38 protein-coding genes and 1 tRNA gene are annotated in these 44,641 nt (G+C 57.7%); 20 read left to right on the top strand and 19 right to left on the bottom strand.

The features are described 5' to 3' along the window. Nucleotides 1–38: 38 nt before the first annotated feature. A tRNA-Gln gene (locus GOV87_RS19175) sits at nucleotides 39–113 on the bottom strand. 311 nt (nucleotides 114–424) lie between these two features. Here GOV87_RS19175 and GOV87_RS19170 point away from each other — a divergent pair. After that, complete coding sequence (locus GOV87_RS19170) at nucleotides 425–1,333, top strand: haloalkane dehalogenase (protein ID WP_171212841.1); 909 nt, start codon at nucleotides 425–427, stop codon at nucleotides 1,331–1,333. Nucleotides 1,334–1,344: 11 nt separating this feature from the next. Here the strand turns inward: GOV87_RS19170 and GOV87_RS19165 are convergent, their stop codons facing one another. Next, nucleotides 1,345–1,866, bottom strand: a complete 522-nt coding sequence (locus GOV87_RS19165) for an SH3 domain-containing protein (protein WP_371813544.1) — start codon at nucleotides 1,864–1,866, stop codon at nucleotides 1,345–1,347. 138 nt (nucleotides 1,867–2,004) lie between these two features. Here GOV87_RS19165 and GOV87_RS19160 point away from each other — a divergent pair, with 138 nt between their 5' ends. From GOV87_RS19160 to GOV87_RS19140, 5 genes are all read left to right on the top strand, one after another. Then, the gene (locus tag GOV87_RS19160) at nucleotides 2,005–2,991 is read left to right on the top strand and encodes a D-glycerate dehydrogenase (protein ID WP_171121666.1); all 987 of its coding nucleotides are present in this window, start codon (nucleotides 2,005–2,007) and stop codon (nucleotides 2,989–2,991) included. 45 nt (nucleotides 2,992–3,036) lie between these two features. Further along, nucleotides 3,037–4,830, top strand: a complete 1,794-nt coding sequence (ggt, locus tag GOV87_RS19155) for a gamma-glutamyltransferase (protein WP_171212840.1) — start codon at nucleotides 3,037–3,039, stop codon at nucleotides 4,828–4,830. A 24-nt stretch (nucleotides 4,831–4,854) separates the two neighbouring features. Beyond that, on the top strand, nucleotides 4,855–6,267 hold the full coding sequence (locus GOV87_RS19150; protein WP_171212839.1) for an FAD-binding oxidoreductase: 1,413 nt from the start codon (nucleotides 4,855–4,857) through the stop codon (nucleotides 6,265–6,267). A 95-nt stretch (nucleotides 6,268–6,362) separates the two neighbouring features. Then, nucleotides 6,363–7,685, top strand: a complete 1,323-nt coding sequence (locus GOV87_RS19145) for a hypothetical protein (protein WP_171212838.1) — start codon at nucleotides 6,363–6,365, stop codon at nucleotides 7,683–7,685. Nucleotides 7,686–7,826: 141 nt separating this feature from the next. Next, complete coding sequence (locus tag GOV87_RS19140) at nucleotides 7,827–10,334, top strand: FAD-dependent oxidoreductase (protein WP_171212837.1); 2,508 nt, start codon at nucleotides 7,827–7,829, stop codon at nucleotides 10,332–10,334. Between the two features lie 283 nt (nucleotides 10,335–10,617). On the opposite strand, the gene GOV87_RS19135 is transcribed toward GOV87_RS19140, so the two are convergent. The 3 genes from GOV87_RS19135 to GOV87_RS19125 form a co-directional block, all read right to left on the bottom strand. After that, complete coding sequence (locus GOV87_RS19135; protein ID WP_171212836.1) at nucleotides 10,618–10,953, bottom strand: carboxymuconolactone decarboxylase family protein; 336 nt, start codon at nucleotides 10,951–10,953, stop codon at nucleotides 10,618–10,620. A 67-nt stretch (nucleotides 10,954–11,020) separates the two neighbouring features. Then, nucleotides 11,021–11,674, bottom strand: coding sequence for a DUF938 domain-containing protein (locus tag GOV87_RS19130; protein WP_171212835.1), 654 nt, complete (start codon nucleotides 11,672–11,674; stop codon nucleotides 11,021–11,023). After that, nucleotides 11,671–12,744 (bottom strand): FAD-binding oxidoreductase, encoded by a 1,074-nt coding sequence (locus tag GOV87_RS19125; protein WP_171212834.1) that lies wholly within the window; start codon nucleotides 12,742–12,744, stop codon nucleotides 11,671–11,673. Before GOV87_RS19125 ends, GOV87_RS19130 begins: the two co-directional genes overlap by 4 nt. A gap of 143 nt (nucleotides 12,745–12,887) precedes the next feature. Between GOV87_RS19125 and GOV87_RS19120 the strand changes: the two genes are divergently transcribed. Beyond that, nucleotides 12,888–13,250 (top strand): hypothetical protein, encoded by a 363-nt coding sequence (locus tag GOV87_RS19120; RefSeq protein WP_171127034.1) that lies wholly within the window; start codon nucleotides 12,888–12,890, stop codon nucleotides 13,248–13,250. Between the two features lie 3 nt (nucleotides 13,251–13,253). Continuing rightward, a complete protein-coding gene (locus GOV87_RS19115; RefSeq protein ID WP_171212833.1) occupies nucleotides 13,254–14,486 on the top strand; it encodes an HlyD family secretion protein in 1,233 nt (410 codons plus the stop codon). Between the two features lie 27 nt (nucleotides 14,487–14,513). Here the strand turns inward: GOV87_RS19115 and GOV87_RS19110 are convergent, their stop codons facing one another. The 8 genes from GOV87_RS19110 to xdhA form a co-directional block, all read right to left on the bottom strand. Next, nucleotides 14,514–16,268: an adenylate/guanylate cyclase domain-containing protein gene (locus tag GOV87_RS19110; protein WP_171212832.1), complete on the bottom strand. Its 1,755-nt coding sequence runs from the start codon at nucleotides 16,266–16,268 to the stop codon at nucleotides 14,514–14,516. A 118-nt stretch (nucleotides 16,269–16,386) separates the two neighbouring features. Beyond that, nucleotides 16,387–17,460 (bottom strand): BMP family ABC transporter substrate-binding protein, encoded by a 1,074-nt coding sequence (locus GOV87_RS19105; protein WP_171120145.1) that lies wholly within the window; start codon nucleotides 17,458–17,460, stop codon nucleotides 16,387–16,389. A gap of 32 nt (nucleotides 17,461–17,492) precedes the next feature. Beyond that, entirely contained in the window at nucleotides 17,493–18,413 is a 921-nt protein-coding gene (locus GOV87_RS19100; protein WP_170384942.1) for an ABC transporter permease, read from the bottom strand. Then, nucleotides 18,413–19,495: an ABC transporter permease gene (locus GOV87_RS19095; RefSeq protein ID WP_171120147.1), complete on the bottom strand. Its 1,083-nt coding sequence runs from the start codon at nucleotides 19,493–19,495 to the stop codon at nucleotides 18,413–18,415. Before GOV87_RS19095 ends, GOV87_RS19100 begins: the two co-directional genes overlap by 1 nt. 38 nt (nucleotides 19,496–19,533) lie before the next feature. Next, complete coding sequence (locus GOV87_RS19090; RefSeq protein WP_171212831.1) at nucleotides 19,534–21,051, bottom strand: ABC transporter ATP-binding protein; 1,518 nt, start codon at nucleotides 21,049–21,051, stop codon at nucleotides 19,534–19,536. Continuing rightward, on the bottom strand, nucleotides 21,048–21,983 hold the full coding sequence (gene xdhC, locus GOV87_RS19085) for a xanthine dehydrogenase accessory protein XdhC (protein ID WP_171212830.1): 936 nt from the start codon (nucleotides 21,981–21,983) through the stop codon (nucleotides 21,048–21,050). Before xdhC ends, GOV87_RS19090 begins: the two co-directional genes overlap by 4 nt. Beyond that, the gene (gene xdhB, locus GOV87_RS19080) at nucleotides 21,983–24,385 is read right to left on the bottom strand and encodes a xanthine dehydrogenase molybdopterin binding subunit (protein ID WP_171212829.1); all 2,403 of its coding nucleotides are present in this window, start codon (nucleotides 24,383–24,385) and stop codon (nucleotides 21,983–21,985) included. Before xdhB ends, xdhC begins: the two co-directional genes overlap by 1 nt. Then, the gene (gene xdhA / locus GOV87_RS19075; protein ID WP_171212828.1) at nucleotides 24,382–25,779 is read right to left on the bottom strand and encodes a xanthine dehydrogenase small subunit; all 1,398 of its coding nucleotides are present in this window, start codon (nucleotides 25,777–25,779) and stop codon (nucleotides 24,382–24,384) included. The genes xdhB and xdhA overlap by 4 nt, the downstream gene beginning before the upstream one ends. Nucleotides 25,780–26,123: 344 nt before the next feature. On the opposite strand from xdhA, the gene dnaE reads away from it, so the two are divergent. The 3 genes from dnaE (at nucleotide 26,124) to GOV87_RS19060 (ending at nucleotide 30,377) form a co-directional block, all read left to right on the top strand. Continuing rightward, nucleotides 26,124–29,651, top strand: a complete 3,528-nt coding sequence (dnaE, locus tag GOV87_RS19070; protein ID WP_171212827.1) for a DNA polymerase III subunit alpha — start codon at nucleotides 26,124–26,126, stop codon at nucleotides 29,649–29,651. A 90-nt stretch (nucleotides 29,652–29,741) separates the two neighbouring features. Then, complete coding sequence (locus tag GOV87_RS19065; protein WP_171120159.1) at nucleotides 29,742–29,957, top strand: glycine zipper 2TM domain-containing protein; 216 nt, start codon at nucleotides 29,742–29,744, stop codon at nucleotides 29,955–29,957. 51 nt (nucleotides 29,958–30,008) lie between these two features. Beyond that, entirely contained in the window at nucleotides 30,009–30,377 is a 369-nt protein-coding gene (locus GOV87_RS19060) for a hypothetical protein (RefSeq protein ID WP_171127006.1), read from the top strand. Nucleotides 30,378–30,381: 4 nt separating this feature from the next. Here the strand turns inward: GOV87_RS19060 and GOV87_RS19055 are convergent, their stop codons facing one another. Continuing rightward, nucleotides 30,382–30,576, bottom strand: a complete 195-nt coding sequence (locus GOV87_RS19055) for a SlyX family protein (RefSeq protein WP_171212826.1) — start codon at nucleotides 30,574–30,576, stop codon at nucleotides 30,382–30,384. A 126-nt stretch (nucleotides 30,577–30,702) separates the two neighbouring features. Here GOV87_RS19055 and hisS point away from each other — a divergent pair, with 126 nt between their 5' ends. From hisS to hisG, 3 genes are read left to right on the top strand one after another with little or no spacing between them, the layout of a single operon-like run. Continuing rightward, the gene (gene hisS / locus GOV87_RS19050; protein ID WP_171212825.1) at nucleotides 30,703–32,190 is read left to right on the top strand and encodes a histidine--tRNA ligase; all 1,488 of its coding nucleotides are present in this window, start codon (nucleotides 30,703–30,705) and stop codon (nucleotides 32,188–32,190) included. A 3-nt stretch (nucleotides 32,191–32,193) separates the two neighbouring features. Then, nucleotides 32,194–33,282, top strand: a complete 1,089-nt coding sequence (locus tag GOV87_RS19045) for an ATP phosphoribosyltransferase regulatory subunit (RefSeq protein ID WP_171212824.1) — start codon at nucleotides 32,194–32,196, stop codon at nucleotides 33,280–33,282. Continuing rightward, entirely contained in the window at nucleotides 33,279–33,968 is a 690-nt protein-coding gene (gene hisG, locus GOV87_RS19040) for an ATP phosphoribosyltransferase (protein WP_171127010.1), read from the top strand. The genes GOV87_RS19045 and hisG overlap by 4 nt, the downstream gene beginning before the upstream one ends. On the opposite strand, the gene GOV87_RS19035 is transcribed toward hisG, so the two are convergent. Beyond that, complete coding sequence (locus GOV87_RS19035; RefSeq protein ID WP_171120170.1) at nucleotides 33,965–34,396, bottom strand: DUF1489 domain-containing protein; 432 nt, start codon at nucleotides 34,394–34,396, stop codon at nucleotides 33,965–33,967. The two genes, hisG and GOV87_RS19035, sit on opposite strands and share 4 nt — an antisense overlap. Before the next feature lie 129 nt (nucleotides 34,397–34,525). Between GOV87_RS19035 and GOV87_RS19030 the strand changes: the two genes are divergently transcribed. The 3 genes from GOV87_RS19030 (at nucleotide 34,526) to GOV87_RS19020 (ending at nucleotide 38,192) form a co-directional block, all read left to right on the top strand. Next, complete coding sequence (locus GOV87_RS19030; protein ID WP_171212823.1) at nucleotides 34,526–36,808, top strand: adenosylcobalamin-dependent ribonucleoside-diphosphate reductase; 2,283 nt, start codon at nucleotides 34,526–34,528, stop codon at nucleotides 36,806–36,808. Between the two features lie 326 nt (nucleotides 36,809–37,134). Next, complete coding sequence (locus GOV87_RS19025) at nucleotides 37,135–37,413, top strand: hypothetical protein (protein WP_171212822.1); 279 nt, start codon at nucleotides 37,135–37,137, stop codon at nucleotides 37,411–37,413. A gap of 458 nt (nucleotides 37,414–37,871) precedes the next feature. Then, nucleotides 37,872–38,192 carry an antibiotic biosynthesis monooxygenase gene (locus GOV87_RS19020; RefSeq protein ID WP_171212821.1) on the top strand — a complete coding sequence of 107 codons (321 nt, stop codon included), beginning with the start codon at nucleotides 37,872–37,874 and terminating at the stop codon, nucleotides 38,190–38,192. A 201-nt stretch (nucleotides 38,193–38,393) separates the two neighbouring features. Here the strand turns inward: GOV87_RS19020 and GOV87_RS19015 are convergent, their stop codons facing one another. Then, nucleotides 38,394–38,654, bottom strand: a complete 261-nt coding sequence (locus tag GOV87_RS19015; RefSeq protein ID WP_152460150.1) for a hypothetical protein — start codon at nucleotides 38,652–38,654, stop codon at nucleotides 38,394–38,396. A gap of 24 nt (nucleotides 38,655–38,678) precedes the next feature. Then, nucleotides 38,679–39,137 carry a DoxX family protein gene (locus GOV87_RS19010; RefSeq protein ID WP_171212820.1) on the bottom strand — a complete coding sequence of 153 codons (459 nt, stop codon included), beginning with the start codon at nucleotides 39,135–39,137 and terminating at the stop codon, nucleotides 38,679–38,681. A 95-nt stretch (nucleotides 39,138–39,232) separates the two neighbouring features. On the opposite strand from GOV87_RS19010, the gene GOV87_RS19005 reads away from it, so the two are divergent. Then, complete coding sequence (locus tag GOV87_RS19005) at nucleotides 39,233–40,198, top strand: LysR family transcriptional regulator (protein ID WP_170332095.1); 966 nt, start codon at nucleotides 39,233–39,235, stop codon at nucleotides 40,196–40,198. A gap of 201 nt (nucleotides 40,199–40,399) precedes the next feature. Here GOV87_RS19005 and GOV87_RS19000 read toward each other — a convergent pair whose 3' ends face one another. Further along, nucleotides 40,400–41,356 (bottom strand): AraC family transcriptional regulator, encoded by a 957-nt coding sequence (locus GOV87_RS19000; protein ID WP_171212819.1) that lies wholly within the window; start codon nucleotides 41,354–41,356, stop codon nucleotides 40,400–40,402. A 276-nt stretch (nucleotides 41,357–41,632) separates the two neighbouring features. Here GOV87_RS19000 and GOV87_RS18995 point away from each other — a divergent pair, with 276 nt between their 5' ends. Both GOV87_RS18995 and GOV87_RS18990 read left to right on the top strand, forming a co-directional pair. Next, nucleotides 41,633–43,306: a sulfatase-like hydrolase/transferase gene (locus GOV87_RS18995; protein ID WP_170386664.1), complete on the top strand. Its 1,674-nt coding sequence runs from the start codon at nucleotides 41,633–41,635 to the stop codon at nucleotides 43,304–43,306. Nucleotides 43,307–43,353: 47 nt separating this feature from the next. Continuing rightward, nucleotides 43,354–44,139 (top strand): hypothetical protein, encoded by a 786-nt coding sequence (locus GOV87_RS18990; RefSeq protein WP_170465799.1) that lies wholly within the window; start codon nucleotides 43,354–43,356, stop codon nucleotides 44,137–44,139. Between the two features lie 272 nt (nucleotides 44,140–44,411). Here GOV87_RS18990 and GOV87_RS20355 read toward each other — a convergent pair. Continuing rightward, nucleotides 44,412–44,641: hypothetical protein (locus tag GOV87_RS20355; RefSeq protein WP_217360906.1), on the bottom strand; the 230-nt coding region annotated here is incomplete at its 5' end.

Raw genomic sequence — 44,641 nt, 5'->3', positions numbered from 1 at the left:
AGCCCAAGCGCCTGCTGTCGTTCCATGTTCTGATGAACTGGCTGGGGTGGTAGGATTCGAACCTACGATACACGGTACCAAAAACCGCTGCCTTACCACTTGGCTACACCCCAACGGTGAGGCGCTATCTACGATTGTTGTTTGGAGGGTTCAAGACCTTTCCCGCAAAAAAATGAGGAAGGTCTGGAAAAAACTTTTGACCCCAAGGTTGGTGCTCAGAGGTGGCTTTTCTCGGGGTCTTTCTTTGGCACTGTGCCGATTGGCATGCAGTGGGTCTGCGGAGGGCCTAAAAACACTTTCTTGATACGCCCACATAGGAAAATGCCGTTAATTTCATATGGCCTACGGGCATTTGAGTGTTACGCTCAACTTCGCAAAGGGACCAACATTGGCAAGATCCCGGATACCCAATCATAGGTGACACATGAAATTTCTACGCACGCCGGACTCTCGATTTGAAGGTCTGGCTGATTATGACTTTCAGCCGAACTACACTTTGGTCGACGATACTGAGGCGGGAGAATTACGAATCCATCATGTGGATGTAGGGCCTACTGATGCCGATCCGGTGTTGATGATGCACGGAGAGCCGAGCTGGTCGTATTTGTATCGCCATATGATTGCGGGGTTTGTGCAGCAGGGGTATCGCGCTGTTGCGCCGGATTTGATTGGGTTTGGCAGATCGGACAAGCCGACGGAACGTAGCGATTATACCTACGCGCGCCACGTCGCCTGGATGGGGGCCTGGCTGCGTCAGGTGGACCTACGCAATATCACGCTGTTCTGCCAGGACTGGGGCGGGTTGATCGGGTTGAGGCTTTGGGCTGAAATGCCCGACAGGTTTGCGCGTGTTGTCGTCGCCAATACCGCGCTGCCGACCGGCGATCAGCCGATGGGAGAGGCTTTTGATAGTTGGCGCAAATTCAGTCAGGAAGTGCCTGTTTTTCCAGCCGGTGGGATCTTAAAGGGTGGAACAGCGAAACCGTTGTCAGACGCGGCCATTGCGGCTTATGACGCGCCATATCCCGACGAAAGTTACAAGGCGGGGGCGCGGCAATTCCCGATGTTGGTGCCGGCTTCGCCCGATGATCCCGAGTCGGATCCGAACCGGCGGGCGTGGGGTGTGCTACGTGGCCTGCAAACGCCCGTCCTGACGGCTTTTGGTGCGGATGACAACGTAATGGCTGGGATAGATGCGGTGTTTCAGCGTCTTTGCCCCGGCGCGGCCGGGCAACCTCATGTGATCTTGCCCAATGCGGGTCATTTTCTGCAAGAGGACGTAGGCCCTGAACTGGTAAAGCTAACCTGCGATTTCATCCAGCGCACGTCCTGAGGTGTGCAGGGTCATTCCCGGACTTCCGAAGGGTCGACCCCCCAAAGGTTCGACTTGAGGGTCCAGCCCTTGTATCCGCCAGCCGAAATTCGGCACCAGTCAATGGTACAGCTTCCAAGTCGGGCGACCACGCCGGATTCGAACTGTGCGCTGACCTGCGAGTTCGGGTCCGGGTTGGCATAAACGGGCAGCATGTCAGATTCGATCAGGACTGTGCGAACGCCAGACAACAACGCATAGTGTACCCAGCCGCCGGCTCCTTCGCGGTCCTGAACCTTCCGCCAGTTTCCATATTCGGCGGTGATTTGCAGAGGCATCCCACGGCGTTTGAAGACCCAGTCGATTCGATGGGTCAGGGACGGGCCGCGACGTACATTGCCTTCGGCGGCTTTCATCGAAACATATCGTGGCAGCGGCAGATTGGTCACCTGACCGCGCTTGTCCTGCGCGCTGGCAGCGACTGCGCCAGCCAGAACCAGAAATGCGGACAAAACCACCGTCAAACGGCGCTTTGGGGGTAGAATACCACTCACGGACTGTCTGCTCTTGTGCCTGTTGATCTTGTTTCGAAAAAAGGTCGACTCAATGCCTCGGGGGTTCTTGTGCCCCGCCTTATCCTGCGCCACGATGCCATGGCGCGCGAAGGTTTGCAAAGCAGTGGGAGTGCACAGGTGCCAAGAGAACGTCTGAGTGTTGTCGTAACGCGACGGTTGCCCGAGGCGGTAGAAACCCGGTTGAGCGAATTGTTCGATGTTCAGTTGCGGACCGAGGACACCCCAATGTCCCGAGAAGAACTGGTCGCCGCAGTCCAAAGCGCGGATGTCCTTGTACCGACGGTCACAGACACAATTGACGGCGGATTGCTGGGACAGGCGGGTGAAAACCTGCGCTTGATCGCGAATTATGGGGCAGGGGTCGATAATATCGACGTCGCCACCGCGAGGCAGCGGGGCATTCTTGTCTCGAACACTCCGGGTGTTCTGACAGATGATACCGCCGACATGACCATGGCGCTTATACTTGCCGTCACGCGGCGTATCCCCGAGGGGCTGTCGGTGATGCAAAAAGGTGAGTGGGAGGGCTGGGCCCCAAACGCCCTGTTGGGTGGCCGCATTGGTGGTCGCCGTCTTGGTATTTTGGGCATGGGGCGCATTGGTCAGGCCGTGGCGCGCCGGGCCAGCGCCTTTGGGATGCAGGTTCATTACCACAACCGCCGCAGGCTTCGTCCCGAAACGGAACAAGAGCTTGAAGCGACCTATTGGGAAAGCCTTGATCAGATGGTTGCGCGAATGGACGTCATCTCGATCAACTGCCCGTCCACACCGTCCACGTTCCACCTGATGAATGCGCGGCGATTGAAGCTGATGAAACCTTCGGCGGTAATTGTGAACACCTCGCGGGGAGAAGTGCTTGACGAAAACGCGCTAACCCGTCTGATCCGGTCCGGCGATATCGCGGGGGCTGGGTTGGACGTTTACGAACACGGGACGGACGTGAACCCGCGCCTGCGGCAGTTGCCGAATGTTGTCCTGCTGCCGCATATGGGATCGGCCACACTGGAAGGGCGGATCGAGATGGGTGAGAAAGTCATCATCAATATCAAGACGTTCGAAGATGGCCACCGCCCACCGGACCAGGTGGTTCCTGCAATGCTGTAGGAATGTGCGGCAGCCCGCAAATTTATGTTTTTTCAGGAGGATAATATGAAAAGAAGTCTGATTTCAGGGTTGTTCGCGACCGCAATGGCAATTTCCGGCCCTTTGTTCGCACAAGAGACAGCCGACGCTGTTGCCCCCGAAGGTGCCTCCGAAGGGCAGGTTCAAGGTCTGACCGAAGAAGTGATCGCCTCGCTTGAGGCGAAACTGGCTGGCGCGCCGGTTTCTTCGCAGAATTGGATGGTGGCAGCCGCGAACCCGTTGGCCGTTGAAGCCGGGGCCAAGGTATTGCGGGCCGGTGGATCGGCTGCGGATGCGATGGTAGCTGTACAAGTTGTGCTTGGCCTGGTCGAGCCGCAGTCGTCCGGACTGGGCGGTGGGGCGTTTCTTGTTTGGTACGACGCCGCCACTGGCGAACTGACGACACTGGACGGGCGCGAAACCGCGCCGTTGGAGGCAAATCACCGGCTGTTCCAAAATGAAAATGGCGAACCGCTGAAGTTCTTTGACGCCGTCGTGGGTGGTTTGTCGGTGGGGACACCGGGTACGCCCGCCTTGCTGGAAGAGGCGCACCGGCGCTGGGGGCGCAGCCCGTGGCCCAGCCTGTTCGCCGATGGGATCGCGCTGGCTGATGAAGGGTTTCTTGTATCTCCGCGTCTGGCCGGCCTTGTGGAAAAAGACGCCGAACGCCTGTCGCGTTTCCCGGCGACCGCTGCGTATTTCCTGCCGGATGGGGCGCCATTGGCACAGGGCCAGCGCCTGATGAACCCCGACTATGCGGACACTCTGCGCGTTCTTGCCAGCGAAGGATCAGCGGGTTTTTACGGGGGCGAGATCGCCGCAGGTATCGTCAACACGGTGCGGAGCGCACCGGGGAATCCGGGGATTTTGTCGGGAATTGACTTGGCGCTGTATCAGGTGATCGAACGCGAACCCGTTTGTGCGGCGTATCGCGCCTATGAGGTGTGCGGAATGGGGCCGCCTTCCTCTGGTGCGCTGACTGTGGGTCAGATTCTGGGCATGCTGGATGGCTATGACCTGGCGGCGATGGGGCCCGAGGATATCAATACGTGGCGACTGATCGGCGACGCCTCGCGTCTGGCTTTTGCGGATCGCGGGCGGTACATGGCGGATCACGACTTTGTCCCGATGCCGACAAAAGGGCTGGTTGATCCGGCCTACTTGTCGGAACGTGGCGCCTTGATGAGCGGCGATGCAGCTCTGATTGACGCAACACCCGGCAACCCAGAATTCGAGCATTCGTCGAATTGGGCGGATGACGTGTCGCTGGAATTGCCGTCGACCTCTCATATCTCGATCGTTGACCAGTATGGGAACGTCCTGTCGATGACTACGACGATTGAAAACGGGTTCGGGTCCCGATTGATGACCAACGGGTTCTTGCTTAACAATGAACTGACAGATTTCTCGTTCAAAACTCACAGCAATGGTGTTCCGATTGCGAACCGCCTTGAACCGGGCAAACGCCCCCGTTCGTCGATGAGCCCGACCATTGTAATGCAGGACGGCAAACCGGTTCTGGCCATCGGTTCACCCGGTGGAAGCCGGATTATTGGTTATGTTGCCAAGTCAATCATTGCGTGGGCGGATTGGGGCATGGACGTGCAGCAGGCACTGTCGATGCCCCATCTGGTCAACCGTTTTGGCACCTACGATGTCGAACAGGGCACATCGGCCGAGGGTTTTGTCGATGCGCTGACGACCCTGGGATACGAGGTTAATCCACGTGACCTGACCTCGGGGCTGCACGCCATCGAGATCGGGGACGTTTTGACGGGCGGGGCCGATCCACGCCGCGAAGGGATTGCGCTGGGCGAATAGCCCGGCGTTTTAGGGGGGAACACCATGGCGCAAGCAGTTGCATTGCCGCGGAACGAGGCTGGCATTCAGACAGTCGTTGGCCTTCTGAAGACCACCTTTGGGGATCGTCTGCAGATAGGGCAGGCGATCCGCGAACAGCATGGGCATACGACGACTTGGATTGAAAATCAGTCCCCGGACGCGGTGGTGTTCCCGCACTCGACCGAAGAAGTGTCTGAGATCGTCAGACTTTGCGCCGAACACAAGGTCCCAGTGATCGCCTTCGGCACGGGGACCTCGCTTGAAGGGCATGTGAACGCGCCCGCCGGTGGGATTTCGGTCGACCTGACCCAGATGAACAAGGTGCTGAAAGTCAACGCCAGCGATCTGGATTGTGTCGTGCAGCCCGGCGTGACGCGCGAAGACCTGAACACATTCCTTCGTGATCAGGGGCTGTTCTTTCCCATCGACCCCGGTGCGAATGCCTCGTTGGGGGGGATGGCTGCCACCCGGGCGTCGGGGACCAACGCGGTACGCTATGGGACCATGAAAGACAACATCCTCAGCCTCGAAGCTGTCATGCCCGACGGTCAGATTATTCGTACCGGTCACAGGGCCAAGAAGTCCTCTGCCGGGTATGATCTGACGCGGTTGCTGATCGGTGCTGAGGGAACGCTTGGTATCATTACCGAGATCACGTTGCGTCTTCAGGGTATCCCCGAGGCGATCACCTCGGCGCGGTGTTCCTTCCCAACGGTTGATGCGGCCTGCCAAGCTGTAATGATGACGATCCAGTACGGCGTGCCGGTCGCCCGGATCGAGTTACTGGACGAAATGTCAGTGAAGGCTGCGAATGCCTATTCCAACCTGACCCTGCCGGAAACGCCATTGCTGCTGCTCGAATTTCACGGATCGGAAAGCGGTGCAGTTGAGCAGGCCGAAACCTTTGGTCAGATCGCCGAGGAATTCGGGGGTACAGATTTTGCCGCGACGTCAACGACGGAAGAGCGGAACAAGCTGTGGCAAGCCCGGCACGACATGTATTGGGCGTGTCTGCAACTGCGCCCTGGTGCACGCGGAATCTCGACTGACGTATGCGTACCGATCTCACATCTGGCAGAGTGTGTGACGGCAACGCAGAACCGTGCGAGTGAACTGGGGCTGATGGCACCTATGGTTGGGCATGTGGGTGATGGAAACTTCCATACGCTGCTCCTGATTGACATGGACAACCCTGACGAGGTGGCCAACGCCGAAGGATTTGTGGGCTGGCTCAACGACCTCGCCATCTCGATGGAGGGGACATGTACCGGTGAACACGGAATCGGACAGGGCAAGCGCCCGTATCTTTTGAAAGAACTGGGGCCAGCCGTTGCCTATATGGGCGCCATCAAAAGGGCGTTGGACCCCGATAACATTATGAATCCAGGAAAGATTTTTCCTTCATCGAATTATTGATAACGTTGCGGAAGCGTCGCGCCTAGGACACAAGGATGCCCAAATTCGCCTGTATCAGTTACCGCAACGAGCAGTAATTTATTTCAGGTTTTCAAATGGGCGTATTACGGATTCTAGGATTTGCGTTGGTCGTTGTTTTGGTCATTGCCGGGCGCGACTACTATCAGCAGGACAAGAAACGCGCGGATACGTTGTCGGCCAGCGGCTATATCGACACGATCAAAGAGCGTTTCGCACTGTTTAACGAAGAGCTTGATGCCGAGCAGATTGAACGCGACCGTAAGCAGCGTTGGCGCGCCGGAAGCGAACCCTATGCCCCGAAATCGGGCGAAGACTGGGTGCGCCGCGCAATTGTGGATCGCGACTATACCCGTGATGCCCGCGAAGGTGTTCTTCAAAACGGTATTAGCGAGGCCGCCCGCCCGCTCGCCAAGCAGGTGGCGGTGCAGAAGGTGCAGCAACTGGCTGAAAAGCTGGATCGCACCAGTTGGGTCTATGAAAACGGCACGCATACAATCTGGCTTCAGGTCTCACTGAAAGAGGACGCGCGGTCCAACACCCTGACAGGCAATATCGTGCGATCGGTTGACACGCTGGGCCAAAGCGGTGCCGATTATGCCCCATTCGCAATTGTCGGTGGCGTGGCCTACTTTCAATTCAAGCAGAACAAATACAGCGTGATCACCGTGAATGACCGGTCCTTCTGGTCGATGGTCACGGCGGGAATCACGGATTTGGATGCTCCGGTCGAGTTTGACATCTACAAGGGCACACTTGGCCTTGGTCAGGAGGTCCGGATGCAACTCTATTCCAACGCACCCCCGCATGAGGTTAGGAAGTTTCTAGCGAAGCTGGACTATGACGGTATGAATGCGTTGCTTCGCAAGCCAGTACCCGGTGTTAGCAACGACAGGACCACGAACCCCGAAACCGAGGATGAGCTGGCCATCGAAATGGCAGGCCTTCGTGGTGAGTTCATGAAGCTGCGGGCTGAACTGGCGCGACTACGGCTTGACAACATCAATGGGCTTTCGCTTGTGGCCAACACCCTGGCTGCGCAATACGGGTTGCCCGGCGATACGTTCGACTTGACCGCAAACAAGATCAAATCTGCGGATGATCTGATCCAAGTTGGGTATCGCACCGGCCTTACCTCTCTTCTGGATGGTGAGGTTCAAAAAGCTGATGCGGAAGGCGGAAACATGTTCGGCCGTCTGTTTGCGTCATTCAAAGGTGGCGATAACCCGCAAGAGGCAAGCAGCAAGGGCGGTGGCTTTCTGGATGGGCTGAAATCCATGTTCCAAAATAGCGAAACCGCGCAGGCGCCCGAGGTTCGCGTCAACAAGGGTGGCGCGGGTCTGGTCAGCAAGTGCGCCACCAAGGACGCCTTCAAGACCTGCACGCTGACTGACGGCTAAGAGATCGAAACCAGACGCGGAAAAACGACCCCCAGCAATCCGGGGGTCGTTTTTTTTATATCACTGGTCGGATGAATGTCGCGCCGAGCCCCTCAAATGCGCCATATGGTGTCAACTTAATTCAAGGGGAGACGCCCGGTTATGAAAACCCAAGTCAAAGCACTGGTCGTAGGCGGTGGCGCCGTTGGGACCTCGATCGCTTATCATCTGGCCAAAGCGGGCTGGGATGACGTGATGCTGATTGAACGGGACGAGCTGACATCGGGCTCGACCTGGCACGCGGCGGGGCTGCTGCCGCTGTTCAACATGTCTTATGCGACGACTCACATCCACAAGTATTCGGTCGATTTCTACAAGCAGCTTGAAGCAGAAACCGGCCTGAACGCGGGCTTCGCCGTGGTCGGCAACCTGCGCATGGCACAAACGCAAGAGCGTATGGACGAATACATGCTCTATGCCTCAACCGCCGAGACCTGTGACGTCGCATACGAGTGGCTGACACCCGAGCAGATCAAGGAACGCTGGCCGCTGATCGAAACTTCGGACCTGAGAGGTGCGATTTATCATACCGAGGACGGCTACATTAACCCTGCCGACGTAACGCAGGCCATGGCCAAGGGTGCCCGTCAGCGCGGTGTGGACATTGTCCGCAAGATGCAGGCCGATGCCTTCCACTGGAACGGCACCCATTGGGAAGTCACCTGCACCAAAATGGTGGAAAAGGGTGGCAATCTGGTCGAGAGCGACGAGCAGGTGGTGATCACCGCTGAACACGTCGTGACCGCTTCGGGCAACCACGCACAGCGTACCGCCAAGATGCTGGGCATCAAGATGCCCGCGATCCCGGTTGAACACACCTTTATCGTCATGGACAAAGACCCTGAGTTGGTCAATTGGCGCGAAGCAGGCAACCCGGAACATCCCGTTGTGCGCGACGCCGACAATGAATCTTATGCCCGTGAAGAGCGTGGTGGCTGGATTCTTGGCATCTACGAGCACGGCGCCCCTGCGCGCTTTGAACACGGTGTGCCGGACAGCTTCCGTGCGGACCTTTTCCCGCTGGATCTGGACCGGATCGCGGATCAATACATGGCGATGGCCGAACGCGTTCCGTCCTGCGCCGAATCCGGCCTGAAAGACGATTTCAACGGTCCGATCTGCTATACCCCCGACGGCAACCCCCTGGTTGGTCCGGCTCCGGGCCTGCGTAACATGTGGCTGGCCGAAGGATTCTCGTTTGGTATCACGGCTGCAGGCGGCACCGGATACTATCTGGCACAGATGATGGTCGATGGCGAAGCCGAGATCGACATGGCCTCGCTGGACCCCAAACGCTACAGCAGCAACTGGATGACCACCGAGTTCGCCGCGCGCAAGAACGAAGAGTGCTATGAGCATGTCTACATCCTGCACCACCCGGATGAAGAGCGTGAAGCCTGCCGTCCTCTGCGCACCGTCCCGGCCTATGACCGCCAGAAAGCGCGCGGCGCTCAGTTCGGTTGGGTTAACGGTTGGGAACGCCCGAACTATTTCGGCCCCGTTGATGCACCCGACAATTTCGATAAGGAAAGCCGCTCGTTTCGCCGCGGTGGCTGGTGGAAACATGCGGTGGAAGAAGCCAAGGCGATCCGCGAAGGCGTTGGCCTGATCGACGCGTCGGCCTTCACCAAGCACGTCGTTAAAGGCCCCGGTGCGACCCAGTTTCTGGATTGGTTCACCTGCAACAAACTGCCCAAGGTCGGTCGTATCAATCTGACCTATGCGCTGACTACGCACGGCACCACCCGCACCGAATACACCATCGTCCGCAACGGCGAGAACAGCTACTATATCGTCTCTGCCGGCGCCTGGACCGAGTATGACGCCGACTATCTGCGCAAAGCGGCCGAGGACAAGATGGAGGAGTTCGGCTACATCGAGATTCAGGACGTGACCACTCAGTGGGGCGTCTTCGCCATCGCAGGGCCCAAGTCGCGTGACGTTCTGAAAGAGGTCATCAAGGACGCCGACCCGGAAACCGCGCTGTCCAACAAGCGCTTCCCGTGGCTGTCGGCCCGTCAGATCGAATTGGGCATGTGCCCCGTGAACGCAATCCGCGTGGCCTATACCGGCGAACTGGGTTGGGAATTGCACCACCCGATCGAGATGCAGAACTACCTGTTCGATCTGCTGGAAAAGGCGGGTGAGAAACACGGTATGAAGTTGGTCGGTGCCCGGGCCCAGAACTGGCTGCGTCAGGAAAAATCCTATCGCGCCTTCGGCACTGAACTTGGTCGCGATGCGACCCCGCTTGAGGCTGACCTGCCGCGCTTTGTCGACCTATCCAAGGAATTCTACGGTAAGGCCAAGCTGGAAGAGACCGGCGTACGTGTGAAATGCTGCACCCTGCTGATCGACGGGCCGGAAGATGCTGACCCGTGGGGCCGCGAGGCGCTATATACGCCGGAAGGTGAGCGTGTGGGTCGTCTGACCTCGGGCGGCTATTCCGTGGCCTTCGAGAAATCCATTGGGATGGGTTATGTGACGCCCGAATTGGCGGTTGAAGGCACCAAGCTGAAGGTCAAGATCCAGGATAAGCTGTGGGATGCGGTTGTCACCTGTGACAGCCCCTACGATCCGAAAAACGAGACCATCCGTAAGGACGGTTGATCCCGTACGATGTTGTTGGCAGCGCCCAAGAAATGCGCCGCCTGCAGCGGCCCATGCCTCCGGCGGAAGTATTTCTAAACAGAAGAAGCGGGGGCTGGAAAATGATCCAGCCCCCCTGCTTTTGGCAAGGGGGGCCTTCTCCTGTTACGGCCATCGGCGCTTCCGCCTGTACCGCAAGAGATTTTGTGGCCTCAATATGTTAAGAAACCGTTTCTTCTTCTGTTCAAAAATACTTCCGCCGGAGGCAAGCCTGCGTATGCAGGCTTTTTGCGGGTAAAGGCGTTCAGACCGACAATTCGTCAAAACACTCCAGAGCTTTGGCTGCATACATCATCGACGGTCCTCCGCCCATTTGGATGGCCATAGCAAGTACGTCCGAAACCTCTTCTCGGGACGCGCCTGACTTGGCCAAGGCTTCGGTATGCAATGTGATGCAAGGTTCGCAGCGGATAGCGATTGACATACCTAGCGCAATGAATTCCTTAGTCTTGTAGTCAAGCGTTCCGCCTTTTTTGACCGTTTCTCCCAAGGACCCAAACGCGCGTGCTGTTTCGGGGATTGCGGTGTTGAGAGTGCGTAGTCCCTTGCGGGTGTCCGTTAGCTTTTCCTGCCAAGTCATGTCTATCCTCATTCACATATGGTAAGCGGAATGTGAATGAGAATACGTGTTCGAACTTTGATCTTGATCAGCTCTGGGGTTTTTCGGCGACGAAGGCGAGGTTGTTTGCCGGCATGTCGACCAACCCGATTACATTCAGGCCCTGCGCGCGCATTTCCGCCGCTATGTCCTCGTCATTCTTGTAGCCGATTTCGCTGTCTTGCTGCACCAATGCGTCATGGAACCGTTGATCCCCTTCACTGGTGAGAGTCCCCGATCGCATGAACGGCCCATAGAGGACAAAGCGCCCTTCTGGTGACAGGGCAAGTGCGGCCTCTGAGATCAGCGTTTGGGTCTCTCGCCAACTGATCAAGTGGGTCAGGTTGATCAACACGATCAGGTCCTGCCCGGCAAAGAGTTGGTGCCAACCGTCAGACGTCGCATCCAATGCAGCGGCGTCCGTGGTATTGGGCAGATCTCGGCAATATGCGTTAATGCTGGCGCGCCGCTCTGGATCGACTTCTGTTGGTTGCCAGTGAAGCTGTGGTAGGCGCTGTGCGAAGGCGCTGACATGCTGTCCGGTGCCGCTGGCTATTTCCAACGCCCGACCTTGGGTGGGTGCCCACCGCACCAAGAGATCGCACAGCACGTCTGAATTACGGGACGCAGCGGGTGCAACTAGCCGTCCATCTTCGCCTTCGGTGGCAACACTGGCATTTGAAGGCAGGTTTCGTTTCCTCATTGGCATAACCTTTCCGGTTTCAGAGCCCGAACACTGGCGTCATCCAATTCGGGCATGTGGCCGGTCGCAAGATCGGCCACCAGCTTCGATGCGGCTGGGGCAGTCTGGAACCCATACCCTCCTTGACCAGCGGACCAGATAAATGTTGGATCTACGGGATCAGGGCCAAGAACCAGCGTGCCGTCAGGCGCAAAGCTGCGCAAACCAGCCCAGTTGGCCTCGACCCGAGTGACAGGTTCGGTAACCATCTCTTCATATCTGGCCAGACCTTCGGCCAGAACCATGTCGTCAGCATACGCATCGTGTGGAGGGACCGGATCAGCCTCGGACGGTGAGACAATCAGTTTCCCGGCATCGGGTTTCGCATACCAGGCCTCCTGTACGCCCAGTAGCATCGGCCATTCGCGCAGGTTGTGACCGGCCGGGGCCGGCAATCGTGCCATCGACCGACGGCGGGGTGAAATGCCGATTGGGGCAATACCAGCCATGATTGCAATTTCATCGACCCACGGGCCTGCTGCATTCACAATATTTCGGGAATCGTAAGTCTGCCCGGCGCTGACAATCCAGTGTCTGTCTTTGTGTATGGCTGTGACCTTGTTTCTGGTCAGGACCTTTCCGCCATTGGCACGGATCACACGGGCAAAGTCCTGCAATAGCCTGTCGGTATCAATATCAAACGCACCGTCGCTGATCGCGGTAAACCCCACTGAATCAGGGTTCAGGATTGGAACGCGGTCTCGGGCTTCTGCAACGGGCAATACCTGCATGTTCAAATCGACCACATCGCGGGCGAATACGTCTTGCTGGTTTTTTCCTCCGATCAGCATCAGGCCCCTCGGCGTGAGGTATCCACCATTTTCTGAGGCCAGAAACTCTGCACTTGCCTTGTTCAGCGCGACGACCGAGTCAGGACCGTAGCTTTCTTCAAACAACGCCGCCGACCGCCCAGAGGCGTGATACCCAAGCACGTCTTCTGCCTCGAGCACGATGACCTTACCGTGAAGTGACAGCCGCGCGCCTGCGCTGAGACCTGCTATTCCGCCGCCGATGATCAGGAAATCAAGCATTTAACCCCTTTGCGATGCGCATGGCGCTTTATTTGCGAAAGTGTCCGCGAACTTTAAGCAGGGTTGAATTTGCGCATCAACCCATCCAAACAAGGATCAACCAATTTGAGGAGGGCAGGGTGAGTACCGCAGACCTACACCCAATGGCCACGGGGCATATTCCGTCCTATGTGACACAGGCGGATGGCAGTGATTTTCTTTTGACGTTTATGTTTTTTTTCACGGTTGGGGTCATCATCCTGATTGGTGTGGGCTATTTCACCCTTCACTCGATCCCGGAAAAAATTGCGCATGAATCCAACCACCCTCAGTTTCAGCTAGTGGGCATTCTGGCGCTGCTGGCGCTGTTCACTCATAATGGGCTGTTCTGGGTTGCCGCTATTCTGGTGGCCGGGTTCCAGTTCCCTGACGTTGCAGCACCGCTTAGGGCGATTGCCGATGCGATCCGATCTTTGGGCAAGCCCGAGGCCCAACCTTCCGAGCCGCCCGTGCAGCAGGAGCCGTAAGTTATGCTTGAGACGTTGATGTGCGCGCTGATTACGGTGCTGCCTGACTATTTGTTCCGCCGCTATGTGCAGGGCAAGCGGATCGGTCATGAGATCACGCTGTTCACCATGTGGTATGAGCTGCGCTGGGGCCTGACCACCTGTGCCATTCTGGCGCTGACTGTGATCACCACGCTGTTCTACTTTCACCCGGCCAGCAAAACAGCGGCCTCGTATTTCCGGACGGTGACGATCCTGCCGCAGTTGGGCGGTCGCGTATCCGAGGTTTATGTGACGAATAACCAGCAGGTTGTCGCAGGTCAGCCGATCTTTCGGATCGAGGACTTCACCCAAACCGCCATGGTCGAGGCCGCCCGGGCAGAAATTGCGCAGGTGCAGGCGTCCTTGAAAGTGGCCGAAACTGATCTGGCCGAAGCTGAGGCGGGAATCGCTGGCGCCAAGGCTGCGCTGGATCAGTCGCTGGAGGACCTTGAGCGTAACACTACCCTGCGGGACGAAGGCTCCAGTGCGGTGCGCCTGGCCGAGATTGACCGGCTGGAAAACCTTGTGGCCGAGCGTGAGGCACAATTGGTTGCTGCCCAAGCGCGGCGTGCGGCTGTGGGGCAGCAGATCGAAGAGCTGATCCCGGCGCAAATGGCCAGTGCCACCGCGCAACTGGACGCCGCAATGACCGAGCTGGAAAAGACCGTGATCAACGCGGGCGTCACTGGCCGGGTGGAACAGTTTGGCTTGCAGGTCGGCGACTACGTCAGTCCGCTATTGCGGCCAGCGGGTATCCTTGTTCCCTCGCAGTCGGGCCATAACCGGTTTCAGGCGGCGTTCAACCAAATGTCAGCGCAGGTCATCAAGCCCGGCATGATCGGAGAGCTGGGTTGCATGACCAAACCTTTCACCGTGATCCCCATGGTGGTGGTTCAAGTGCAAGACGTGATCCCTTCGGGCCAAATTCGGCCCACCGACGAATTGCGAGATGTTCAGACAAATACAGTCCCGGGATCTGTTCTGGTTTACATGGAGCCGCTCTACAAAGGCACGGCCGATGACATCCCACCGGGCAGTAATTGCCTTGCGAATGTCTATACCGACAATCACGAACGGCTAGAGCACGAAGAGTTGGGCTTTTGGCAATCAGCCGCCCTGCATGTGATCGACACGATCGGAGTGGTCCACGCCGCAGGCCTGCGCCTGCGCTTGATCCTGATGCCGGTGAATACGCTGGTGCTGACGGGGCACTGATTTCAACTTAGTCTGGCCGGGTACACGTTATCCGGCCAGACCGTTGCGGTGCAGCCCCGCAAAAACCTTTTCGTTACGGGCGTCGTCGTAGGGCCGCCAGTCCCGCATCCGGTCGACATAACCCTCGGACAGGCCTTCGCAGGCGGTCAGAGCTTCTTGCGCTTCACCCACGCGGTCCAAGGCGGCAAGGCAGATGGCGCGGCGATACAGCATGTTGGGATCGTTGGGGCGCACATTGACGGCGCGATCTGCCCAGTCCAACGCTTCGATATTTTCACCCGCAACCAGATACATTCGGGCAATTGCCCAGAAATAGAATCCGCGGTCAGGTTCCCGCGGAGACAAGGCCAGAGCCTTGCGTATTTCCTCGACTGCCTGTGGGCCGATACTGGGATCGGCAAGTTCGGACCGGTTGAAATAGGCCAGTTTAGCGCGTGTGAAAAAGGGGTTAAGGCGGATCGCGTATTCCAATTCCTTGAGGCTTAACGCTTTTTCTCCCTGCCAGACATAGGCTGTCGACATCACATAATGCGCAAACGGAGATTTATTTGCTAGCTCCAGCCCCTTTTGCGCAGCGGCCACACCCTTGGCCAACACATCTTTTGAGCGTTCGGACGCACCAAACCCATATTCCTTGAGATAGGCCCATCCTAGCCCCGCCCAGGCCTCACCATAGTCTTCATCCAGTGCCACAGCGGACTGAAACTCAATCTGTGCCGCTTGCAAATCTTCCAGCCCAGGCTTTCTAAGTCCCGACATCCCCCGCAGGTACCTTTCCCATGCCCCCAGATGGTCGGGGCGTTTGCGGCGAATGCGGTCGATCTCGCCCTCGACCAGCTCGGTGTCCAATGCGGTAACGACACGCAGGGTGATGTCGTCCTGAATCTCAAACACATCTTCGAACGGCCGGTCGTATTTCTCGGACCAGAGGGCAAGTCCGGTCGATCCCTCGATATATTCCACCGTCACCCGTACCCGTGGACCCGACCGGCGCAATGTTCCGGTCACAAGGTATTGCGCCCCCAGGACCCTCGCAGCGTCTTCGACACTCAGTTCTGGGTTCAGGGACAGGCTGGACGCGCCCGAAACAACCGGCACCCGACCCATCTGTTGCAGCCCCGAGATGATGTCTTCAGCCAGCCCTTCGGCAAAAAAGGCATGTCCGGGATCGGGGGAGTGATTCTGGAAAGGTAATACCGCAAGGGTCGGCGGCCCGGTTCGGATCGCAGGTTGGGACGGCACGGGCGATATCCCTTCGGCCTGCCAGCGAAACACGGTCAGAGGGCGCGAGATGTTCTTGAGTTGATGTTGACCATCATGTGTCAGGTTTTTTGTCTTACCCTGCGGCAGCGCATCGACAAATGCCTGCGAGGCGGCCAGTCCCCCGGCGTGGCAAAGCCCTTCCAACCGGGCGGCAATATTGACGCCGTCACCCAGAATGTCCTGATCGTCAACGAACACATCCCCAAGATGTTCCCCAATGCGCAGCAGAATGCGCGCGTCCGGTGGCTGCTGCCGGGCCTGGGCTGCGGCCTCGGCCTGAATGCGCATCGCAGCGGTTAGCGCCGCTTCAGGCTCCGGGAATTCGGCCAGAAAGCCGTCGCCCATCGTTTTGACCAATCGCCCCTGATTTTGATCCAACGCGGGCGAAATGATCGCGTTCCGCAGTTCGCGTACAGCGCGCAGGGTTCCGACCTCATCGGTTTCTGTCAGATGGGCGTAGCCCAACACATCCATGGCCAGAATGGCGGCACGTCTTTTGCCGTCTAGAAAATCCTCCATCGGCGATCCCTCGCAAGCCGTGCCTTGGGCTATCTTACGCGGTTTGCGCCATGAATGCATGACAAGAAAAAAGCCCGCCAAACGAGGCGGGCTTTGTCTCACACTATATACGCGTGGCTTACTGCGGAATTTCGCCCTCCAGTCCTTCGACGTAGAAGTTCATGCCAGCCAGTGTGCCGTCATCGGCGGTTTCACCGTCCGCCAGCCAGTCGCTGCCGTCCTGCTTTTTGATCGGGCCGGTGAAGGGGTGGTATTCACCAGCAGCCATTGCGGCTTTCAAAGCCAGCGCTTCTTCTTTGACGTCAGCAGGCACCGCGTCGGAGATCTCACCGATTGCGACCATGCCTTCGCGGATACCATCCCAGGTGTTCGCGCTTTCCCAGGTTCCGTCCATCACGGCCTTGGTCCGGGCGATATAGTAGGGGGCCCAGTCATCAATGATCGAGGATACGCGCGGGAAGGGGGCGTATTCGCTCATGTCCGACGCCTGACCAAAGGTGACAACATTGCCGGCCTCTTGCGCGGCGGCCTGCGGCGCGGTCGAGTCGGTGTGCTGCAGGATCACGTCTGCGCCCTGTTCGATCAGAACGGTGGCAGCGTCAGCTTCTTTTGCGGGGTCGAACCAGGTGTAGGCCCAGACAATCTTGAATTCGACATCCGGGTTCACGGCCTTGGCGTGGAGATAGGCCGAGTTGATGCCGCGGATCACTTCAGGGATCGGGTACGAGCCGATATACCCGATGATGTTCGACTTGGTCATTTTGCCCGCGATGTGACCCTGTACGGCGCGGCCTTCGTAGAAGCGGGCCGAGTAGACCGAGACGTTGGGCGCGGTTTTATAGCCGGTCGCGTGCTCGAACTTCACGTCGGGGAATTTCTTGGCAACGTTGATCGTCGGGTCCATGTAGCCGAACGAAGTGGTAAAGATCAGGTCCGCGCCTTCCAGCGCCATCTGTGTCATTACGCGTTCCGCATCCGGGCCTTCGGGGACGGATTCAACGAAGACGGTTTCAACCTTGTCACCGAATTCCTCTTCAACGGCCAGACGGCCCTTGTTGTGCTCATACGTCCAGCCGCCGTCGCCTACGGGGCCGACATAGACAAAGCCGACCTTGGTTTTGTCTTCGGCCATGGCGCCTGTCGCCAGACCCAGCGCCATTGCCGCGCTTGTCAGAAGTGAAGTGAATTTCATGTAGTTACTCCCCAAGTTGGTTCAGTTGGCCTCTAGTGCGAGGCATGGAAGGTCCGGCCCAGTGAGGCAGGTGCGCTGCTCTTGTCGGCCGAAAGGATCACAAGCACAAGGATCGTGATGATATAGGGCGACATTGCCAGATACTCGACAGGAATGGCAACGCCTGCTGCCTGCAAATTAAGCTGCAACACGGTGATACCGCCGAACAAATAGGCACCCAGCAACGCGCGCCACGGTTTCCAGCTGGCGAAGACCACCAGCGCAAGGGCGATCCAGCCGACACCGGCCGTCATGCCCTCGGTCCACTGAGGGACGCGGATCAGGCTGATGTAAGCCCCGCCCAGGCCTGCGCACGCCCCGCCGAACAGGATCGCCATGATACGGATCTTGATGACCTTGTAGCCAAGCGCGTGGGCCGCGTCGTGGTTTTCGCCGACCGCGCGCAGGATCAGGCCGACGCGGGTGTATTTTAGCGTGGCCCAAACCGCCGCAGTCAGAGCAATTCCGACGTAAAGGATCGGGTCGTGCTGGAACAGGATCGGGCCGATAACCGGGATATCGCTGATCAGCGGGATGTGAATATCCCCCATGCTGGGCGGTTTGATCCCCACATAGCTTTGACCCAGAAGGGCGCTGAAACCCAATCCAAACAAGGTGAGCGCAAGGCCACTGGCAACCTGGTTGGCCAACGCAACCTGCGTCAGCAGCACAAACAACAGGGACAGTACCGCGCCGCCGATCGCCGCAGCGATAAAGCCCAGCCAGGGTGATCCGGTCTCGACCGAGATTGCAAAACCGCTGATTGCGCCGACGATCATCATGCCCTCGACACCGAGGTTTAGAACACCTGCTTTTTCGACGACCAGCTCTCCGATCGCGGCCAAAAGCAGGGGGGTTGCGGCCACCATCAAAGAGGCGACCAAGAGGACGGGGTTGATTTCACCAAGGTCCATTACGCTACCTCGCTACGGGCCGCACGGATGCGGTAGTTGGTCAAAAGATCGAAGGCCAGCAGGAAGAACAGAAGCATCCCCTGGAACACCTGAATGGCGGCGGCAGGCAGGCCAAGCTGGGACTGCGCGATTTCACCACCGATATAGGTCAGCGCCATCAGGCCACCGGCCAGCAGGATACCCACCGGGTGCAGACGACCGAGAAAGGCCACAATGATCGCGGTGAAGCCATAGCCGACGTTGAAGTCGATGCTGACCACACCTGAAGGTCCCGAAACCTCGAACATTCCGGCCAGTCCTGCCAAGGCGCCGGAAACGCCCAAGCAGAACAGGATCAGGCGGGCCGGGTTCACACCTGCGAATTTCGCAGCGCGCGGTGCCTCACCCGTCAGGCGGATGTGAAAGCCCAGCATGTGACGGTTGAGCAGGACATAGGCAAAGATCACGGCGATCAGCGCTGTCACCACACCCCAGTGCATCCCGGACCCGGCGATCAGTTCCGCGTTATGCGCACTGTCATAGGCTTGCAGGTTACGCGATCCGGGAAAGCCGAACCCTTCGGGGTTTTTCAGCAGACCCAGCGAAACCGAGGCCAGCATCTGTTCGGCCACATAGACCAGCATCAGCGAAACAAGGATTTCATTGGTGCCAAAGCGGACCTTCAGAAAGGCAGGGATCATTGCCCAGAGCCAGCCACCGAACGCACCGGCAATTACCATGATCGGAAAGATGTAGAACGCGTCCAGCGGATAAAAGGCCAGACCTGCACCTGCGCCAAAGATGGCGCCCATGATGTACTGCCCTTCGGCGCCGATATTCCAGATACCGGCCCGAAAGCCCAGCGACAGGCCGATGGCGATCAGCACCAGCGGCGCACCTTTCACCAGAAGTTGCGGGCGGTAGTAAAAGGCGAACTCACCAAACAGCGGTTCCCAGAAAATGGTACCGATGGCTTCGACCGGGTTCTTACCCAAAATGGCGAACAGGATGCCGCCGAAAAGCATGGTCGCCACTACCGCGACCAGAGGGGTGGCATAAGACCACGCCTTGGACGGCTGAGGCCGTTTCTCCAACACAATCATCTACTCACACCCCCGTTTTCATCTTTTTCTGTAATGCTTTAGACATGGGCTACCTCCATGCCGTGTGCGCCACCCATCATCAGGCCGATTTCGTCTACCGTCAGCCCAGTGGTCGGGCGGGGTGCGCTTAGTCGTCCTTCGTTCAAGGCCGCGAAACTGTCTGAGATTTCCATCAGTTCATCCAGATCCTGACTGATGCAGATGACCGCTGTGCCCTTGGCCGCCAGGTCCAGAATGGCCTGCCGGATCGAGGCCGCCGCCGCCGCGTCCACACCCCAAGTGGGTTGGTTCACGACCAGAACGTCCGGGTTTTGCAGAACTTCGCGTCCGATCACGAATTTCTGCAGGTTCCCGCCCGATAGCGATCGCGCGGCGTTCTCTGGCCCCGGCGTGCGTACGTCGAACGCCTCGATGATCTTTTCCGCAAAGTTCTTGGTGTCGGCCCACTTCAGGAACCCATTGCTTTCCAGTCCTTTGCGGACAGAACCCGTCAGCAGGGCGTTTTCCGTCAGGCTCATGTCCGGTGCGGCCGCGTGGCCCAGACGTTCTTCGGGCGCGGTCAGCACGCCCAGCTTGCGTCGCGCGGTGGGGCCAAGCTTGCCAATCGGTTGGCCGTTGAACTTGATCGCATCTGCCGTTGTCTGGATTTCACCGGACAAAACGCCCAGCAGTTCGTCCTGACCGTTCCCGGCGACACCACCAATGCCCAGAACCTCGCCCTTGCGGACGGTCATGTGTACATTGCGCAGCGCCGTGCCAAACTCGGAAGGCGAGGGCACCGACAATCCGCTTACATCCAGCGCGACGTCGCCAAATTCTCGGCCACCGCGTTCAGGTGTTTGTAGGGTCGAGCCCACCATCATTTCAGCCATGTCACGGGCCGAGGTTTCAGCCGGAACACATTCGCCGACGTTCTTGCCCAGCCGCAGAATTGTGGCGTGATCGCAGAGCGTGCGGATCTCTTCCAGCTTGTGCGAAATATACAGGATCGAGGTGCCCTCGGACCGCAGTTTGTTCAGGGTCTCAAACAGGATCTCGACCTCTTGCGGGGTCAGAACCGATGTGGGTTCGTCCATGATCAGCAGCTTGGGATCCTGCAACAGACAGCGGATGATCTCGACCCGCTGACGTTCGCCCGCCGACAGATCGCCGACGGTGCGAAACGGGTCCAGAGGCAGGCCGTATGTTTCGGACACTTCGCGGATACGCGAGGCCAGATCGCCCATTGGCGGCGGGTTCTCCATCCCCAGCGCAATGTTTTCGGCCACGTTCAATGCGTCAAACAACGAGAAATGCTGGAATACCATCGCGATCCCGTCAGCCCGCGCCGCACGCGGTTCGGGTGGTGCAAAGGGCTGGCCGCGCAGCAGCATCGTGCCGCTGTCGGGTTTCACCAGCCCATAGATCATTTTCACCAGCGTGGATTTGCCCGCGCCATTCTCGCCCAACAGGGCGTGAACTTCGCCTTCGCCGATGTCAAAAGACACCTGATCATTGGCCACGACGCCGGGATAGGCTTTAGTCAGCCCTTGTAAGCTTAGGAGTGGAGTGGTCACGCGCTCAGGTCCTTCTTCAACTCGTTCTGCCGGGCGGGGCGCAGCAATTGTGCTGCGACACCAACGGCGATCATCTGCGGGTGTTTGCCCAGACCGGGGTCACCGATGGGGCAGGTGATCCGGCTGATCCGTTCGGGCGAGTGCCCTAGGGCGGCCAGCCGCGACCGGAATCGCGCCCACTTCGTAGCCGAGCCGATCAGCCCGGCAAAGCCGAAACCGTGCGTCAGCAAACGGTTGCAAAGTTCCAGGTCCAGATTGTGGGAATAAGTCAGAACCAAATGCTCGGCATCACGCGGGGCATGACGGACAAGTTCGGCGGGTTTTGCGGCGGGTACAGCCGTAACAGATGCCGGGATATCGCCGGGAAACCGTTCCGGGCCGGAATCGACCCATGTGATTGCCAGCTCAGGCAGCGGTGACAGAACATCGACCAATGCGCGCCCGACATGGCCAGCGCCCCAAATCCACAGCTTGCGGGTCGGTTTGTGGACGGGCTCAACCATCCAACCGTCAAGAAGGTGGGGCTGTGGAACTGTTCCTTGTCCGCGTACCTGTGCCATCAACCGTTTGACTGACAAGGGCATTTCGGCGCCGGACGCTGAACGTGCGATGATCGTGTCGTCCAGCGCGTTCACTGCATCAAGGTCATAGACCTCGGTCAATAACGAGACTGCGCCACCGCAGCATTGTCCAAGATCGGGGCCAAGCGCGTGTTGCGTCAGACGGGAAGGCACAGTTTGAGTGCGCGCTGCTTCTGCTGCTTGATATTCCAGCGTGCCACCGCCGATCGTGTCGGATTGCCCGCCCTGCCAGACCAGCATGGCGGCACCGACTTCGCGCGGGGATGACCCCTTGATCGCAGCGATGACGACCCGGGTGACTTTCCCGTGGGTGTTGACCGCCTCCCTCAAAGCCTCAAGGTCAAATCCCATCAGATGTCTCCCTTCATCCGTTGAATGCCATGCCAGACCTGTTCAGCCGTGGCGGGGGCATCCAGCGCGGGATAGCTGTCTCCGCACGCGGCGACCGCATTCGACAGCGCCAGCCATGCCGAGATACCCAGCATGAATGGTGGCTCACCCACCGCTTTCGAGCGATAGATCGTGTCCTCGCGGTTCTCGCCATCCCAAAGCGCTACGTTGAAAATGTCGGGCCGATCCGAACAGGCCGGGATCTTGTAGGTCGAGGGGGCGTGCGTGCGTAGATTGCCCTTGCCGTCCCAGACCAGCTCCTCGGTCGTCAGCCATCCCGCGCCCTGCACGTAGCCGCCTTCGACCTGCCCGATGTCCAACGCCGGGTTCAGCGATGCGCCCGCGTCATGCAGGATATCGGTGCGCAGGATGCGGTTCTCACCGGTCAGAGTGTCCACCGCGACCTCGGTGATCGAGGCCCCATATGCGAAGTAGAAAAACGGGCGCCCACGACCTGCGATCCTGTCCCATTCGATCTTGGGAGTTTTGTAGAACCCCGTGGCGGACAGGCTGATCCGGCCCTGATAGGCCAGCGCCGCAGCCTCGGCAAAGGTATAGCGTTCTTCGCCGACCGAAACGTGGCCATCCGTGAAGGTGACTGTCGACGGATCGGCCTGATGCCGCTCGGCCAGATAGTCAGCCATCCGGTCACGGATCGTGTCGCAGGCGGCTTTGACGGCCATGCCATTCAGATCACTGCCCGAGGATGCCGCAGTTGCCGATGTATTCGGCACCTTGGCTGTGTCGGTTGCAGTGATCTTGACCATGTCCAGCGGAATTCCGAACCGTAACGCAGCCACTTGCGCGACCTTCTGGAACAGGCCCTGTCCCATCTCGGTCCCGCCATGGTTCAGATGGACCGAGCCGTCCTGATACACATGCACCAGCGCGCCCGCCTGATTGAGGTGAGTCAGCGTGAAGGAAATCCCGAACTTCACCGGAGAAAAGGCGATGCCCTTCTTGATCACGCTGTTCTCGGCATTCCATTTTTCTATCGCTGCCTTGCGCGCCGCATAGTCACTTGATTTCAGCAACGCTGCGGTCATGCCGTGCAGCTCAAAATCGCTGACTTCCATGCCGTAAGGCGTGGTATTGCCGCCAGCGGGAAGAGGGCGCAAAGGCGTGTCGCCCATCTCAACGGCGCCGCGGCTGGTCAGGTCTTCATGCGGGTCGGGATGGCCGAGTGGTTTGTCGGCTGGTTCACCTTCGGCCACCTTGTGCGCGGGTTCGTAGTAGTTCCGGCGTCGCAGTTCCACAGGGTCCAATCCAAGCGCGTGCGCGGCGTGATCCATCACGCGTTCGATCCCGACCATACCCTGAGGGCCGCCGAACCCGCGATAGGCGGTGGCGGATTGGGTGTTTGTTTTCAGTCGGTGGCTTTCAATCCGCGCGTTGGGCAACAGATAGGCGTTGTCGGAATGCAGCATCGCGCGGTCCGCCACGGGCAAGGACAAGTCCTGCGCCCAGCCGCAGATGGCGTGGTGCAGGAACGAAACACCCTGAATATGACCATTCTCATCGAACCCGGCTTTGTAGGAAATACGGAAGGCATGGCGTTTGCCGGTGATGATCATGTCATCATCGCGATCATAGCGCATCTTGCAGGCCTTACCCGTCGCACGCGCGGCCACGGCACATGCTACGGCCAAAGCGTTGCCCTGACTTTCCTTGCCGCCAAAGCCGCCACCCATTCGGCGGGTTTCCACACGAACAGCGTGCATCGGAACGCCCAGAGCGTCTGCCACCTTGTGCTGAATCTCTGTCGGGTGCTGGGTCGAGCTGTGGACCAGAATGTCCGCGCCCTCATTCGGCACGGCAAGCGCAGCCTGGCCTTCCAGATAGAAATGCTCCTGCCCACCGAGTTCAAACGACCCTTCGATCACATGAGCCGCGCCCGCAATGGCCGCATCCGCGTCGCCCTTGGCGTAAATGCGCGGACCGTCCTCGAACCGGCTGTCCGCGGCCAGTGCATCTTCGATTGTCAGGATCGGAGTTTCCTCAGCATAGTCGATCTTGCCCAGACGCGCGGCCTTTCGCGCGGCCAGATGGCTGGTGGCAACGACTAGAAATACCGGCTGACCGACATAGTGAACGGTTCCGTCCGACAGCAGCGGTTCATCATGGATTGAAGGTGAGACATCGTTGGCAAAAGGCAGGTCATCAGCCGTCATGACCATGACAACCCCATCAGCCGCTTTTACAGCCGACAGGTCCATGCCTGATATCTTGCCCTTGGCGATCGGGCTGAGGCCAAAGGCCAGGTGCAGGCTGCCCTTGGGTGTGGGGATGTCGTCCACGTACCGCGCAGAGCCAGAAACATGCAGTGGGGCTGCGTCGTGGGGGAGGGGTTTGGTCACGCTCATGCCGACACCTCCAACACGTTGGTCACTTCGCCCTGATCTTCGAGGAAATAGCGCTCGAGCATCGCTTTAGCGGTTTCCAGACGATAAGTGGCCGAGGCGCGCATGTCCGTGAGTGGTTGGTAGTCGTCGGCAAAGGCAGGCAGCGCGGCCTGAATGGTCGCAGCGGTCCATTGTTTACCGATCAATGCGGCCTCGACATGGGTTGCCCGTTTCGGCGTGCCGGCCATTCCGCCAAACGCGATCCGCGCTTGGGTTACGGTGCCCTCTGAAACGGTGATATTGAAACATCCGCAGACGGCCGAGATATCCTGATCAAACCGCTTGCTGAGCTTGTATGCCTTTAGGCGGTCCGCCTGTCGCGGGAAGCTGACGGCCTCAACGAATTCTCCGGGTGCGCGGTCTTGTTTGCCGTAGTCGATGAAGAAGTCTTCCAGCGGCATCGAGCGTCGCTCGTCGGCTTTGCGCAGATGCAAAGTTGCGCCAAGGGCAATCAAGGCAGGCGGGTTGTCCCCGATGGGCGATCCGTTGGCGATATTACCCCCCACGGTCGCGGCGTGGCGGACCTGTACGCTGGCATAACGACGGATCATCTCGGCGTAAGAGGGGTGGAGGTCGCTCAGAGCCGCGCCCATCCGGTTCATGTCGACCATGGCGCCGAAACGAATTTCTTCGTCGGTGATCGTGATCTGTTTCAAGTCTTCGCAGCGGCTAAGGAAAATCACCGGGTCGAGATCACGCAGTTGTTTGGTAACCCAAAGGCCCACATCCGTGGCCCCGGCGACCAACGTCGCATCGGGGTATTGCGCATAAAGCTCTGCCAGTTCGTCGGCGGAGTTGGGGAGGTAGGGGGGCTCTGCCCCCCGGCCTGCGGCCTCCCCCCGAAGTATTTTTGAACAAGAGAAGGTTTGGTCGCCGGTGATCCATTCCGGGACGGGGTGCTGTTCGGCGGCCTCGGCTGCGCGGATGATTGGGGCATAGCCGGTGCAGCGGCAGAGGTTGCCAGCAAGCTGCGTATCGTGGTCGGTTGTGCCATTTGCGTGGCTTGCGACCATCGACATCACAAAACCGGGGGTGCAAAAGCCGCATTGCGATCCGTGCAGGTCGACCATGGCCTGTTGCACCGGGTGGGCGTCACCATTTGGGCTGCTGGCGCCTTCGACAGTGCGTACCGCTTTGCCATGCAGTTGCGGGAGGAACAGGATACAGGAGTTCAGCGCCTTCGCGCCTCCCACATCCGTGACCATGACGGTGCAGGCCCCGCAATCGCCTTCGTTGCAGCCCTCTTTGGTGCCGGTCAGGCTGCGATCGTCGCGCAGCCAGTCCAGCAGGGTGGCCGTCGGATCAACATCCGACAGCTCCACTGTCTCTCCGTTCAGAAGAAACGTGATATCCATTCGTGAAACCCGTCGCCTTACCCGGTTGCGCCCTTGGGTGCCCTCCTTCGATGCGACGTAGAAAGAGTGGCGGGCGGATAGCTTGCCGTCAGATGTTAGAAACAGCGTGCCTTATCTGGCAAGAAAAACTGCCTGTGATATGTACCATTGACCGTATCTGATGGAGAATCTTTTGGTCTCGCTGCCAATTAGTCATTTGTTATTAAACATATTTTTGAAGTGGCAGCGCTGCCATTCCCGAAGCACCTTCTGGAAAAGCCGAATAATAGACGCCGATTTTTTAGGCATTGAAAGGGTGCGGTTCGCGCTTTTGCCGGGCCGCAGGCTGGGATAGCGTAGCGGTCATGAGTAGTACCCCTCGATTCATTCACCTCCGCGTTCACACCGAATATTCCCTGCTGGAAGGCGCTGTGCGGCTGAAAAAGCTGCCGGGTCTGTGTGAAAAGATGGAGATGCCCGCCGTCGCTGTTACTGACACCAACAGCATGTTCTCAGCTTTGGAGTTTTCCGTAACAGCCAGTGGCGCGGGTGTGCAGCCGATCATGGGGTGTCAGGTTGATCTGACATATGTTCAGGCGCAGCCCGGCGAAAAGCCCAAAGCACCCGCGCCACTGGTGTTGTTGGCGCAGTCTGAGGTTGGTTATGAAAACCTGATGAAGCTCAGTTCATGCTTATACGTGGACAAGGGCGGGCAGTTGCCGCAGGTCACGTTGGAGGAATTGGCGGATCGGTCAGATGGCTTGATCTGCCTGTCCGGCGGCCCGGATGGGCCAGTTGGTATGTTGCTGCAACAGGGGCAGCGCCCGGCGGCGGAGGCCTTGGTGGATCGGCTTGCCGGTATGTTCCCGGATCGCCTTTACATTGAATTGCAACGCCATCCTGGTGAGGGTGGACAGCCCGAGGCAGAACGCCTGACCGAGCGTAGTCATGTCGAGATGGCCTATGCCAAGAACTTGCCTTTGGTCGCCACCAATGATGTCTATTTCCCTACATCAGATATGTATGAGGCGCATGATGCGCTGATCTGTATCTCGGAGGGTGCGTATGTCGATCAGCAGGACGGTCGCCGCCGCCTGACAGCGCAGCACTATTTCAAGTCGCAGCAAGAGATGACGACGTTGTTCGCTGATCTGCCCGAGGCGATTGAAAACACGGTTGAAATAGCGCGGCGTTGCGCCTTCATGGCCTATCGCCGCGATCCGATCTTGCCCAAATTTGCCGATGACGAGGTGGCCGAGCTGCGCCGTATCGCCAACGAGGGGTTGCAGAAACGTCTGGCAGTGATCCCGCATGCGGTGACGCCCGAGGAATATCAGGAACGGCTGGATTTCGAACTTGGCATCATCGAAGGGATGGGGTTCCCCGGCTACTTCCTGATCGTTGCGGATTTCATCCAATGGGCCAAGGACCACGACATTCCCGTCGGGCCGGGGCGGGGGTCTGGCGCGGGTTCGTTGGTGGCATATGCACTTACGATTACCGACCTTGATCCGCTGCGCTACAGCTTGCTGTTTGAACGGTTCCTGAACCCCGAGCGGGTCTCGATGCCCGACTTTGATATCGACTTCTGCATGGATCGCCGCGAAGAAGTGATCCGCTATGTTCAGCAGAAATACGGGCGCGACAAGGTGGGGCAGATCATCACCTTTGGTGCGTTGCTGTCCAAGGCTGCCGTGCGCGATATCGGGCGAGTGCTGCAGATGCCTTACGGGCAGGTGGATCGCCTGTCGAAGATGATCCCGGTCGAAGGGGTCAAACCCGTCTCCATCGAAAAGGCGCTGAAAGACGAACCCCGTCTGCGTGAAGAAGCGCGCAACGAGGAAGTCGTGGACCGGCTGCTAACCTATGGCCAACAGGTCGAGGGGCTGCTGCGGAACGCCTCGACTCATGCGGCGGGGGTTGTGATCGGGGATCGGCCTTTGGACGCGCTGGTGCCTCTGTATCAGGATCCGCGCTCGGACATGCCCGCAACCCAGTTCAACATGAAATGGGTTGAACAGGCCGGGCTGGTGAAATTCGATTTTCTGGGTCTGAAAACGCTGACGGTGATCCAGAACGCGATGGACATCATCTTCAAATCCGGGCGACCCCTGCATATCGCCGCCGATGGCACCGAGCTTTACGAACCGGCAGAGGGGGCCGAGAACCAGATCAACGCCATCCCGCTGGATGATGAGGCGACATATAAGCTCTATTCTGCGGCCAAGACAGTGGCGGTGTTCCAGGTGGAATCCTCGGGCATGATGGATGCGCTCAAGCGCATGAAACCCACTTGTATCGAGGATATCGTGGCCCTTGTGGCGCTGTACCGCCCCGGCCCGATGGAGAACATCCCGACCTATTGCGAGGTCAAGAACGGGCAGCGGAAAATCGAATCCGTGCATCCGCTGATTGACCACATCCTTGAGGAAACGCAGGGCATCATCGTTTATCAGGAGCAGGTTATGCAGATCGCTCAGGTCATGGCGGGGTACAGCCTTGGCGGCGCGGACCTGCTGCGCCGCGCGATGGGTAAAAAGATAAAAGAGGCGATGGACGCCGAACGCCCCAAGTTTGAAAAGGGTGCGGGTGAAAACGGCGTGGACGCCAAGAAGGCATCCGAGGTGTTCGACCTGCTGGAGAAATTCGCCAACTACGGCTTCAACAAATCCCACGCGGCGGCTTATGCGGTGGTCAGCTATCAGACCGGCTGGCTGAAAGCGAACCACCCGGTCGAGTTCATGGCCGGTGTCATGAACTGCGATATCCACCTGACCGACAAGCTGGCTGTCTATTTCGAAGAAGTCCGCAAGGGGCTGGAACTGCCCTATGTGCCGCCCTGCGTAAACCGGTCCTTGGCGACGTTCGACGTGGTTGAAGGGCATCTGGTCTATGCGTTGGGCGCGCTGAAAAACGTGGGTGTTGAGGCGATGAACCTTGTGGTCGATGGACGTCGCGCCGGAGGAGCGCAGGATGAAACGAGCGATAAGCCTTTCGTGAACCTGTTCGATTTTGCCCGCCGGGTGGATTTGAAAAAGGTCGGTAAACGCCCACTTGAGATGATGGCACGGGCGGGGGCGTTTGATCAGCTCGACAAGAACCGCCGCCGCGTGTTCGAAAGCCTTGAGCAATTGGTGCAGTATTCAGCCGCAATTCATGATCAGAAGAATTCAAACCAGGTGTCCCTGTTCGGCGAGGCCGGGGATGATCTGCCAGAGCCGCGCCTGTCCACGACGCCGGACTGGTTGCCAGCCGAACGTCTGAGCGAAGAATTCAAGGCCATCGGGTTTTACCTGTCGGGCCATCCGTTGGACGACTACATGCCCGCATTGAAGCGCAAACAAGTGATGACGCTGGATGAGGTAACAGACAAGGCGCGCTCTGGCCCGTTTATTGCGAAAATGGCAGGCGTGGTCGCCGGGCGGCAAGAAAGGAAATCCGCCAAAGGCAATCGGTTCGCCTTTGCGCAATTGTCTGACCCAACGGGCGCGTATGAGGTGACGCTATTCTCTGAAACGCTTGAGAAGTCGCGGGAATATCTGGAAACTGGCGCACAGGTAGTTTTGACCGCCGAAGCCACAATGGAGGCTGATCAGTTGAAGTTGCTGGGTCGGTCGGTAGGCCCAGTAGATACGGTCGTGGCCGATGCGGGGGCCACCGGTCTGCGCATTTTTGTGGACGAAGAACAAGCCCTGCCCACCGTGGCCAAAGTGCTGGAGGATGCGGCGGGTGCTGCCAAAAACGCCGCGCGCGGGCCGATCCAATTGTTGTTGATGGCCCCCGGCCTGCCAGGTGAGGTCGAGATGGAACTGGGACATGATTTTCCGATCAACCCGCAGATCAAGGGGGCAATCAAATCTCTGGACGGTGTCATGTCGGTTGAGGAAATCTGAAAACCCACGGTTCATTGCCAGAAGACGCCTGTCGGGGTAGGCTGGAATTCTGTTGAAATTCATTTGGGTTAAGTCGCGGGAGGACGCCAAATGGGAAATTCCAGGCTGTATTTCAAAATATGGGTGGTCGCGGTTGCAACCTCGCTGGTTCTGATGCCGGCGACACAGGCGCTCGCGGACAAGAAAAAGGAAGAAGACGCGATCAAGGGCGCTTTGATAGGCGCAGGGGTCGGAGCTTTGGTCGGTGACGGCAAAGGTGCGGCGGCTGGCGCGGTTGTCGGGGCCATAATCGGTGCCAACAAGTAGTATCCGGACCTGTCGGACCGAGTGCAAAAGCTAAATTCGAAAGGACTTGATATGCGTTTTCACGTATTCACGCTGGTTTCAGCCGCTGCGTTTTTGGCGGTGCCTATGGCAGCTAAGGCCGACGACGAAGCTGATCAGATGAAGCAGGACGCTTTGCCGTTGATGTATCACACCTGCGCCTCGGTCATTGAAGAGGCGGACGGGAATGACGAATATGTTCTGGATGTCGTCGGCAAGATGACGGCTTTGTCGCTGTATAATCGGCAGATCGACATTGAGGCATATGCGGCGTCCGACGAAGACAAGGCCAAATTACGCGAAACCTTTCTGGCCGCGCTGACCGAAGGATGTGATGGTGACGAGGACGCGCTGTTGGGTGGTGTGGTCGATTCAGCGGTGAAAAAGACCTTGGGATTGTAAGTCTTCAGTAATGCGGCGGGCGTTCGTCGCCAAAGACGACACCGCCGGACCCTTCTTGTGCCCGTTCAGCCTCGCGTTGCAATAGCATCTCGACGCGTCGGGTCAGGCGGTCGATCTCGGATTGCTGGGCCGTGACGACTGCGTTCAGATCTTCGACCGTGCGGGTCAGGTAGGCGATCTGTTCTTCCAGATGCTGCATGGGGATCTCCTTTGGGCGTGGTCATAGCGGCACGGGCGGACCATGACCAGCGAAAGCGCGCCTTGCCCCGATGCGGGGCATGGGATAGACCGCGCGCGGAACACTAAACGCCCAAGGACGCCCCACATGGCCAAGCCCAAGAAACAGCCCCGCCCCAAGGCCGTAACGCCGAAAGGGTTTCGCGACTATTTCGGCCAGGAAGTCTCGCAGCGCGCGCAGATGCTGCAGACGATTGCGGACGTCTATCATCGGTACGGGTTTGACGCATTGGAAAGCAGCGCGGTGGAAACCGTTGAGGCACTTGGCAAGTTCCTTCCGGATGTGGATCGCCCGAATGAGGGCGTGTTCGCGTGGCAGGAATTTGACGAGGGCGGAAATGGTGACTGGATGGCCCTGCGTTATGACCTGACAGCACCCTTGGCCCGTGTCTATGCGCAGCACCGCAATGATCTACCGACGCCCTATCGCCGCTATGCGATGGGTCCGGTCTGGCGGAACGAAAAGCCGGGGCCGGGGCGATATCGTCAGTTTTATCAATGCGATGCGGATACAGTTGGCACGGCGTCGATGGCCGCCGACGCCGAGATATGCGCGATGCTGTCGGACACGTTGGAGACCGTGGGAATTCCGCGCGGCGACTATCTGGTGCGGGTGAATAACCGCAAGGTTTTGAATGGCGTGCTTGAGGCGATGGAGCTGGGCGAAGACGCCGCTGCCCGCGACAATGTCCTGCGCACCATCGACAAGTTCGACAAGGTTGGCGAGGCCGGCGTGCGTGAACTGCTGACCAAGGGCCGTCTGGATGCCTCGGGCGCGTTCATCGACGGTGTCGGCCTCAGCGACGATCAGGCCGAGCCGGTAATTGCCTTCCTGACCTCCAAGGCTGTGGATGCCGCCGGAACGCTGGCGAACCTGCGCGCTGCTGTAGGTGACAGCAAGATCGGTGCAGATGGGATTGCCGAACTGGAACAGATCGGCGCCTTGTTGGATGCGGGCGGCTACGGTTCGGACCGGATCGAGATTGATCCGTCGGTCGTGCGTGGACTGGGCTATTACACCGGCCCGATCTATGAGGCCGAGCTGACTTTTGAGATATTCGATGAGAAGGGCCGTAAGCGGCAGTTCGGGTCGGTTGCCGGGGGCGGTCGCTATGATGATCTGGTCAAACGGTTTACTGGGCAGGAAGTGCCTGCGACGGGCGTGTCCATCGGTGTCGACCGGCTGCTGGCCGCCCTGCGCGAAAAGGGTCGGATTGCGGCGCAAGCCAGCGGCCCCGTCGTCGTCACGGTAATGGACCGCGACTGTATGGCCGATTATCAGGCTATGGTGGCCGAGCTGCGCAATGCTGGCATCCGGGCCGAGGTTTATCTGGGCAACCCCAAGAACTTTGGCAATCAGCTGAAATATGCGGACAAGCGCAATTCTCCGATTGCAGTAATCGAGGGCGGTGACGAAAAGGCCAACGGGATCGTGCAAATCAAGGACCTGATCCTTGGGGCCAAGATCGCCGAAAGCGCCACGCTTGAGGAATGGAAAGAACGCCCCAGCCAGTTCGAGGTACCACGCGGTGATCTGGTCGCCAAGGTGCGCGAAATTCTGGACAGTCAGGACTGACCTATGGCCAACCGTTCCCAGATACAGGCCCGCGCCGCGATGATGCGCGTCAGGTTCGAGGCGGCAGGCGCGCAGGTCGTGGACCCTCCGCTGCTGCAACCTGCGGACACGCTGCTGGACCTTTATGGCGAGGATATCCGCGCGCGCGCCTATGTGACCTCGGACGCGTTGCGGGGCGAGCAGATGCTGCGTCCGGACTTCACCCTGCCCGTGGTGCAGATGCATATGTCAGACGGGGCCGAGCCAGCGCGCTATACCTATTCCGGTGAGGTTTTCCGCCGTCAGGAGCACGACCCGGACCGTTCGAATGAATATATTCAGGTCGGGTATGAGGTATTCGACCGCAACGACCCCGCAGGCGCGGATGCGGAAGTTTTCTCGTTATTTGCGCTGCAATTGCGTGGCTTGCCGTTGCGCGCGGCGACCGGGGATATCGGGATCCTGACCGCCGCCGTTGCGGGTCTGAAAACCACCGACCGCCGTAAAGCCGCGCTGATGCGGCACCTGTGGCGGCCTCGCCGCTTCCGCGTTCTTTTGGATCGCTTCGCTGGTCGCAAGCCCGGCCCGGAAGGGCGTGACACTCTGCTGGATGCCAAAGACCCACTTGCCAATGAAGCGCCTATGATCGGCAAACGCCGCGCCGCCGAGATCGAGGCGCGGATCGCCGCGCTGCGCGAAGATCGCGATACGCCTCCGATTTCGGATAACGAATTGGTCGGGCTGGAAACCCTGTTGAACGTGCGCGAAACGATGCCCTTCGCACTGGAGCAATTGCGAGATGTGGCGGTGGATTTACCGCAGATCACCCCGGCGTTGGACAGGCTTGAGGCGCGGGTCGCGTCGCTGCAGGCGCGTGGCGTGGATGTGGAGCGGCTGGATTTCGAAGCCGCCTATGGCCGCACGTCGATGGAATATTACGACGGCTTTGTATTCGGTTTTTACGCCGAAGGTCGCCCCGACCTGCCGCCCGTTGCAACCGGCGGACGCTATGACGCGCTGACCCGGCAGTTGGGGAACGGGGCCGAAATTCCGGCCGTAGGTGGCGTCATTCGCCCTGACCTGATGCTTGAAATCGAGGAGGCCGCGCAATGAGTTTGAAACTGGGCGTGCCCTCGAAGGGCCGGTTGATGGACAAGACCTTTGGCTGGTTCGAAAAGCGCGGCATCACCCTGTCGCGCAGCGGATCGGACCGGGAATACGCGGGTAAAGTCGATGGGATCGACGGTGTTTCACTGATCCTGCTATCCGCAGGGGAAATCCCGCGCGAACTGGCCGCTGGGCGCATTCATCTGGGTGTGACCGGTATTGATCTGGTGCATGAGAAACTGCCGCGCTGGGAACAGCAGGTCGAACAGATATCACAGCTTGGTTTTGGCAAAGCGGACCTGATCATCGCGACCCCCGCCTGTTGGGTGGACGTGGATACACTGGACGATCTGGATGCGGCGGCGGCAGCCTTCCGAAAAACTCATGGTCACCGGCTGCGGATTGCGACCAAGTATCACCGGCTGGTGCGGGAATTCCTGACGGATGCGGGCGTGGCGGATTATACGCTGGTCGACAGTCAGGGCGCGACCGAGGGCACCGTGATGAACGAAACCGCCGAGGCGATTGCTGACATCACCTCGACCGGGGAAACCCTGCGCGCGAACCACCTGAAAATCCTGACCGACGGGCTAATCCTGCAATCGCAGGCAACGCTATGGCGCAGCCGTGTGGCCAAGTATGAGGCTGAGGACAAAGCCGTTCTATCCGAACTGCTGGACCGCCTTAGCTAAAGCAACCCGATATCCGCCAATGCGCGGTTCAGATCGTCGGGCAGGGCGTCGTCTTGCTCGCGGCCCTTGGGCAGATCGGCCGGAGTATCCTCGGGTTTCAGATAGCGCCAGCCTTGAAAGGGGCGCTTCAGGGCGTTCTGGGTGCGGTGTACTTCGGGGTCCAGTACGATCGCGCAACGACGGATGCCGTCCTCGCCCCGAACCTCGTCCAATCGCAAGATGCGCTGGCGGCATTGGATCACGCCTTTGATCACCCAATAGATTGATCCGCCGTTCAGAATCTCGGTCTCGCGTTTGGGCCACATGCGGGTGACATGGCGCGGGCAGCCGTCCTCATAGAGCGGTTTACGGCTGTCCTGCCACGCCATCAACGTATCGACGCTTTCCGATCCGACCGAAAGTTTGATGAGGTTTACGTACTTATCCACAGCTTTCCCACAGAGTCGTCCCAAGGCCCACCCCTATATTGTAGCTTGCATGGCGATGCTATCAAGGTGTTGTGGTTTTGTTGTGCTTTGAGGTAGTCTGGATACCTCTTTCAGGACAGGGAATCACCAATGAGCCGCTTTGCCGCCCCCATCGCCGAGCAGATCTGGGACATGAAATACCGCTTCAAGCAGGCGGATGGCACACCTATTGACCAAACCGTCGAGGATAGCTGGCGGCGCATCGCCCGCGATCTGGCGCGTGTGGAAAAAGACGCGGCCCATTGGGAGGACAAGTTCTTTGAGGCGCTGGAGGATTTCAAATACCTCCCCGCCGGACGCATCACCGCGGGCGCCGGGACCGCGCGTCAGGTAACGCTGTTCAACTGTTTTGTCATGGGCACTATTCCCGACAGTATGGGCGGCATTTTCGATATGCTGAAAGAGGCCGCACTGACGATGCAGCAGGGCGGGGGGATCGGTTACGATTTCTCAACCATCCGACCACGCGGCGCGGATGTGCATGGGGTAGCTGCGGATGCCTCTGGCCCGCTGTCGTTCATGGATGTGTGGGACGCGATGTGCCGCACCATCATGTCTGCGGGTTCGCGCCGTGGGGCGATGATGGCGACCATGCGCTGCGATCACCCGGACATCGAACAGTTCATCACCGCCAAATCCGACCCCGCCCGTTTGCGCATGTTCAACATGTCGGTTCTTGTGACAGACCCGTTCATGGAGGCGGTCAAGGCCGACGGACCGTGGGAATTGGTCTTTGGCGGCAAGGTCTATCAAACGGTGCAAGCGCGTGATCTGTGGAACAAGATTATGCAGGCCACCTATGATTATGCCGAGCCGGGCGTGATCTTCATCGACCGCATCAATCAGGCCAACAACCTCAGCTATGTGGAAACCATTGCTGCGACGAACCCCTGTGGTGAGCAGCCCCTGCCGCCATATGGCGCGTGTCTGCTGGGCTCGATCAACCTTGCGCGGCTGGTGGCGGAACCCTTTGAGGACGCCGCCCATCTGGATGAGGCTGCATTGCAGGAATTGGTCGCCACAGCCGTCCGTATGATGGACAACGTGGTGGATGCGTCGAAATTCCCGTTGATCGAACAAGAAGCCGAGGCGCAGGACAAGCGCCGCATCGGGCTGGGTGTGACCGGGCTGGCCGACGCGCTGCTGATGTTGGGTCTGTGCTATGGCTCGGACGAGGCGGCGCGTCAGACCGAACGCTGGTTGCACGCGATCGCCCGCGCCGCGTATCTGGCGTCGGTCGATTTGGCGAAGGAAAAAGGGGCGTTCCCTTTGTTCGACGCCGAGAAATATCTGGCCAGCGGCACGATGCAGCAGATGGATGAGGATGTACGCGATGCCATTCGCGAACACGGCATTCGTAACGCTTTGCTGACCTCGATCGCGCCGACGGGGACGATATCGCTTTATGCGGGTAACGTATCTTCGGGGATCGAGCCGGTCTTTGCCTATGCCTATACTCGCAAGGTGCTTCAGAAAGATGGCTCGCGCACCGAAGAAGAGGTCGTGGATTATGCCGTGCAGATGTGGCGCGACAAGTTCGGCGATACCGCCCTGCCCGATTATTTCGTGAACGCGCAGACGCTGTCCCCTTCGGATCACGTCAAAATGCAGGCGGCGGCGCAGAAATGGATCGACAGCTCGATTTCCAAGACGATCAACTGCCCCGAAGACATCAGCTTTGACGCGTTCAAAGACGTCTACATGCAGGCCTGGGATCAAGGCTGCAAAGGCTGCACGACCTATCGTCCAAATGATGTGACCGGATCGGTCCTTACGGTTTCTGAAAGCGCGGACAAGGTCCCGGGCGAGAGCGCTGACGCGCCGCACGAGGTTGATGGCGGCGACGTGATCTACATGTCCGAACCGCTGGACCGGCCGCAATCGCTGGAGGGGTCGACCTACAAGCTGAAATGGCCCGATAGCGAGCACGCGATCTACCTGACCATCAACGATATCGTGATTGGTGGGCGTCGTCGTCCGTTCGAGGTGTTCATCAACTCGAAAAACATGGAGCACTACGCCTGGACGCTGGCGCTGACCCGGATGATCTCGGCCGTGTTCCGGCGTGGTGGTGATGTGTCATTCGTGGTGGAAGAGCTGAAGGCCGTGTTCGACCCGCGCGGCGGGGCCTGGGTTCAGGGCAAGTACATCCCGTCGATCCTTGCTGCGATTGGTGGCGTCATCGAACAACACCTTATCAACATCGGATTTCTGGAAGGCGAGGGAATGGGCCTCAAGTCCGACCCGCAGGCGCAAGTGGTGAACATGGATGGGCCACGCGGCAAGGCGTGCCCGTCTTGCGGGCAGTTCGATATGGTAATGATCGAGGGCTGTATGACATGCCGAAGCTGCGGGCATTCCAAATGCGGCTAAACGATCTGTTATAAGGTGGCTATATGTTTGGGTGGGCATAAATAGCCCATAAGGTTGATTTTTGCGCCCATTTGAACGGTCTTTAATGCCCACAGATTCTTAAGGCTTTGAAATAAAATAAAAAAGATCTCTGTAGAGTTTTCAGACTGTTCTGCGTTGGGCGACCATCGATAACATTCGCGCTATTGACCAAAACCTGAAAATCTCAAGACTATGGCCATGGAACCAAATCGTCTCATACGCGTCACACGCAAAAGCTGACCAGATTGTTGTACTTGCCCAGCAAAACCGCTCGGGCAGTTCCATGGCTATCGGATACCTAATTTATGAAAAACAAATCGCCTATCGAGGAGTCCCCTCAATACTCCGAATTGAACGCTCGATTTTCCCGTTTTCTCCTGGACTTCCGAAAGGAAAAACTCGCGCAGCAACTTGCCGGAGACGACAAAAACCGTGACGAGATTACTCGCGGAGACTTTCAATCATTCAAAGCGCGGATGACTGAGGGTTTGGAACTAACCGATTACGATCTAGATCGTATTCACCGCCGAGTATTGTCTGTACTTCTCCGCTCCGAAGCGGGCTCGGTGCTACAAGACGAATGAGGCCGGAAGGCGTGAAACTGGCGTGTAGACCTATCCGCTTTCACAATGGTTCAGTCCTGAATCTCACTTGAGCATCCGCGGTCACTTCAACGTGCATTCTCCAGTGAAACAACAAACACGTTGCTCTAAGCTAGGGCTCTTATGCAGGATCACGCAGGTTGACTTCCGTAAAGACCATCCTCCATTGCGTCACGTTTATGGCTGACTTCGAATAATTCGGGTTCTAGTGCGCAATGGAGCGCCCGGTATTCAGGGCACGAGTTAGTCATTCTCTGCGGTACGCGTGATCGGCTGATGGCAGCCCAAACCGGGCCTTCATCGTTGGGTTTTGCAGATTCCGAATTGCGGATAAAGTTGACACCTGTAGAGGTTGATGTCTACCGCTATGAACGTCAATTCGGGCCATAAACGGAACTTGGTCCCGGCACAAAAACAACGCTCGGTATCAGGAGATCAAAATGCCGAACGGCGGTCCCGTGCTCAGAATATTTGAAGTTAGGGTCAAGGATGGCCATGTCAAAGAGCTTCTAGAAAGCTTCGCGACCACCTCTGCGAAAGTGGTAGATGGTCAGCCCGGAAACCGGGGGTATTTCTTTGGTCAGTGCATCCAAGGTGGCGAGAACACGGTGATGTTTGTCTCCGTTTGGAACGATCTGGATGCAGTGAAACTAAGATTCGGAGACAGCTGGCAGGAGTCGTATTTGCCGGAAGGCTATGAAGAACTCATAGAAACCTGCTCGATCCGACATGTCGATACAGGCGTTGGCTGGCACATCTAGCTTTTGCGAAAAAGAAAAGCTGAATACAGATACTCGGCGATGTATCGGGCATTGGCTGGGCATCGCCAAAAACTAGTTAGGTTCGACGCAGACTTTCGTCGATGTATCCTAAACGACGGCTCTGTGGACAATCCCGCCATTTATCTCGCTTAGACGAATGGCAGGACTGGCGCGGTATACCGGTCTGATAACTGAACGACGCTAAGCTTCGAGCATGACAACAATTGTGTCGGCATGGACACCATCGTGTTTCATCGCCGCCTGGCCGACTGGTCCGTTGTTGATCTCGAAAAACTTGTCCAGATCTGGGATGTTGGCGGACAGGCCGACCTTATTGGGCTCTGTCGGATGGACGAAAGTCACCATGTCGAAGGCAACCTCCTTGAAGATTTCATCGCGCTTGGGGGATGAAAGCCAGTGTTCGACATCGTCCACATCATGCATTGCAATAACTCTGGGCATTGGTCTTCTCCTTGTTGAAAGATCTTAGGTGGGAGCGGGAACGGGACGGGTCTCTGCCCCCGGCGTGCCTGTCTCAAAGAGAACCGCGAACCTTGAGCGTTGGACCCATAGGATCAGGATTCCGCAAACGATCAGGACAAACGCGAGCGGGAGTCCTCCGGGATTGAGGGTGGCATGAAACAGAACGATAACGGCCATTATTGGTGCCAGCAGGGCCAACCCCAGTGCAGGGGCCCGGTTGGACAGAAGAAGAAGCGCACCTGCCAGTTCGACACCTTTCATCAATGGCCAGAGAAATCCGGCCTCCTTGAGCGCCGCTTCAAGCGCAAGCCCGGCGGAAGAGGTCGGCGGATGTATCAGGTGTGCGCCAGTGAAAATGAACGCAAATCCGTCCAACGCCCCCATCAGAAATATGCCGCCAAGTAACAGACGCGGCGCAGGATCGATCAGAAACGTCCGGAGGTTCGGAAGGGAGAACGGCATCGTGAATTTCCTTCAGGTTGCGATTGCATTTCAGTACGTTTTCTTATGATTATGACTGTAGGTAGCGTCACTCCAGCAAATAGTTTTCAGTCTAGATGAATGAAATTCAGATCAAGAACCTCGACCTGAACCTGCTCCTCGTCTTCCGGGTCCTGATGGAAGAGGGCAGCGTGAACCGGGCCGCCGAACAGCTCGGCCGAACACCCTCGGCCGTGAGCCACGCGCTTGGGCGATTGCGCGAACAACTGGATGACCCATTAATGGTGCGCGCCGGTGGCATTATGAAACCAAGCCCGCGGGCCGAGGCCCTGTATCGCGAGATCCGACCGATCCTGTCACGTATCGAACGCGTGGTGCAGGCGCCCGCCCCCTTCGAACCCATGACCTGCTCCAGGACCTTTCGCATGGCAGGACCGGCGCTGAATTGCATCGCCTCTGGAGTTGTCTCGCGCATGCAGGCAGAAGCACCGGATGCGGCATTGGCATGGCAACCCTATTCCAAAGAAACCATGGATCAGATCATCAAGGGTGAAGTGGATATCGCATTTGGAAACGCCAACTTTCCCCTGCCTGAAGGTCTGAGGGCAAAAGTCCTGAAACCGATGAAACGTTATGTTCTGGCCCGGCGGGGCCACCCGGCGACAAATGACTGGAGCTTGGACAACTGGATGCGATGGCCGCATGCCGTTGTGAGCATTCCGGCCGCCATCCACGGTACGGTCGAAGAGCATCTTGCCCATCTTGGTTTGAAGCGCCGCATTGGATTTCACGCGGCTAGCTGGTCCGGAATCGCATCAGCGCTGAACGATACAAACATGTTGGGAAACTTTGTTGCGTTAGTCTTGCTGGAGGGCCGCGCTGGCGACGACCTGCAAGTCCTGGAACCGCCCGAACCGATGCCCGATCTTGTTTTTCGTGTCATCTGGAATGCGGAGCTGGACGCGGACCCGGCCCTTGTCTGGATGCGCGGTATTGTTTTGACCACATTTGAAGACCTCGTGGATGAAGCCCAAAAACTCGTGTCAAATCGCGATATCATCGTACCGCGAACCTTCGGTTGATGTTTCAGGCAACCCCAGACACTCTTCATCTCGGAAGCAGTCATTCGTCGTCGGCCCAGAATTGAGCACTTTTGGGCTCAGTGTTGCCGTTCTCTGCGGCTTGCATGATCGACTGGTCGCAGCCCGAAGCGGACCTTCAAAATCCGACTTTGCAATTCTCGTGTTGCGGACAAGTTAGGCCGCGTACTGCCAAGCTCTGTTTCAGTTCATTTTGCCTGACAACGTTTGTGTCGGCAGTTGTCCAAAGAGTGCTCTGTAGTCTCGCGCGAACTGACCCATATGCCAAAATCCGTAAGCGTTTGCGATGTCTGATATACTCTCCTCTGGCGAGCAGGATACCAGTTCATGGCGCACAGCACCGAGGCGGGCTCTTAGATAAAACTGCTTGGGGCTCACCCCATATGTTTCCTGAAACGCGCGACGAAGAGTGCATGCGGATACCTGAATATCTGCACATACTTCACCGATTGAAACGTTATCCATCAAATGGGCCCGCATGAACTCAACGGCTTGTTGTGCTAAACGGGTTCTATTTTTACTGTTTCGCCGATCACTCCATTTTTCGCCTACCACCAGCATTTCCAGAAGCTCTAAGATCATATCGCTCTCTTCACTATCAGAGCTTGGTCCGGCCGCTGATCCAATTAGAAAGCGCGCTTTGTTTTTGACTAAGGAATGAAGCTTGCCAGCGTCGCTAACGAAAGATCTAAAAGCGTCATTTCGCACGGTGCTGATATCAAGACCGCAATCGTCGGCGATCCGTTGTGCCCTTCGGATGTCGATGCCAAAGGTCAGGCCTGTGAGCGTTGAATTGCTCACGCCTTCAAAAGGGTCTCCGCTACCAAAATTCATCAGAGCGGTGTCTGAGGGTGAGCCGTTAAGCCAAGTCCGTACACTCCCTTTGTCTGGTAAGCCAAACGCTAGAATGTCAGGGCGAGAAACACCGGTTTGGTACACAGCCTTATCAAACGACAAATCAATCATTTGAAGGTCAAGACCTGCCCAAACGGATACCGAAGAGTTCATAGTTCCCTCTTCAATTTGGCGTAGCTCGACATCCCATTGGGACAGCTCGCGGAATTGCGAAGGGTCCTGCAAAAAAAGTGTGTTTGGGGCGCAGGTTTTTTTGGGGGCTGATCGTTTTTTGATGTCGTCCATTCCGCCCCGCAGGTAGTTTTCATGAAATGTTATTCGAATATGTAGGCTTGGACAATTGCAAGACAAAGCAGACAAATCGAGAGGGAAGAGGTTCGGACGCCCATCGTTGCCTGACGATACTGCGCGCACCGAACGCGTCGTAACACTGCTAACCAAAAGCGAAAAAGAGTTGTTGCGCTCACAGGCTGAAGACAGCGAACTCTCCCTTTCGACCTTTTGCCATCATCTGATCCTTGAAGGTCTGAAAACAAGTAAATCATGAAACAGGGGTATCTCATGAAATCAAAACTGTTCCTCTCCGCGCTGGTCTTTGCCGGCTCCGCTATCACGGCGGCAGCTCAGGACAGCAATATCGTGCATGATGCGGAATACTATGTGCTGAAGCAGCAAAACGAAGCCGTTTGGGTCGAGAACGACGCACAGGTTGACCAACTGCTGGCCGATTTTCGTGAGAAAAACGGAGGGAACCCCCCAAACATCTTCTACATCCTTATTGACGATATGGGTTTTGGCGACATGGGTATGCCCGAGATGAACGCGATACGCGGGTATTCGACGCCCAATATCAACGCGCTCGCAGAGGAAAGCATGCGGTTTGCGCGCATGTATACCGAGCCGTCCTGCACACCGTCGCGTGTCGCCTTCATGACGGGTCGCCAGCCGTATCGCAATGGGATGGGCGATACCGCCGTCGATATTTCAGGTTTTGGCCTTGCCGATGAAGAAGTCACAATTGCCGAAGTTCTGAAATCCGTAGGCTACAACACCTCGCATGTTGGCAAATGGCACATGGGCGACATTCAGGAATCCTGGCCTACTTATCAGGGCTTTGACTACGCCGCGTTCCCCATCCATCAGCAGGGCCAGTTGGCCATCTTCAACGAAGATGCAGCCAAGGAAGAAATCACCATGGCCATAGGGGAAGACAACTACAACTCCAAATACACGCTGGATGATTGGTTTCGCCCTGATCCGGGACACATGATTACCGGCCTTGAAGCTGTTATTGGCGGGGAGGTCCGCGAAGTCCATATGGAACCGGGTGAGAAATGGACCCAGGACAAATATAATGAAATGAACATCCGCTATCAGGCACAGGCGATGGAACAGTTGCGCCTGCTAGCAGAACGGGATGAACCGTTCTTCCTGCAATACTGGCCGCTTGTCCCTCTGTCGACAACGCGCACGACGAGAGAGGCGTTCACGACACCCAACGGCGGTACATTCGTTGAAAGCATGGAAGAGCTGGATGAATGGATCGGGGTCATTCTGAACGAAGTCGATGCGCTGGGGCTCAGGGACAATACCCTGATCGTTTTGATGGGCGACAACGGTCACTTCACCAAATATGCACCCGGCAGTGGGTTTTCGCCGCTGGTCTTCCGCGGCGGCAAGGCCGATACGTCTGAAGGAGGCGTTCGGGTGGACGCGTTTGCCCGCCTGCCCGGCTTGATCGAGGGAGACTCGATTGTATCTGACATTATTCATATCTCTGATTTGTTCACGTCAATTGCGCGTATCGGCGGAGCGATGGATGCCATCCCCCGCGACCGGATCATTGACGGTGTCGATCAGACGTCCCTGATGTTCATTGGCGATACGCATGGGCGCCGGGATCATGTACTGATCTACTCGATCAATTCGCTGAAAGAGGTGGTAAAGGAACACATCAAACTCAAAGTTCCGGCCAAAGGTGAAAATGCTATCGTGGCCAAGTTCTACAACCTGTTCCGCGACCCCCGCGAAGAACAGAGCGTATCGACCGAGATCGGAGCATGGGCCGGACATGAGTTTAACCGCATTATTGCCCGCCACTTGAAATTCAAGGAAATGTACCCCGATCAACCGGCCGCGACTGGACGTCCCTATGAAGGTATCGTGAACCTTCGTCCTGAAACCGTCGCAGCGGTGGATGCCTTTGTCGCCAAGCGGGACATTCAGCCCGACTAAAAGGTGAAGCTGATAAGAGTAATGCAAGCCCCGCATCAGATAATGATATGCTTGATGTGGGGCTTGACATCCACAATAAAAATTCTGGAAACAATATGAAAATCCAAGCGCTTGTCCTTGCATTGGCGACTGGCATTGTTGCGGCCCCAGCAATCGCCGATGAAAACGCTTCAAACCCTTTGGCCGCAGTCAATAACACGGACATCAGGTATCAGTATTTTGATTTGGGCAACGGTGCTGACAAGCAGGACGCCTTTATAGATGGCGCGTACATGCTGCGGCCTGATCTGAAACTGAAATATGAGTTGCACTACAACTCAACGGATGTGACTGGAACTCGGTTCACTGACTTTGAGAAATTGAGCCTCAAAGCGATCTATTTCCCTTCTCAGAGACCGCTCAACGAAACGTGGGCCATCAAGTCGGCCATTGGTCTGGAGTGGATACTGGACTTTGGCGACCCGGAAAAAGGGATCGGAACCGGGTCCGATCAAATTGCGCCTTTTGGCGGGTTCGCCTTTGCAAACACAAAATCAGGGCTGACGCTGATCCCACTGCTCCAGCATTTTGCTTCATACAATGGCCCGACGGACATAAACCAAACCGCGATGCGGTTGATTGCGCTACAACCGTTTGGCGATGGGTACTGGGCCAAGGCTGATATCAAAGCACCATATGACTGGGAGAACGATGCTTGGCCAGCTACCGCTGAGTTCCAGATTGGCAAGAACCTTAGTCCTGGCATCGCAATTTATGCTGATTTCCTCATCGGCATAGGTTCCGACCGCCCCTACGATAAAGGTGCCGGCTTAGGTTTGCGTTTCAACTACTAGTTCACCCACACCCAACCTCGGCGAAGATCATCTATGTCACAGTCCAGAAATCTGTTCAGCCATTTGTTTTCCGCGTTTATCTTGACCCTTCCTGGAACTGCCTTGAGCCAAACCCTGCCCGCTCCGGGTCGGTAGGAAATAAATTGGCGTCACGCCGCATCATTCTATCTGTTCACTCCGCTCTGAACTCGGGGAAGATCAACAGTCTCCGGGCGATCCGCTGAGATGGATTTGAACCTTGAAACTGAATCCGTCGTTCGCGCTTCTAATCCTCAGCCAGCGATGCTTAGGCCCAGAGTTCTGAGAAAATAGACTTCTATTACGATCTGTACCCAAGGCTTTGCAAAGTCCGCTTTCTGCGCATTGCAGTCGTTGGGGCATCGCGCAGAAAACTGCACTTTGGGCTCAGAGCAGCCGTTCGCTGCGTTCAGTCTTAGTGACCGCTCTGCGGACTTTGCGGCCGAAGACATTTCTTGCACCAAGGTGCTGTGCCCAAAAAGTT

This window comes from Ruegeria sp. HKCCA5426 (assembly GCF_013034585.1).
GTDB lineage: Bacteria > Pseudomonadota > Alphaproteobacteria > Rhodobacterales > Rhodobacteraceae > Ruegeria.
Note: the sequence above shows the minus strand (reverse complement) of the source record. Positions and strands in the feature narration are given on the sequence as shown.

Bases quoted from the DNA above. Each gene is read 5' to 3' on its own strand.
- GOV87_RS19170 (WP_171212841.1), top strand. From the start codon at position 425: ATGAAATTTCTACGCACGCCGGACTCTCGATTTGAAGGTCTGGCTGAT.
- ggt (WP_171212840.1), top strand. From the start codon at position 3,037: ATGAAAAGAAGTCTGATTTCAGGGTTGTTCGCGACCGCAATGGCAATT.
- GOV87_RS19150 (WP_171212839.1), top strand. From the start codon at position 4,855: ATGGCGCAAGCAGTTGCATTGCCGCGGAACGAGGCTGGCATTCAGACA.
- GOV87_RS19145 (WP_171212838.1), top strand. From the start codon at position 6,363: ATGGGCGTATTACGGATTCTAGGATTTGCGTTGGTCGTTGTTTTGGTC.
- GOV87_RS19140 (WP_171212837.1), top strand. From the start codon at position 7,827: ATGAAAACCCAAGTCAAAGCACTGGTCGTAGGCGGTGGCGCCGTTGGG.
- GOV87_RS19135 (WP_171212836.1), bottom strand. From the start codon at position 10,953: ATGACTTGGCAGGAAAAGCTAACGGACACCCGCAAGGGACTACGCACT.
- GOV87_RS19130 (WP_171212835.1), bottom strand. From the start codon at position 11,674: ATGAGGAAACGAAACCTGCCTTCAAATGCCAGTGTTGCCACCGAAGGC.
- GOV87_RS19125 (WP_171212834.1), bottom strand. From the start codon at position 12,744: ATGCTTGATTTCCTGATCATCGGCGGCGGAATAGCAGGTCTCAGCGCA.
- GOV87_RS19120 (WP_171127034.1), top strand. From the start codon at position 12,888: ATGGCCACGGGGCATATTCCGTCCTATGTGACACAGGCGGATGGCAGT.
- GOV87_RS19115 (WP_171212833.1), top strand. From the start codon at position 13,254: ATGCTTGAGACGTTGATGTGCGCGCTGATTACGGTGCTGCCTGACTAT.
- GOV87_RS19110 (WP_171212832.1), bottom strand. From the start codon at position 16,268: ATGGAGGATTTTCTAGACGGCAAAAGACGTGCCGCCATTCTGGCCATG.
- GOV87_RS19105 (WP_171120145.1), bottom strand. From the start codon at position 17,460: ATGAAATTCACTTCACTTCTGACAAGCGCGGCAATGGCGCTGGGTCTG.
- GOV87_RS19100 (WP_170384942.1), bottom strand. From the start codon at position 18,413: ATGGACCTTGGTGAAATCAACCCCGTCCTCTTGGTCGCCTCTTTGATG.
- GOV87_RS19095 (WP_171120147.1), bottom strand. From the start codon at position 19,495: ATGATTGTGTTGGAGAAACGGCCTCAGCCGTCCAAGGCGTGGTCTTAT.
- xdhC (WP_171212830.1), bottom strand. From the start codon at position 21,983: ATGGGATTTGACCTTGAGGCTTTGAGGGAGGCGGTCAACACCCACGGG.
- xdhB (WP_171212829.1), bottom strand. From the start codon at position 24,385: ATGAGCGTGACCAAACCCCTCCCCCACGACGCAGCCCCACTGCATGTT.
- xdhA (WP_171212828.1), bottom strand. From the start codon at position 25,779: ATGGATATCACGTTTCTTCTGAACGGAGAGACAGTGGAGCTGTCGGAT.
- dnaE (WP_171212827.1), top strand. From the start codon at position 26,124: ATGAGTAGTACCCCTCGATTCATTCACCTCCGCGTTCACACCGAATAT.
- GOV87_RS19065 (WP_171120159.1), top strand. From the start codon at position 29,742: ATGGGAAATTCCAGGCTGTATTTCAAAATATGGGTGGTCGCGGTTGCA.
- GOV87_RS19060 (WP_171127006.1), top strand. From the start codon at position 30,009: ATGCGTTTTCACGTATTCACGCTGGTTTCAGCCGCTGCGTTTTTGGCG.
- GOV87_RS19055 (WP_171212826.1), bottom strand. From the start codon at position 30,576: ATGCAGCATCTGGAAGAACAGATCGCCTACCTGACCCGCACGGTCGAA.
- hisS (WP_171212825.1), top strand. From the start codon at position 30,703: ATGGCCAAGCCCAAGAAACAGCCCCGCCCCAAGGCCGTAACGCCGAAA.
- GOV87_RS19045 (WP_171212824.1), top strand. From the start codon at position 32,194: ATGGCCAACCGTTCCCAGATACAGGCCCGCGCCGCGATGATGCGCGTC.
- hisG (WP_171127010.1), top strand. From the start codon at position 33,279: ATGAGTTTGAAACTGGGCGTGCCCTCGAAGGGCCGGTTGATGGACAAG.
- GOV87_RS19030 (WP_171212823.1), top strand. From the start codon at position 34,526: ATGAGCCGCTTTGCCGCCCCCATCGCCGAGCAGATCTGGGACATGAAA.
- GOV87_RS19025 (WP_171212822.1), top strand. From the start codon at position 37,135: ATGAAAAACAAATCGCCTATCGAGGAGTCCCCTCAATACTCCGAATTG.
- GOV87_RS19020 (WP_171212821.1), top strand. From the start codon at position 37,872: ATGCCGAACGGCGGTCCCGTGCTCAGAATATTTGAAGTTAGGGTCAAG.
- GOV87_RS19015 (WP_152460150.1), bottom strand. From the start codon at position 38,654: ATGCCCAGAGTTATTGCAATGCATGATGTGGACGATGTCGAACACTGG.
- GOV87_RS19010 (WP_171212820.1), bottom strand. From the start codon at position 39,137: ATGCCGTTCTCCCTTCCGAACCTCCGGACGTTTCTGATCGATCCTGCG.
- GOV87_RS19005 (WP_170332095.1), top strand. From the start codon at position 39,233: ATGAATGAAATTCAGATCAAGAACCTCGACCTGAACCTGCTCCTCGTC.
- GOV87_RS19000 (WP_171212819.1), bottom strand. From the start codon at position 41,356: ATGGACGACATCAAAAAACGATCAGCCCCCAAAAAAACCTGCGCCCCA.
- GOV87_RS18995 (WP_170386664.1), top strand. From the start codon at position 41,633: ATGAAATCAAAACTGTTCCTCTCCGCGCTGGTCTTTGCCGGCTCCGCT.
- GOV87_RS18990 (WP_170465799.1), top strand. From the start codon at position 43,354: ATGCTTGATGTGGGGCTTGACATCCACAATAAAAATTCTGGAAACAAT.